This window comes from Curtobacterium sp. GC_Cur_3 (assembly GCF_026544205.1).
Taxonomy (GTDB): Bacteria; Actinomycetota; Actinomycetes; order Actinomycetales; family Microbacteriaceae; genus Curtobacterium.
The window spans coordinates 114,719-170,777 of the sequence record NZ_JALNUI010000003.1 but is presented as its reverse complement, the minus strand read 5'-3'; the positions used below and the strand labels follow the sequence as shown (position 1 = coordinate 170,777).

At 71.8% G+C, this 56,059-nt stretch carries 56 protein-coding genes and 2 tRNA genes (2 of these 58 cut by a window edge); 22 read left to right on the top strand and 36 right to left on the bottom strand.

The features are described from left to right. Positions 1–137, bottom strand: the 5' portion of a protein-coding gene (locus OXR63_RS02690; RefSeq protein ID WP_267419875.1) for a glycosyl hydrolase family 18 protein. The gene continues 871 nt to the left of window position 1, outside the view; the window shows 137 of its 1,008 coding nt (coding positions 1–137); it begins with the start codon at positions 135–137; its stop codon lies beyond the left edge, outside the window. A gap of 239 nt (positions 138–376) precedes the next feature. Between OXR63_RS02690 and OXR63_RS02685 the strand changes: the two genes are divergently transcribed. After that, complete coding sequence (locus OXR63_RS02685; RefSeq protein WP_267419873.1) at positions 377–685, top strand: hypothetical protein; 309 nt, start codon at positions 377–379, stop codon at positions 683–685. 82 nt (positions 686–767) lie between these two features. On the opposite strand, the gene OXR63_RS02680 is transcribed toward OXR63_RS02685, so the two are convergent. The 5 genes from OXR63_RS02680 to OXR63_RS02660 form a co-directional block, all read right to left on the bottom strand. Next, positions 768–856 (bottom strand) — tRNA-Ser (locus tag OXR63_RS02680). Positions 857–1,198: 342 nt separating this feature from the next. Further along, entirely contained in the window at positions 1,199–2,545 is a 1,347-nt protein-coding gene (locus OXR63_RS02675) for an LCP family protein (protein WP_267419872.1), read from the bottom strand. 109 nt (positions 2,546–2,654) lie between these two features. Further along, the gene (locus tag OXR63_RS02670) at positions 2,655–3,938 is read right to left on the bottom strand and encodes an LCP family protein (protein WP_267419871.1); all 1,284 of its coding nucleotides are present in this window, start codon (positions 3,936–3,938) and stop codon (positions 2,655–2,657) included. A gap of 184 nt (positions 3,939–4,122) precedes the next feature. Beyond that, positions 4,123–4,860 carry a GntR family transcriptional regulator gene (locus tag OXR63_RS02665; protein ID WP_267419870.1) on the bottom strand — a complete coding sequence of 246 codons (738 nt, stop codon included), beginning with the start codon at positions 4,858–4,860 and terminating at the stop codon, positions 4,123–4,125. Between the two features lie 202 nt (positions 4,861–5,062). Next, a complete protein-coding gene (locus OXR63_RS02660; RefSeq protein WP_267419869.1) occupies positions 5,063–6,526 on the bottom strand; it encodes an MFS transporter in 1,464 nt (487 codons plus the stop codon). 152 nt (positions 6,527–6,678) lie between these two features. On the opposite strand from OXR63_RS02660, the gene OXR63_RS02655 reads away from it, so the two are divergent. The 3 genes from OXR63_RS02655 (at position 6,679) to OXR63_RS02645 (ending at position 11,375) form a co-directional block, all read left to right on the top strand. After that, positions 6,679–7,878, top strand: a complete 1,200-nt coding sequence (locus tag OXR63_RS02655) for a cobalamin-independent methionine synthase II family protein (RefSeq protein ID WP_267419868.1) — start codon at positions 6,679–6,681, stop codon at positions 7,876–7,878. Between the two features lie 91 nt (positions 7,879–7,969). After that, positions 7,970–9,340 carry an ATP-binding protein gene (locus OXR63_RS02650; RefSeq protein WP_267419883.1) on the top strand — a complete coding sequence of 457 codons (1,371 nt, stop codon included), beginning with the start codon at positions 7,970–7,972 and terminating at the stop codon, positions 9,338–9,340. After that, a complete protein-coding gene (locus OXR63_RS02645; protein ID WP_267419866.1) occupies positions 9,333–11,375 on the top strand; it encodes a vWA domain-containing protein in 2,043 nt (680 codons plus the stop codon). The genes OXR63_RS02650 and OXR63_RS02645 overlap by 8 nt, the downstream gene beginning before the upstream one ends. Positions 11,376–11,543: 168 nt before the next feature. Here the strand turns inward: OXR63_RS02645 and OXR63_RS02640 are convergent, their stop codons facing one another. The 3 genes from OXR63_RS02640 to OXR63_RS02630 all read right to left on the bottom strand — a co-directional run bounded on the left by OXR63_RS02640 (position 11,544) and on the right by OXR63_RS02630 (position 13,632). Next, complete coding sequence (locus OXR63_RS02640; RefSeq protein ID WP_267419864.1) at positions 11,544–12,308, bottom strand: SCO1664 family protein; 765 nt, start codon at positions 12,306–12,308, stop codon at positions 11,544–11,546. Beyond that, positions 12,305–12,832, bottom strand: a complete 528-nt coding sequence (locus OXR63_RS02635) for a DUF3090 domain-containing protein (protein ID WP_267419863.1) — start codon at positions 12,830–12,832, stop codon at positions 12,305–12,307. The genes OXR63_RS02640 and OXR63_RS02635 overlap by 4 nt, the downstream gene beginning before the upstream one ends. Before the next feature lie 83 nt (positions 12,833–12,915). Beyond that, the gene (locus tag OXR63_RS02630; protein WP_267419862.1) at positions 12,916–13,632 is read right to left on the bottom strand and encodes a histidine phosphatase family protein; all 717 of its coding nucleotides are present in this window, start codon (positions 13,630–13,632) and stop codon (positions 12,916–12,918) included. A 72-nt stretch (positions 13,633–13,704) separates the two neighbouring features. Between OXR63_RS02630 and OXR63_RS02625 the strand changes: the two genes are divergently transcribed. Continuing rightward, a complete protein-coding gene (locus OXR63_RS02625; RefSeq protein ID WP_267419861.1) occupies positions 13,705–14,163 on the top strand; it encodes a GtrA family protein in 459 nt (152 codons plus the stop codon). A 64-nt stretch (positions 14,164–14,227) separates the two neighbouring features. After that, a complete protein-coding gene (locus OXR63_RS02620; RefSeq protein WP_267419860.1) occupies positions 14,228–14,656 on the top strand; it encodes a BLUF domain-containing protein in 429 nt (142 codons plus the stop codon). Positions 14,657–14,677: 21 nt separating this feature from the next. Here OXR63_RS02620 and OXR63_RS02615 read toward each other — a convergent pair whose 3' ends face one another. Both OXR63_RS02615 and OXR63_RS02610 read right to left on the bottom strand, forming a co-directional pair. Continuing rightward, entirely contained in the window at positions 14,678–15,298 is a 621-nt protein-coding gene (locus tag OXR63_RS02615) for a TetR/AcrR family transcriptional regulator (RefSeq protein ID WP_267419858.1), read from the bottom strand. Between the two features lie 57 nt (positions 15,299–15,355). Next, positions 15,356–16,006 (bottom strand): SDR family oxidoreductase, encoded by a 651-nt coding sequence (locus OXR63_RS02610; RefSeq protein WP_267419856.1) that lies wholly within the window; start codon positions 16,004–16,006, stop codon positions 15,356–15,358. 373 nt (positions 16,007–16,379) lie between these two features. Between OXR63_RS02610 and OXR63_RS02605 the strand changes: the two genes are divergently transcribed. Further along, positions 16,380–17,381 (top strand): GAF and ANTAR domain-containing protein, encoded by a 1,002-nt coding sequence (locus OXR63_RS02605; protein ID WP_267419854.1) that lies wholly within the window; start codon positions 16,380–16,382, stop codon positions 17,379–17,381. Between the two features lie 33 nt (positions 17,382–17,414). Here OXR63_RS02605 and OXR63_RS02600 read toward each other — a convergent pair. The 3 genes from OXR63_RS02600 to serS form a co-directional block, all read right to left on the bottom strand. Beyond that, positions 17,415–17,502: transfer RNA gene (locus OXR63_RS02600), tRNA-Ser, on the bottom strand. A 207-nt stretch (positions 17,503–17,709) separates the two neighbouring features. Next, a complete protein-coding gene (locus tag OXR63_RS02595) occupies positions 17,710–18,573 on the bottom strand; it encodes an HAD family hydrolase (protein WP_267419852.1) in 864 nt (287 codons plus the stop codon). Further along, the gene (gene serS, locus OXR63_RS02590) at positions 18,570–19,841 is read right to left on the bottom strand and encodes a serine--tRNA ligase (RefSeq protein ID WP_267419850.1); all 1,272 of its coding nucleotides are present in this window, start codon (positions 19,839–19,841) and stop codon (positions 18,570–18,572) included. Before serS ends, OXR63_RS02595 begins: the two co-directional genes overlap by 4 nt. Before the next feature lie 142 nt (positions 19,842–19,983). Here serS and OXR63_RS02585 point away from each other — a divergent pair, with 142 nt between their 5' ends. Next, positions 19,984–21,069, top strand: a complete 1,086-nt coding sequence (locus OXR63_RS02585; protein ID WP_267419848.1) for a diacylglycerol/lipid kinase family protein — start codon at positions 19,984–19,986, stop codon at positions 21,067–21,069. A 166-nt stretch (positions 21,070–21,235) separates the two neighbouring features. Here OXR63_RS02585 and pheA read toward each other — a convergent pair whose 3' ends face one another. Genes pheA through OXR63_RS02565 form a run of 4 tightly spaced genes read right to left on the bottom strand, consistent with a single transcriptional unit; the run spans position 21,236 to position 24,679 of the window. Then, a complete protein-coding gene (pheA, locus tag OXR63_RS02580; RefSeq protein ID WP_267419846.1) occupies positions 21,236–22,201 on the bottom strand; it encodes a prephenate dehydratase in 966 nt (321 codons plus the stop codon). Positions 22,202–22,211: 10 nt separating this feature from the next. Beyond that, complete coding sequence (locus OXR63_RS02575; RefSeq protein WP_267419845.1) at positions 22,212–22,748, bottom strand: MarR family winged helix-turn-helix transcriptional regulator; 537 nt, start codon at positions 22,746–22,748, stop codon at positions 22,212–22,214. Between the two features lie 9 nt (positions 22,749–22,757). Beyond that, positions 22,758–23,213 (bottom strand): hypothetical protein, encoded by a 456-nt coding sequence (locus tag OXR63_RS02570; protein ID WP_267419844.1) that lies wholly within the window; start codon positions 23,211–23,213, stop codon positions 22,758–22,760. Beyond that, positions 23,210–24,679 carry a molybdopterin-dependent oxidoreductase gene (locus tag OXR63_RS02565; protein WP_267419843.1) on the bottom strand — a complete coding sequence of 490 codons (1,470 nt, stop codon included), beginning with the start codon at positions 24,677–24,679 and terminating at the stop codon, positions 23,210–23,212. The genes OXR63_RS02570 and OXR63_RS02565 overlap by 4 nt, the downstream gene beginning before the upstream one ends. An 18-nt stretch (positions 24,680–24,697) precedes the next feature. Between OXR63_RS02565 and OXR63_RS02560 the strand changes: the two genes are divergently transcribed. The 3 genes from OXR63_RS02560 to OXR63_RS02550 are packed head-to-tail and all read left to right on the top strand — an operon-like array spanning position 24,698 to position 27,548. After that, complete coding sequence (locus OXR63_RS02560; RefSeq protein ID WP_267419842.1) at positions 24,698–26,119, top strand: glycosyltransferase 87 family protein; 1,422 nt, start codon at positions 24,698–24,700, stop codon at positions 26,117–26,119. After that, positions 26,116–27,306 (top strand): GTP 3',8-cyclase MoaA, encoded by a 1,191-nt coding sequence (gene moaA / locus OXR63_RS02555; RefSeq protein WP_267419840.1) that lies wholly within the window; start codon positions 26,116–26,118, stop codon positions 27,304–27,306. The genes OXR63_RS02560 and moaA overlap by 4 nt, the downstream gene beginning before the upstream one ends. A gap of 2 nt (positions 27,307–27,308) precedes the next feature. Further along, entirely contained in the window at positions 27,309–27,548 is a 240-nt protein-coding gene (locus tag OXR63_RS02550) for a MoaD/ThiS family protein (RefSeq protein WP_267419838.1), read from the top strand. A gap of 194 nt (positions 27,549–27,742) precedes the next feature. Here OXR63_RS02550 and OXR63_RS02545 read toward each other — a convergent pair whose 3' ends face one another. The 6 genes from OXR63_RS02545 to OXR63_RS02520 all read right to left on the bottom strand — a co-directional run bounded on the left by OXR63_RS02545 (position 27,743) and on the right by OXR63_RS02520 (position 33,098). Beyond that, positions 27,743–28,843, bottom strand: coding sequence for a calcium:proton antiporter (locus OXR63_RS02545; RefSeq protein ID WP_267419837.1), 1,101 nt, complete (start codon positions 28,841–28,843; stop codon positions 27,743–27,745). Positions 28,844–28,923: 80 nt separating this feature from the next. Beyond that, complete coding sequence (locus OXR63_RS02540) at positions 28,924–29,949, bottom strand: ABC transporter ATP-binding protein (protein ID WP_267419835.1); 1,026 nt, start codon at positions 29,947–29,949, stop codon at positions 28,924–28,926. After that, positions 29,946–30,728, bottom strand: a complete 783-nt coding sequence (locus OXR63_RS02535) for an ABC transporter permease (RefSeq protein WP_267419833.1) — start codon at positions 30,726–30,728, stop codon at positions 29,946–29,948. Before OXR63_RS02535 ends, OXR63_RS02540 begins: the two co-directional genes overlap by 4 nt. After that, positions 30,725–31,537 (bottom strand): molybdate ABC transporter substrate-binding protein, encoded by an 813-nt coding sequence (gene modA, locus OXR63_RS02530; protein WP_267419831.1) that lies wholly within the window; start codon positions 31,535–31,537, stop codon positions 30,725–30,727. The genes OXR63_RS02535 and modA overlap by 4 nt, the downstream gene beginning before the upstream one ends. 60 nt (positions 31,538–31,597) lie before the next feature. After that, positions 31,598–32,704: a HesA/MoeB/ThiF family protein gene (locus tag OXR63_RS02525; RefSeq protein WP_267419830.1), complete on the bottom strand. Its 1,107-nt coding sequence runs from the start codon at positions 32,702–32,704 to the stop codon at positions 31,598–31,600. Next, positions 32,691–33,098, bottom strand: coding sequence for a TOBE domain-containing protein (locus OXR63_RS02520; RefSeq protein WP_267419829.1), 408 nt, complete (start codon positions 33,096–33,098; stop codon positions 32,691–32,693). Before OXR63_RS02520 ends, OXR63_RS02525 begins: the two co-directional genes overlap by 14 nt. 149 nt (positions 33,099–33,247) lie before the next feature. Between OXR63_RS02520 and OXR63_RS02515 the strand changes: the two genes are divergently transcribed. Continuing rightward, positions 33,248–34,903 (top strand): glycosyltransferase family 39 protein, encoded by a 1,656-nt coding sequence (locus OXR63_RS02515; protein WP_267419827.1) that lies wholly within the window; start codon positions 33,248–33,250, stop codon positions 34,901–34,903. 40 nt (positions 34,904–34,943) lie between these two features. Next, positions 34,944–35,459, top strand: a complete 516-nt coding sequence (locus tag OXR63_RS02510; RefSeq protein ID WP_267419825.1) for a GNAT family N-acetyltransferase — start codon at positions 34,944–34,946, stop codon at positions 35,457–35,459. Positions 35,460–35,558: 99 nt separating this feature from the next. Here OXR63_RS02510 and OXR63_RS02505 read toward each other — a convergent pair whose 3' ends face one another. Beyond that, positions 35,559–36,491: a 4-(cytidine 5'-diphospho)-2-C-methyl-D-erythritol kinase gene (locus OXR63_RS02505; RefSeq protein WP_267419824.1), complete on the bottom strand. Its 933-nt coding sequence runs from the start codon at positions 36,489–36,491 to the stop codon at positions 35,559–35,561. A gap of 63 nt (positions 36,492–36,554) precedes the next feature. On the opposite strand from OXR63_RS02505, the gene OXR63_RS02500 reads away from it, so the two are divergent. Then, the gene (locus OXR63_RS02500; protein WP_267419823.1) at positions 36,555–36,968 is read left to right on the top strand and encodes a GNAT family N-acetyltransferase; all 414 of its coding nucleotides are present in this window, start codon (positions 36,555–36,557) and stop codon (positions 36,966–36,968) included. Positions 36,969–37,029: 61 nt separating this feature from the next. On the opposite strand, the gene OXR63_RS02495 is transcribed toward OXR63_RS02500, so the two are convergent. From OXR63_RS02495 to OXR63_RS02480, 4 genes are all read right to left on the bottom strand, one after another. After that, positions 37,030–38,328, bottom strand: coding sequence for an O-acetylhomoserine aminocarboxypropyltransferase/cysteine synthase family protein (locus OXR63_RS02495; protein ID WP_267419821.1), 1,299 nt, complete (start codon positions 38,326–38,328; stop codon positions 37,030–37,032). Next, the gene (locus OXR63_RS02490) at positions 38,328–39,398 is read right to left on the bottom strand and encodes an LLM class flavin-dependent oxidoreductase (RefSeq protein ID WP_267419819.1); all 1,071 of its coding nucleotides are present in this window, start codon (positions 39,396–39,398) and stop codon (positions 38,328–38,330) included. The genes OXR63_RS02495 and OXR63_RS02490 overlap by 1 nt, the downstream gene beginning before the upstream one ends. 83 nt (positions 39,399–39,481) lie before the next feature. Beyond that, the gene (locus OXR63_RS02485; RefSeq protein ID WP_267419818.1) at positions 39,482–40,483 is read right to left on the bottom strand and encodes an ATP-grasp domain-containing protein; all 1,002 of its coding nucleotides are present in this window, start codon (positions 40,481–40,483) and stop codon (positions 39,482–39,484) included. A 52-nt stretch (positions 40,484–40,535) separates the two neighbouring features. Then, positions 40,536–41,378, bottom strand: a complete 843-nt coding sequence (locus OXR63_RS02480) for a helix-turn-helix transcriptional regulator (RefSeq protein WP_267419817.1) — start codon at positions 41,376–41,378, stop codon at positions 40,536–40,538. 102 nt (positions 41,379–41,480) lie between these two features. Between OXR63_RS02480 and OXR63_RS02475 the strand changes: the two genes are divergently transcribed. After that, positions 41,481–42,218, top strand: coding sequence for an SDR family oxidoreductase (locus OXR63_RS02475; RefSeq protein WP_267419816.1), 738 nt, complete (start codon positions 41,481–41,483; stop codon positions 42,216–42,218). Positions 42,219–42,360: 142 nt separating this feature from the next. Here the strand turns inward: OXR63_RS02475 and OXR63_RS02470 are convergent, their stop codons facing one another. After that, positions 42,361–42,795, bottom strand: a complete 435-nt coding sequence (locus tag OXR63_RS02470) for a hypothetical protein (protein ID WP_267419815.1) — start codon at positions 42,793–42,795, stop codon at positions 42,361–42,363. A gap of 98 nt (positions 42,796–42,893) precedes the next feature. Then, positions 42,894–43,289 (bottom strand): hypothetical protein, encoded by a 396-nt coding sequence (locus OXR63_RS02465; protein ID WP_267419814.1) that lies wholly within the window; start codon positions 43,287–43,289, stop codon positions 42,894–42,896. 104 nt (positions 43,290–43,393) lie between these two features. On the opposite strand from OXR63_RS02465, the gene OXR63_RS02460 reads away from it, so the two are divergent. Next, complete coding sequence (locus OXR63_RS02460) at positions 43,394–43,891, top strand: hypothetical protein (RefSeq protein WP_267419813.1); 498 nt, start codon at positions 43,394–43,396, stop codon at positions 43,889–43,891. 53 nt (positions 43,892–43,944) lie between these two features. On the opposite strand, the gene rsmA is transcribed toward OXR63_RS02460, so the two are convergent. From rsmA to rsmI, 4 genes are all read right to left on the bottom strand, one after another. Then, positions 43,945–44,793: a 16S rRNA (adenine(1518)-N(6)/adenine(1519)-N(6))-dimethyltransferase RsmA gene (gene rsmA / locus OXR63_RS02455; protein WP_267419812.1), complete on the bottom strand. Its 849-nt coding sequence runs from the start codon at positions 44,791–44,793 to the stop codon at positions 43,945–43,947. Then, positions 44,790–45,698, bottom strand: coding sequence for a TatD family hydrolase (locus OXR63_RS02450; RefSeq protein ID WP_267419811.1), 909 nt, complete (start codon positions 45,696–45,698; stop codon positions 44,790–44,792). The genes rsmA and OXR63_RS02450 overlap by 4 nt, the downstream gene beginning before the upstream one ends. Continuing rightward, the gene (gene metG, locus OXR63_RS02445; protein ID WP_267419810.1) at positions 45,695–47,272 is read right to left on the bottom strand and encodes a methionine--tRNA ligase; all 1,578 of its coding nucleotides are present in this window, start codon (positions 47,270–47,272) and stop codon (positions 45,695–45,697) included. The genes OXR63_RS02450 and metG overlap by 4 nt, the downstream gene beginning before the upstream one ends. Positions 47,273–47,392: 120 nt before the next feature. After that, the gene (rsmI, locus tag OXR63_RS02440) at positions 47,393–48,214 is read right to left on the bottom strand and encodes a 16S rRNA (cytidine(1402)-2'-O)-methyltransferase (protein WP_267419809.1); all 822 of its coding nucleotides are present in this window, start codon (positions 48,212–48,214) and stop codon (positions 47,393–47,395) included. Positions 48,215–48,267: 53 nt separating this feature from the next. Between rsmI and OXR63_RS02435 the strand changes: the two genes are divergently transcribed. Next, positions 48,268–49,899, top strand: coding sequence for a dolichyl-phosphate-mannose--protein mannosyltransferase (locus OXR63_RS02435; RefSeq protein ID WP_267419808.1), 1,632 nt, complete (start codon positions 48,268–48,270; stop codon positions 49,897–49,899). 332 nt (positions 49,900–50,231) lie between these two features. On the opposite strand, the gene OXR63_RS02430 is transcribed toward OXR63_RS02435, so the two are convergent. After that, the gene (locus OXR63_RS02430) at positions 50,232–50,891 is read right to left on the bottom strand and encodes a TetR/AcrR family transcriptional regulator (RefSeq protein WP_267419807.1); all 660 of its coding nucleotides are present in this window, start codon (positions 50,889–50,891) and stop codon (positions 50,232–50,234) included. Between the two features lie 166 nt (positions 50,892–51,057). Here OXR63_RS02430 and OXR63_RS02425 point away from each other — a divergent pair, with 166 nt between their 5' ends. The 5 genes from OXR63_RS02425 to OXR63_RS02405 form a co-directional block, all read left to right on the top strand. Continuing rightward, positions 51,058–52,599, top strand: a complete 1,542-nt coding sequence (locus OXR63_RS02425) for an MFS transporter (RefSeq protein ID WP_267419806.1) — start codon at positions 51,058–51,060, stop codon at positions 52,597–52,599. 587 nt (positions 52,600–53,186) lie between these two features. Next, positions 53,187–54,044 carry a sulfurtransferase gene (locus OXR63_RS02420; RefSeq protein ID WP_267419805.1) on the top strand — a complete coding sequence of 286 codons (858 nt, stop codon included), beginning with the start codon at positions 53,187–53,189 and terminating at the stop codon, positions 54,042–54,044. A gap of 62 nt (positions 54,045–54,106) precedes the next feature. After that, complete coding sequence (locus OXR63_RS02415) at positions 54,107–55,174, top strand: NAD-dependent epimerase/dehydratase family protein (RefSeq protein ID WP_267419804.1); 1,068 nt, start codon at positions 54,107–54,109, stop codon at positions 55,172–55,174. Between the two features lie 5 nt (positions 55,175–55,179). Next, positions 55,180–55,710: an ATPase gene (locus OXR63_RS02410; RefSeq protein ID WP_267419803.1), complete on the top strand. Its 531-nt coding sequence runs from the start codon at positions 55,180–55,182 to the stop codon at positions 55,708–55,710. 79 nt (positions 55,711–55,789) lie between these two features. After that, on the top strand, positions 55,790–56,059 hold the 5' end (the start) of the coding sequence (locus OXR63_RS02405; protein WP_267419802.1) for a thioredoxin domain-containing protein. Its footprint extends 1,572 nt past the window's final position; 270 of the gene's 1,842 nt are visible here — the first part of the coding sequence; the start codon lies at positions 55,790–55,792; its stop codon lies off the right edge, out of view.

Genomic DNA, 56,059 nt, shown 5'->3' with positions numbered 1-56,059 from the left:
GTGGCAGCACCACCGGGTTCGGCGTAGGCCTCGACCGCGAGCGCCTGGCCGGTCCGGGCATGGGCGACCAGGGCGCCGCCGAGCACGACGGCGACCAGGACGACGGCGGAGGACACCAGGACAGCGCGGCGGGACACGTCGTCACGGTAGCGGTGTCGGTCGTCCAGCCGCGGCGGTGTGTCGGTGGCCCGGCGGGATGTCGGTCGCCCGGCGGGATGTCGGTCGCCTGGCGGGAAGTCGGTCGCCCGGCGGGATGTCGGTCGCCTGTGCGTCGTGGATGTACGGCGACTACCGTCAGTTCCAGGTGACCCAGGACCTCGGCCGCCGGAACGATGTCATCGTCCGCAGCCAGACCGGAAGCACCCATGCAGTCACCGTGCACACGCACTCGCAGTCACGTCGTCCCCGTCGGGACCGTGACGGCACCGCTGTGCTGCGGTCGCTCCACGTGGTCCTCGCCGAGGTGCACCCGATGAGCCTCCGCGACGGCATCCTCTGGACCGAGACCGACGACGGCCGCTGGGAGGGCTCCTCCGGGGCCGACCTGGTCGGTGTCGTGTCGTGGTCGGACCGCTACTCCGTGCACTCCACGGGTGGCGAGGTCAACGGCCAGCACAGCACGCTCGACAGCGCGAAGGCGCAGCTCGAGGGCTGGATGCGCTGGATCGACTCGACTGCGGGCTGATCCGCTCCACGAACGTGGAAACGCCCCCGTCGTCGTGACGGGGGCGTTTCGTCGTGCGGGTCGTGCGGGTCTTGCTCAAGTGCGGAGACGGAGGGATTTGAACCCTCGGTCCCCTAAAGGGGACTCCACCTTAGCAGGGTGGTGCACTCGGCCGAACTATGCGACGTCTCCATGCGCCCTCGCAGACGCACACACCACCATACAGGAGGACGCGGGGCCGCTCGACCCCACGTCCTGAGCCGGAATCCGCATCACGACCACCGGTCCCCCGAAGTGGGGACGCATCGGGGTTGTCGGGGCGTACCCCGGTCGTTAGTCTCATCCAGACGCGGCATCACATTCCGGGGTTCGTCCCCGTCGTCGCGACACAGCACCCAGCATCACTCCCCGACCCGGCACGGCTCCCCAGTGTCCGGCACCCGTCGGGGCGTGACCGGAACGGGGACGTGGCCCAGGCCGCGTCCCCGTTCCTGCGTTCCGGGCGGGCACGCACGCGCCTCCGGGCGGGTACCGCTACGAGCCGAAGGCCTTCGAGCAGGTCTGCTGCGCCGCCGACTGCCCCTGCAGGCCGTCGAGGGTGTCGGCCGTGGCGGGAGCGTCGGGCGTGACGGTGGCCGCCGGCGTCCCGGGTGTCGAGGCCGCTGGCGTCTGCGCGGCCGGGGGCTGCGCGGTCGGGGTCGAAGCGGTGGGGTCCGGGGCACCCGGAGTCGGGTCGGCCGGGCTCGGGTTGGCCGGGGCCGACTCGGAGCCGATCCCGGTGCTGCCCGCCCCGAACGAGAACGACTCGTCCGCCTTGATCCTGGCGAAGAGCTCGTCGGCCAGCTCGGTCGTCGGCTGCACCTTGCCCTCGTAGACGCCCGTGCCACCGGTCGTCCCCGGGTACTGCACGAAGTTGACCCGCTCGAGCGGCAGGTCCTGCAGCGCCCGGCCCATCCCGACCAGGGTGCGCGGGTCGTTCAGGCTCTCGGACAGCTGCATGTTCGACGCCGCGGCCCGGGCGAGCTTGTACAGCGTCGTCGGCGAGGTCAGGGTGCTGTTCGCCCGCACGGTGCGGAGCAGCGAGGACAGGAAGACCTGCTGGCTCGAGATGCGCCCCAGGTCCGACCCGTCGCCCACGCCGTGACGGGTGCGCAGGAACTCGAGCGCCTGGGACCCCTGCAGTGTCGTGGTCCCCGCGGGCAGGTCGAGGCCGGTGTAGCGGTCGTGGATCGGCGAGGCGACGCAGACCGGAACGCCGCCGATCGCGTTCGACATCTCGATGACGCCGTTGAACGACACCGCCGCCGAGTACTGCACGTCGAGGCCGGTGAGTCCCTGCACGGTCTGCACCACGCAGTTCAGCCCACCCTCGCCCCACGCATCGTTGATCGGTGCTGCGGCCCTGGCCGGCGTCGACCCGGACCCGTCGGGCTTCGCGCATGCCGGGATCGGCGTGACCAGGTCCCGCGGGATGCTGACGGCGGTGGCGTTCGTGTGGTCCGCGGACACGTGCACCAGGATGTTCACGTCGTTGAGCGTCGCGTCGCGCTCCCCGTACTGGGTGCCCTGCTCGGGGTCGTTGTCGGTCCCCACGACGAGCATCGTGAACCCGCCCTCGAAGGCACTGAGCGTCGGACCGGCCTGCTGCTGCGGGCGCGGTGCCGCCGACTGCCCCTGGATGCGCACGCCCTCGCCGAAGTCGTCCGTGACCTGCTTCGCCGCGATCGCCGCGACGGACGCCGTGCTGACGAGCGCGACGGCCACCGCACCGGCGAGCACCTTCGCGGCGGTGCTGAACGGCCGGTGCCGACGGAGGCGTCCGTGTCGGGCGATCCCGTCCACCCGGTTGAGGCGGTGGGATCGGTCGCGGACGTCGTTCACGGGCACTCCTGTCGTCGGCGGACTCGGCAACCGGGACAGCCTGCCACAGGCCCGACTTGCGGTTCCGTGTGCGCCGGCCGCGTCGGCGACGGTGGTCCGTGGTCCGGGGTCACCCGCCGGCGGCCACCGCGCAGGTCTTCTGGGCTGCCGTCTGCCCGGTCACACCGGACATCTCGCGCGGTGACGCCGAGGGGGTCGATGCCGCACGGGGTGCCGTCGCGGTGCGCTCCGATGGCGCCGGTGCCGCAGCGGGGGCGTCCGTCCCCGCGGCGGGGGTCTCCTCGGTCGCACCGCGTCCGGTGGCACCGGCGTCGAGGCTGAACGGACGATCAGCACGGACCGCGCGGATCAGCCGGTCGGCGGTCGCCCGGTCGGGGACGACCTTGCCCGGGAAGGCCGGGTCGTCCACACTGCCCGGGTACTGCACGAAGGTGATGTCGCCGAGGTCGATGCCCTCGAAGGCGCGGGCGATGTCGACCATCGTCGAGGGCTTCGCGAGCGAGGTCGACAGGGTGATGTTCTGCGACGCGGCCTTGGCCAGGCCGTAGAGCTTCGCGGGGTCGCCGAGCGTGCCCTCGTGCTTGACCTTGCGGAGCAGTGAGGACAGGAACTGCTGCAGGCTCGAGATCCGGGAGAGGTCACTGCCGTCGCCCACGCCGTGCCGGTCGCGGAGGAACGCGAGGGCGGTCTTCCCCGAGACGGTGTGCTCCCCCGCCGCGAGCTGCAACCCGGTGTACGGGTCGTCGACCGCGTCGGTGACGCACACCGGCACCCCGCCGACGGCGTCCGACATCCGGATCACCCCGGCGAAGCTGACCTGGGCTGCGTACGGGACGTCCATGCCCGTGGTGTGCTCGATCGTCGAGACGACGCAGTCCATCCCGCCGCGGCCGTACGCCTGGTTGAGCGGGGTGTCCTGCACTGCGGGCGCACCGCTGCACGCCGGCTGGTCGAGGACCAGGTCGCGCGGGAAGCTGATCGCCACCGCATGGGTGTGGTCGGCGGAGACGTGCAGCAGCACGTTCGAGTCGTTGAGCGTGGCACCGCGGTCGCCGTACGCGGTCCCCTGCGACGGGTCGTTGTCCGCGCCGATCGCCAGCACGTTGAAGGCCCCCTCGGTCGATGCCACGCCGCTGCCGACGTCGACCGCACGCTGCTGGAAGCCGTGGCCCACGTCGTAGGCCGCGTAGGCGGAGAGTGACGTGGCGCTCATGACGGCGACCGCTGCCGCGATGCCGACGCCGCTGACCAGCTGACTGACGCCGAGGTCACGACGGCCCCGACCGTGGCGGGCTCCGCTGACGCGGAACCCGGGTCCGGAGACGACGGACGGACGGCGTCTGGGGTCGAGGACGTCGTCGAAGGCGGACTGTGGACCGTCGGGATCGGTCACGGGTGGGCTCCCTCCGAGCAGCCCCGGGCACGGGCCGCTCGCCGGGGGACGATACCCGAGCAGGTGCCCGCCGCCGGGGACCCGGGTCGGCTCGGCGTGCCTCGTTCGGGGGCCACAGAGGACCCCTGCCCGTCAGCTCCCGCGATGCTCCCACCACGGCATCACCGGGCCCACGCTCACGGCGTCATGCGGACTCCGCTGCTCGGAACCGGTCCGGGAGGGCGATCAGACACTCCCCGAGCGCCCGCACCGCCTTGGCGCAGTCGTCGAGGTCGTCCCGCACGGCCGCCGCACGCGCACGCTCGACCAGGTCGAGGCGGTGGCGTCGGTCGACCACGGCGTCGATGCCGTTCGCTGCGGCGACGTCGTCGGTGTAGAACATGTCGAGCACGGGGCGCTGCACCGCCAGCCAGTCGGCGCTGACCGTGGCGCCGGACCGCCGGAGCAGCCAGGACCCGAGCTCGACGAAGGCCCCGGCCTCGGTCATGCAGTCGCGGATCCAGAACGGGTCGAAGCGCTCGGCCGACCGCGCGCCGGGCATCGGCGGGGCCGCGAGCATCGTGCACCCGAGCCGGATCCGCTCCTGCATCTGGTCGAGCGACCAGTGCGCGATGACCACCCCGACGTACCGCTGCACCGACACGAGCCGGAGCGACTCGAGCGGGACCAGGGCTTCCCGCACGGGCGTCCGGGAGACCCGCATGTCGTCGGCGATGGCGTCGAGGCGGAGACGCTGCCCCCGCCGGTACTCCCCCCGGAGGATCCGGTCGAGCAGCCACGTGAAGACCGCGTCCCGCAGCAGGCTGCGCCGCACCCCGAGCGGGTCGGGGCCACCCAGCCCCGACATCGCCGCGCGGTCCGTCTGCAGTCCCCGCGGAGCCGGCTGCGGGATGGGCGCAGTCGCAGTGTCGTCGTACCCCATGAGCCCACCGTCACGCACGGCGGACCCCGCCGAGTGTGGTCCGTGGTGATCGGTGGACGAGTCCGCCGATCGGTGCCCTGTGGAGGGCACGGTGCCCGTCTCGCATCACTGCACTCCCGCCGTCCGGGACCCCCGTCGGGGGTCGATGTGGAGAGCGTTGCAGGAGCGACCTTCAGTCGCTAAACATTCCGGATATCGCCGGTCAGCGCTTCGACTCCTCCTTCGCCGCGATGACCGAGAGCGGCTGCGTGACGTCCTCGAGGCCCTTGCGGGCGGCGTCCACGCCGAAGATCAGCGCCACGACACCGCCGATGACCATGATCCCGGCGCCGAGCAGGTAGCCCCAGAAGAGCGGCTCGCGCGAGGACCCGTCGCCGATCAGCGCGCCGTAGATGAGCGGTGCGATCGCGCCGAAGATCTGTGCCAGCGCGAAGAAGTACGAGATCGCCTGCGACCGGAGCTCGAGCGGGAAGATCTCGCTGACGGTCAGGTACGCGCTCGACGCCCCCGCCGAGGCGAAGAAGAACGAGATGCACCAGAACACGACCTGCACGGTGGCGGTGATCGCGTCGGCCTGGAACAGGAACGCGGACACGGCGAGCACCAGACCGGAGATCAGGTACGTGGAGAAGATCATCTGTCGACGACCCCACGTGTCGAACAGCCGCCCGAGCAGGATCGGCCCGAGCAGGTTGCCGATCGCGAACGGGAAGAAGTAGACGGCCGTCTCGGACGTCTTCAACCCGAAGAAGTTCGTCAGCACGAGCGCGTAGGTGAAGAAGATCGCGTTGTAGAGGAACGCCTGCGTGATCATCATCGTGGCGCCGACCAGCGTGCGCGTGGGGTACTGCTGGAACAGCACCTTGACGATCGTCAGGAAGCTGACCTTGTCCATCGGCGTGACGGTCATGGCCTTCGAGTCGTCCACCTTCTCGAGCGGCTTCCCGGACTCCCGCTCGACCTCGGCCTCGATCCGGGAGACCGTCGCGTCGGCCTCCTCCTCGCGGCCGTGGGTCATCAGCCACCGCGGACTCTCGGGGATGTGGCGGCGCAGGAAGATGATCGCGATGCCGAGCACCGGGCCGAGGAAGAACCCGATCCGCCACCCGATGTTCTCGGCGAAGTGCGCGGTGTCGAGCAGGTAGATGTTGGCGAACGCGCCGAGCGCGGCGCCGCCCCAGTAGGTGCCGTTGATGGCGATGTCGACGTGCCCGCGGTACTTCGCGGGGATCAGCTCGTCGATCGCCGAGTTGATCGCGGCGTACTCGCCACCGATGCCCAGGCCCGCGACGAAGCGGAACACGGCGAGGAACCAGTAGTCCTGCGCGAAGCCCGCGATGCCGGAGCCGATCAGGTAGATGGCGAGCGTCAGGATGAAGAGCTTGCGACGACCGAGCCGGTCCGACAACCGTCCGAAGACGATCGCGCCGACCACCTGCCCGACCAGGTACACGGTGCCGAGCGACGTCACCTGCTGGGTCGACAGGTCCAGGTCCGCCTGGAACCCGGCGTTCGAGACGATCTGGATCTCGAGCCCGTCCAGGATCCACGAGATGCCGAGCCCCACCACGACGCTCCAGTGGAACCGTGTCCAGGGCAGTCGGTCCATCCGCGCCGGGACCAGGCTCCTGACCTGGCCCTCCTGCAGTCCGCTCGCATTCGTCATCGCGGCTCGCTCCTCACCCGCCCGGCCCTCGCGGCCCGGCACAGATGGAGAACGTACGCCCGGACGGCCGATGTCGTTCGGGGCCGGAACGGCACGGAGCACGGGGCGGACACCAGCGGCCACCCCGGTCCACCCGCAAGTAGCGTTGCAGCGTGCCGCTCCAGAACTCGACCGACCGCATCCTGACCACCCACACCGGATCGCTCCCCCGGACGCCGGAACTCAGCGCCCTGCTGGTGGCGCGCGACCAGGGCAAGCCCCACGACGAGGCCGCCCTCCGCGCGGAGACGGCCGCCGTCCTCGCGCGCACCGTCGACGCACAGCTCGACGCCGGGCTCGACGTGGTGAACGACGGCGAGGTCCCCCGCGTGGGCTTCTCGACCTACATCCGCGAGCGCCTGACCGGGTTCGGCGGGACCGGTCACCGCAAGCCGACGCTCGACTCGGTCAAGTTCCCGGGCTACGCCGCGTTCCAGGCGAAGCAGATCGACGAGGGCGCCGAGTTCGCCCGGGTCTGGGACACCCCGCTCGCCCAGGGCCTGCTGGAGTACGACCAGGAACGCGCCGGCATCCGCGAGGACCTCGACGGCTTCGAGCGCGAGCTCGCCAGGAACGCCGCCGCCGGTCGCACCCCCGCCGGCACCTTCATCTCCGCGGCGACGCCCGGCATCGTCGCGACGACGCTGCTCCTCGACGAGGCCAACCCGCACTACGCCGACCACGGCGAGTACGTCTTCGCCCTGGCCGAGCAGCTCCGTGTGGAGTACGAGGAGATCGTCGCCCGCGGGCACATCCTCCAACTGGACGCTCCTGACCTCGCGATGGAGCGGGTCATCCACTTCGTCGACGCCAGCACCGAGGAGTTCCTCCGAGCGGTGGACCTGCACGTCGACGCGCTCAACCACGCGCTCCGGAACATCCCCAAGGAGCGGACCCGCCTGCACGTCTGCTACGGCAACTGGCAGGGTCCGCACCAGGACGACGTGCCCGTCGACGTGCTGCTCCCACACCTGTACCGCGCCGAGGTCGGGTCCTTCAGCATCCCGTTCGGCAACCCGCGTCACGCGCACGAGTTCCCCGCGTTCCGCGACCTGCCACTGCCCGATGGTGCCGTCCTGGTGCCCGGTGTCATCGACGTGACGACGAACTACCTGGAGCACCCGCAGCTCGTCGCGAACCGCATCGTCGAGGCCGCGGAGGCCGTCGGCGACCCGACCCGCATCGTCGCCGGGACCGACTGCGGCCTCGCCACGTTCGCCAGCTACGAGTTCGTCGCGACGGACGTCGCGTGGGCGAAGCTCCGCGCGCTGACCGAGGGTGCCGAGATCGCGAGCAAGCGGCTCTTCGGCTGACGCCGACGGCGGACGGGAGGATCGCGGCGGCCCCGCCACGATCCTCCCGTCAGTGGGGCGGCGTAACGTCGACGACGTGACCCGACCCACCATGAGAACGGTCGGCGAGCTCCGCACCTCTGGTCACGTCCAGAAGACGGTCCGCGCCGAGATCCGCGACAACCTGCTCACCGCCCTCCGCGAGGGCACCGATCCGTGGCCCGGCCTGCACGGCTTCGCGACCACCGTCGTCCCCCAGCTCGAACGTGCCCTGATCGCCGGGCACGACGTCGTCCTGCTCGGCGAACGCGGCCAGGGCAAGACCCGACTGCTCCGCACGCTGCAGGGCCTGCTCGACGAGTGGACCCCGGTGATCGCCGGGTCCGAGCTCGGCGAGCACCCCTTCGAACCGATCACCACGGCCAGCATCCGCCGCGCCGAGGAGCTCGGCGACGCACTCCCCATCGACTGGTGGCACCGCGACGGCCGCTACGTCGAGAAGCTCGCGACCCCGGACACCTCCGTGGCCGACCTGATCGGCGACGTCGACCCGATGAAGGTGGCGGAGGGCCGCAGCCTCGGCGACCCCGAGACCATCCACTTCGGGCTGATCCCCCGTGCGCACCGCGGCATCGTCGCGATCAACGAGCTGCCCGACCTCGCCGAGCGCATCCAGGTCGCGATGCTCAACGTGATGGAGGAGCGCGACGTGCAGATCCGCGGCTACGTGCTGCGGCTGCCCCTCGACGTCCTCGTCGTGGCGAGCGCGAACCCCGAGGACTACACCAACCGCGGCCGGATCATCACGCCGCTGAAGGACCGCTTCGGCGCTGAGATCCGCACGCACTACCCGATCGAGCTCGAGGACGAGATCGCCGTCATCCGGCAGGAAGCCGAGCTCACGGCCGAGGTGCCGGACGCCCTGATCGAGATCCTCGCGCGCTTCACCCGGGCACTGCGGGCATCGAGCGCCGTCGACCAGCGCAGTGGCGTCAGCGCCCGGTTCTCCATCGCCGGTGCCGAGACCGTCTCCGCCGCAGCCGTGCACCGGGCCGCCCGCCAGGGTGAGTCCGAACCGGTTGCCCGGCCGATCGACCTCGAGACCGCGGTCGACGTCCTCGGCGGCAAGATCGAGTTCGAGTCCGGAGAAGAGGACCGTGCAGACGAGGTCCTCGAGCACCTCCTCCGCACCGCCACCGCCGAGACCGTCCGGTCGCGGCTGCGCGGGCTCGACCTGGCACAGCTCATCGAGGCCCTCGACGGCGGCACCATGGTGACCACCGGCGAGCAGGTCTCGGCTCGCGCGTTCCTCGAGGGGCTGCCGTCCCTCGGGGAGTCCGACCTCTACGACCGGATCTGCGAACGACTCGGCGCCACGAACGACGGCGAGCGGGCCGGCGCGATCGAGCTCGCGCTCGAGGGCCTGTTCCTCGCGCGGAAGATCAGCAAGGAGTCCGGCGGGGGCGAAGCCGTCTATGGCTAGTCGGCAGAACCGCCGGCTGTCGCGGGACACCCGGTACGGACGGTACGAGGGCGGCCCAGACCCCCTGGCGCCCCCCGCCGACCTGTCCGAGGCGCTCGACGCCATCGGCCAGGACGTCATGGCGGGGTACTCCCCCGAGCGCGCGATGCGGGAGTTCCTGCGCCGCGGCGGCCGTGACCAGCGCGGGCTCGACGACCTCGCGCGCCGCGTGGCCGAGAAGCGTCGCGACCTGACGAGCAGGAACAACCTCGACGGCACGCTGCAACAGGTCAAGCAGCTGCTCGACGAGGCACTGCTCGCCGAACGGGGCGAGCTGGCCCGCAACGTCGACCTCGAGGACGGCGACCGGGCACTCGCCGAGATGCAGCTCGACAGCCTGCCGCCCTCGCCCGCCGCGGCGGTGACCGAGCTCGCCGGCTACGACTGGACCAGCCCGACCGCTCGCCAGAAGTACGAGGAGATCAAGGACCTGCTCGGGCGGGAGATGCTCGACCAGCGCTTCGCCGGCATGAAGCAGGCGCTCGAGAACGCCGACGACGACGACCGCGCCGACGTCCAGGCGATGATGCAGGACCTCAACCAGCTGCTCGAGGACCACCGCGCCGGCACCGACTCCCAGGAGCAGTTCGACGAGTTCATGGCGAAGCACGGGGAGTACTTCCCGTCCGACCCGAAGAACGTCGACGAGCTCCTCGACGACCTCGCCGCCCGGGCCGCCGCCGCCCAGCGGATGCGGAACTCGATGACCCAGGAGCAGCGGGACGAGCTCGACGCCCTCGCCCAGCAGGCCTTCGGCAGCCCCGACCTGATGGGGGCGCTGTCGCAGCTCGACGGCAACCTCCGTGCACTCCGGCCCGGCGAGGACTGGGGCGGCTCCGAGCGGATGGACGGCGAGCAGGGCCTCGGGCTCGGTGACGGCACCGGCGCGTTCCAGGACATCGCCGACCTCGACGCCTTGGCCGAACAGCTCGCGCAGTCCGGCCCCGGGTCCGACCTCGACGACCTGGACCTCGAGTCCCTGGCCCGGCAGCTCGGGTCCGACGCCGCGGTCGACGCCCGCACCCTGCAGCAGCTCGAGAAGGCCCTGCGGACCTCTGGCACCATGCGCCGCGGTGCCGACGGCCAGTACAAGCTCACGCCGAAGGCCATGCGGCAGCTCGGCAAGAGCCTGCTCAAGGACGTCGCCCAGAAGATGTCGGGCCGCCAGGGTGCGCGGGACCTCCGCCGGTCCGGGGCCTCGGGCGAGCCGTCCGGCGCGACCCGACAGTGGGCGTTCGGCGACACCGAGCCGTGGGACATCCCCCGCACCATCACGAACGCCGTCACCCGCACGGCGGCGTCCGGCCGGGACGGTGCCGCCGTCCGCCTCATGATCGACGACGTCGAGGTCCAGGAGACCGAGGCCCGCACGCAGGCCTGCGTGGCCCTGCTCGTGGACACCTCGTTCTCGATGGCGATGGAGGACCGCTGGGTCCCGATGAAGCGCACGGCCCTGGCGCTGCACACGCTCATCTCGACCCGGTTCCGCGGCGACGACCTGCAGCTCATCGCCTTCGGTCGCGAGGCCGAGGTGATGGACGTCGAGCAGCTCGTCGGGCTCGACGCCGAGTGGGACAAGGGCACGAACCTGCACCACGCCCTGCTGCTGGCCAACCGGCACTTCCGGAAGCACCCCACCGCGCAGCCGGTGCTGCTCATCGTCACCGACGGCGAGCCGACGTCGCACCTCGAGCCGAACGGGCAGGTGTACTTCAGCTACCCGCCCGACCCGATGACGATCGCGCTGAGCGTCCGCGAGCTCGAGAACGCGCACCGGCTCGGTGCGCAGACGACGTTCTTCCGCCTCGGCGACGACCCGGGGCTCGCCCGGTTCATCGACGGCATGGCCCGGCGCGTGGACGGCACCGTCACGGCTCCGGAGAACGACGACCTCGGCGTGGCCGTGGTCGGGTCGTACCTCGGGTCACGGCAGGGCGGTGCGCTCTTCCGCGACGACGACTGGGGCGGTGGCGGCGCGTTCGGCCGCTTCGGCTGAGTGCGCGGCGGACGGGAGGCTCGGTGCCAGCTGGCACCGAGCCTCCCGTCCGTCATGCGGCCGGTCCGCGCGCCGAGACTCGGCCCTGCGGGCAGATTGCGAGGGCTGCGGCCCGCAGCGTGTCCGCCGGGCCGAGACTCGGTGCGGCTGAGCCAGCGGGCGATCGCCTCAGAACAGGGGCCAGGGCACCGCGGGGCCGTAGCCGGCCGGGGGTGGGAAGCGGCCGACGGCCGCCAGTGCGGCGCACCGGGCCTCGAGGTTGTCGATCTCGTCGACGGTCAGGTGCTCGGTGAGCTGCTCGCCGAGGTCGCCGTGCAGGGCTGTGGTGACCCGTTCCAGCCCGGCGAGCTCCTCTGTGTCGAGGGGCTCGTCCACCCAGCCCCAGAGGACCGTGCGGAGCTTGTGCTCGACGTGGAAGGTGAGCCCGTGGTCGACGCCGTGGCGGTGGCCGTCCGGCATCGCGAGGACGTGTCCGCCCTTGCGGTCCGCGTTGTTGACCACGACGTCGAAGACGGCCATGCGGCGGAGTGCCGCGGTGTCCTCGTGCACCAGGGTGACGGGTCGGTCGTGTTCGTCGATGGCCTCGAGCACGGTCTTCATCCCGGATGCCTCGGCCTGGTCCGTGGGGACCACGTCGACGGCGTCCTGCTCCGGGTCGACGTCCTGCCAGCGCTGGACCATGCCGAGGCCGAGCGGCCCCGTCCCGAGCCACGTCGGCGGGACCACGCGCCAGCCGAACGCCTCCGACACCAGGAACGCCGAGTACTCGCGACCGGCCAACGTGCCGTCCGGGAAGTCCCAGAGCGGCTTCTCGCCGGCGATCGGCTTGTAGACGACCTCGTGGCCGTCGAGCTCCGCGAGGAACGTGGCGTTCGAGGCCTCACGGATGCGGGCCGTGAGCGTCATGCCGGAGGGGTCCGGCGCCTCGCTCATGCCTCGCCGGGCAGCCGTCCCGCGGCCACCACTTCGCGTGTCCGTTCGACGAAGGCCCTGGCGGTGCCGACGGGGATCTTCACCTGCAGCAGTTCGGCGGGTTCCGGCATCTCGACGACGGCCTCGAGCTCGCCGTCCTCACCGGGTTCCTCGCCGACGATCTCGAGCTCGTCCTCGATGGGGTAGGCCTCGATGACGACCTGTGCCGTGGCGGGGTCGAAGCCCAGGCTCAGGGCACCGGCGCGGAACTCGGGCTCGACGGGCTGGTCGAGCGGGTCCACGTCGTGGAGCTCGCGCGGGACGGTGGGCGGGACGCTGAAGCGGTTCTCCTCCACCGTGGCGACCTCGTCGAGGAGCTCGTCGAGCTTCTCGGCCAGGACCGCCGACTGTTCCTTCTCGAGGGCGACGCTCACCACCCGGCGGCCGTCGCGCGCCTGCAGGTAGAAACTCCGCTCACCGGGGCGCCCGATGGTGCCGACGACGAGACGATCCGGCCAGTCGAATCCGTGGACGATGGTGGGCATACCGGCATTGTAGGAGCGCCAGCCTGCGCCCGTTCAGGGTCTGGCAGAACCCGTCTCCGAACGGAGGGCTCGTGGCGGTGCGATCAGGCGCTCGCGGCACCGTCCTCCGGCGCCGGGTTGCCCGCGCCGCCGCCGATCGCGGCGTCCCCCGTCGGGGCCGGTGCCTTCGCGAGCCAGGACAGGTCGCCCGACTCGGTGTTCGTCGCGACGACCTCGGGGCGGTGCTCGCCGTACCGGACGACGGACACCGACGCGGGCCCGACGGTGATCCGCTGGAACAGGTCGAGGTGCATGCCGAGGGCGTCTGCCAGCACGGACTTGATGATGTCGCCGTGGCTCACCGCGACCCAGACCGCGTTCGGGCCGTGCTCGGCCTCGACCTGCGCGTCGAGCCGTCGGATGGCGGCCACCGCGCGGGACTGCATGGTCTGCATGGACTCACCGCCGGGGAACACCACCGCGCTCGGGTTCGCCTGCACCACGCGCCACAGCGGCTCCTTCGCCAGGTCGATGATCTTCCGGTTCTGCCACTCGCCGTAGTCCGCCTCGATGATGCCGCGCTCGACGAACTGCTGCGGTTCGCCCTGCTGGAACGCCGTGATCGCCCGTGCCGTCTGTCGGCACCGCTCGAGCGGGCTGGACACCACCGCCGCGAGGGGCACGGCGCCGATGCGCTCCGCCGTCGTGGCCGCCTGTCGCTTGCCGACCGAGTCGAGCGCGACGCCCGCGGTCCGGCCCGCCAGGAGCCCGGTCGCGTTGGCGGTGGTGCGTCCGTGCCGGACGAGGAGGACGGTGGCCATGCGCACGATCCTATTCACGCGGCGCCGCGGCGGATTCGCTCCACAGGGCCCGGCATGGTCATACTGATCTCGATGGATGCACTGCTCCGGTTGTTCCGCCGGTACCCCTCAGCGGGACGGTTCCTGGTCGTGGGTGGCATCGGCTTCGTGATCACGATGGTGATCAACTACGGCCTGAAGCTCTTCGTCATCCCGCAGCACCCCGTCACCGCGCTCGTCATCGGCACCGTCGTGGCGACCGTCGTGTCGTACTGGCTCAACAAGAAGTGGTCCTTCGGTGACCGCGGGGGTCGGCACACCGGGCTCGAGATGCTCTACTTCGTGATCGTCAGCGCCATCGGCATCGGGCTGAACTCGGCGCCGCTTTACCTGTCGCGGTACGCGTTCGGCCTCGAGGTCCCCACCGTGAGCCGGGCGACGCAGGAGATCGCGGACTTCGTGAGCGGTCCCGTCATCGGCACCGCGATCGCGATGGTCTTCCGGTACTGGGCGATGAGCCGCTGGGTGTTCGTCCGCCGCGCCGACGTCTGAGCGACTTCCTTCGTTTCCCGTCCTCCGTGGAGATCTCCTGTCCAGGACACGGCAAGATGGTGCTGTGCTGGTCTCGATCGTCTACATGAGTCGCGCTGCCGACGACTTCGGTGACGACGACCTCGCGGAACTCCTCCGCGGTTCGCGGCTCCGGAACGAGGCCATGGGCATCTCCGGCCTGCTCGTCGCCAAGGGCGGTCGGTTCATGCAGCTGCTCGAGGGGCCGGCGTGGAGCGTCGACGACCGCTTCGCCGCGATCTCCCGCGATCCCCGGCACCTCGAGATCACGTCGCTCATCCGCGAGGACATCGACCGTCGCCGGTTCGACGGCTGGTCGATGGCCTTCCGCGGACTCGACGACACGGACCTGCAGGAGGTCGAGGGCTTCAGCCCGTTCCTCGCCGGCTCGATGGACTTCCCGCCGTCGTTCGACCGCACGAGCGCCGCGTGGCTGCTCAGGTGGTTCCGGGACCGCGAACTCCACGACGTCTGACCTGGACCGGCCTCGAGCCCCTCATGCGAACACGTCGTCGACGACGCGCAGCAGGCGTTCCCGGTGGGCTCGATCAACGACCGCGTGGATGAGGACCCGCCACATCGTCGCCACCACGGGCAGCAGGTCCGCCCGCCCGGACCGCACGTTCGACACGAGCTGCACCCCGGTGAAGTACGGCACGACGGTCCCGCCGAGCGCCTCGGGCGTCAGGTCCGTGCTGACCTCGCCGCTGGCGATCCCGAGTCGGAACACGTCGACCACGCCCGCGATCCACTGCTCGTAGAAGCTCGCCGTCTGCCGGGCCAGGACTCCGTGCTCCAGGGAGATCCGGATCCCGGCACGGACGACGACGTCGCGCATCAGCAGGTCGGCGATCCCGCGCGACGCCCGGACCAGGGTCCCGATCGGCGAGGGGTCTCCCGCGCTCATCGCGGCGAAGGTCCGCGCGTTCTGCTCGTCGATCACGGCGAGTGCCACCGCGTGCTTGGTCGGGAAGGACCGGTGCAACGCCCCCTGGCTGACACCCGCGGCCCGCGCGATGCCGGCGATGCTCGCCGTCGCGTAGCCGTCGCGGTCGAACTCCCCGGCCGCCGCCTCGACGATCACGTCGCGTCGACCTGCCCCACCCACGTCATGCACGCGACAACGCTACCGGCACGGGACACCGAGAGCACCGGGGTCCCGTGCCGGTCGGGCTCAGGCCTGGTCGGCGCGGAGGAACTCGGCGATCGGGGTGCTGCCGGCGTTGAACCGGTACGTGCTGCCGGCGGTGCCACCGGTCTCGAGCACGTCGGCGACCACGTGCGCGACGTCGCCGCGGGAAACGTTCGTGCCCTCGCCGGCCCAGTCGACCTGCCCGGTGGGCTCGTCGTCGGTCAGGGTGCTCGGTGCGACGATCGTCCACTCGAGCCCGGAGTCGCGCACGACGGCGTCGGCCGTCATCTTGGACTGCGCGTAGGCGAAGAAGTCGTCGTCCTGGGGCACCCCGTGGTCGAGCTTCGATCCGGACCAGGACACCATGACGTACCGCTCGACGCCCGCGCGTGCGGCTGCCTGCACGGACAGCACGGCGGCGTCGCGGTCGATCGCCCAGGTGCGGTCCACGGATCCCCCGCCGGCGCCGGCGGACCACACGACGGCGTCCTGCCCGCGGACCAGGTCCTCGAACCCGGAGATCGTCTGCTCCTGGACGTCGGCGACCTTCGGGTCGCCGCCGTGGGCACGGACCTCGTCGGCCTGCTCGGGCTTGCGGATGACGGACGTGACGTGGTGACCCCGGTCGCTGAGGATGCGCGTCGCGAGGAGTGCGACCTTGCCGTGGCCGCCGAAGATGATGATGTCGCTCATGGCCTCGACGCTACGCGGGGCTCCTCGGCGGCAGATGACCGCTCCGACCCTCGGGAGCGTCGCACGGACCACGAGCGCGTCACCGTGTCGAACCCGAATCGACACGGCGACGCACTCAGTGTGTGTCACCGTGTCGAACCCGAATCGACACGGCAACACATGCGCAGACGCCGGTACCAACGGCTCCTGCTGTCACGGCCGACCAGGGTCGTCGTGGGCTGCGGCAGCCGGTCACCCGGCCACTCGAAGAGCAAACCAGGTCGAGGGTGTCGGGGAGAACCCCCCGAAAGGGAACGCGCGTTCTCTGGCTAGTCCGTTCGTTTCGTGTCCAGGGTGGAGAGGCACTCGGGACGGGGCGTGTTGCATCGACCCCATGAAGTACCTCGTCTACGGCTCCGACCGCGTCATGACCGGCGACTCGATCGCCGATGCGGTGCTCGCCTACTCGGTCGTCCTCGCACAGCACAGCACGACCGACATCGTCGACGTCCCCACGGCCGATGCCCACGGGGCCGCGGCGAGCGTCGGGCTCCTGCTCGGTCCGGCGATCGCGGTGATGAGCGAACCCGCCCCGGACGACGAGCTCGAACCCGAGGACACCGCGTTCGTCGCCGAGATCACCCGACGGATCAACCGCTTCCAGCGACACCTGGACTCGACCAGGCACCCCGACCGGTTCGACGGGCTCGCCGCGGAGCTCGAGGCGGTGCTCGACCCGTCCCTCGACGTGCTCGACGCGATGGACCGCGTGATCGACACCTGCGTCCGCTGCACGTCGGCGACCGAGGCCGGCATCGTGCTCGCCGACCGGTCCGGCACCCTGCACGTCATCGCGTCCACCAGCGAGCGGTCGACCGACGCCGAGGAGGCCCAGCTCGGCACGAACGAGGGCTCCTGCATGGACTGCTACCGCACCGGGGAGACGATCGACGTACCGGACGTCCGGACCCGCGCTGCCGACTGGCCCGCGTTCGTCGAGACCATGCGCGAGCGCGGCATGGTCGGCACCTTCGCCGAACCGATCCGGCTCCGTCGGACCACGATCGGTTCCCTCTGCGTCTTCGCCACGCACGACGAAGGCCACGACGACCGTGACGTCGTGCTCATGCAGCTGCTCGCCGACGCCGCGTCCGCCGCGCTCGTCCGACAGCGCGACCAGGGGCGCATGCAGACCCTCGACGAGCAGGTCCAGGACGCCCTGGACGCCCGGATCACCCTCGAGCAGGCCAAGGGTGCGCTCGCCCACCGTCAGGGCATCGGGATCGACGAGGCGTTCCAGGCCCTCCGGACGAGCGCTCGCGGTGCGGGTCGTGGGCTCCGGGAACTCGCCGAGGACGTCATCCACCGGGGCGAGCGCCTCGACGGCGTCATCTGAGGACGGACACGCTCGGAGCGGCGGCCAGCCACCTGGCGGAGGGTGTGGGATTCGAACCCACGAGACATCTCTGCCCACCTGTTTTCAAGACAGGCTCCATCGGCCGCTCGGACAACCCTCCTGACCCGGCCCCGTGCAGCACGCGACCGTGTCCCTGGAAGTGTATCGGGCCTCCCGGCCGCGCAGCGTGTTCCGTTCTCTGGTGCGAGCTTGCCCACGCCGTGCGCGCTGGCCGGCCCGCACGGAGTGCGCAACCTCGCACCGATCGGAAGGAGACCGACGCGCGCGCCGACCGACAGCGCACGCGCCGCGCGCGCGATCGCCCGCGCTACCGCGGCAGCGTGTCGAGCGCAGCCGCCAGGCCGTCGTCCGTGACGCCCCCGGTGACCTCGCTCGCGGCCTCGACCACGTCGGACGGGGCCTGCCCCATCGCGACGCCGCGGCCGGACGTGGACGCCCACCGCAGCATGTCGATGTCGTTGCGGCCGTCACCGGCGGCGAAGACCCGGGAGCGCGGGATGTCGAACCACTCGCGGACGCGTTCCATCGCGGTGGCCTTCGTCACGCCCTCGGGAGCGATGTCGAGCCACGCGGTCCAGCCGACGTTGTACGAGACCTTGTGCAGGCCCATGCGGTCGACGATCTGCAGGAACTCCTCGAGCCCGTGCTCGGGCGAGATCACCACGACCCGGGTGGCCTGCACGCCGAGCAGCTGCTCGAACGGCACGTGCGACCCGTGCTTGGTCATCGCGTCGTCGGGGAACTCCCCGGAGAGCAGGTAGCGGCCGTCGGGCGACTCGACGCCGTACGCGCCGTTCGCCAGGGCTCCGCGGATGGTCTGCAGGACGTCGGTCGGGTCGAAGGTCTCGACGTGGACGCGGACGTAGCCGTCGATCGCACCCGCGGCGGTGGACCGACGGAGCGTGACGGCGCCGTTGGCACAGACCAGGTACTCCGGCCGGATGCCGATCTTCTCGAGCACGGGCACGGTCATGCCCTCGCTGCGGCCGGTGGAGAGCATGACCTCGTGCCCGGCGGCCGCTGCGGCCTGGATCGCGTCGACGGTGGCCTGGGTGACGACGCCGTCCTCGCGCATCACGGTGCCGTCGATGTCGAGGGCGACGAGCCAGCGCTTGACGCGCGTCGCTGCAGCCGACCCGTGGGACGACGCCGATCCGGGTGTGCTGGTCATCGGGGTTCGATCACCTCGACGCCGCCGAGGTACGGACGGAGGACCTCCGGCACGACGACCGTGCCGTCCGCCTGCTGGTGGGTCTCGAGGATCGCGACGAGCCAGCGCGTGGTGGCGAGCGTGCCGTTCAGGGTGGCGACCGGGGCCGTCTTGCCGCTCTCGGTGCGGTAGCGGATGTCGAGGCGGCGAGCCTGGAACGTGGTGCAGTTCGACGTCGAGGTGAGCTCGCGGAAGGTGCCCTGCGTGGGGACCCAGGCCTCGAGGTCGTACTTGCGCGCCGCACTCGTGCCGAGGTCGCCGGCAGCGGTCTCGATCACGCGGTAGTGCAGCCCGAGGTCCTGCAGCATCGACTCCTGGTACGCCATGAGCTTCGCGTGCTCGGCGTCGGCCTGGTCCGGGTGCACGTAGGAGAACATCTCGAGCTTGTTGAACTGGTGCACGCGGAGGATCCCGCGGTTGTCGCGGCCCGCCGACCCGGCTTCGCGCCGGTAGCAGGTCGACCAACCGGCGTAGCGGAGCGCCTGGTCGTCGCCCTCCGGGAACGCCAGGATCTCGTCGGCGTGGTACCCGGCCAGGGCCACCTCGCTCGTGCCGGTCAGGTAGAGGTCATCGGCTTCGAGCCGGTAGACCTCGGCCGCGTGCTCGCCGAGGAAGCCGGTGCCGGCCATCGTCTCGGGGCGCACGAGCGTCGGCGTGATGAGCGGGACGAACCCGTGCTGGACCGCACGGTCGAGCCCGAGCGACATGAGCGCGATCTCGAGCCGGGCGCCGAGGCCCTTGAGGAAGTAGAAGCGCGAGCCGGAGACCTTGACGCCGCGGGCGATGTCGATGATGTCGAGGGCCTCACCGAGGTCGGCGTGGTCCTTCGGCTCGAAGGCGAACTCCGGCTTGGTGCCGACGGTGCGCAGCGTGACGAAGTCGTCCTCGCCGCCAGCGGGGACACCGGGCAGGACGACGTTGGGGATCGCGCGGACGACCCGGTTGAAGGTCTCCTCGGCCGCGGTCGCGGTGGCCTGCGCCTCTTTCACGCCGGCGGCGAGCGCCTGGGCCTGCTGCACGAGCGCGGCCTTCTCGTCCTTGGGGGCCTTCGCGACGGTCTTGCCGAACGCGTTCTGCTCGGCACGCAGGGCCTCGTACGCGGTGATCGCGCTCCGCCTGGCGGCGTCCGCGGCGACGGCCTCGTCGACGACGTCGACGGAGGCGCCGCGCGCAGCCTGTGAGGCCTTGATGACATCGGGTTCGTCGCGCAGCAGCTGTGGGTCGATCACCGGTCCATCCTAGCCAGGCCCCGGTGACCAGCAGACGGACTGGAGGCTCGTGGCGGGGCCCGCCACGAGCCTCCCGTCCGCCCCGTGTCCAGACCGCGGGACGGCGCGCGCTCCACAGGCCCGGCCCGGTACCGTCTGTTGCATGTCATCGCCCTCGGAGACCGCGTCCACGCGTCCGGACGCCCTCGCCCCAGAGCGGCAGACCGCCGCAGTCATCTACAACCCGGTCAAGGTGGACCTGCCGAAGCTGAAGCAGACGGTGGAGCAGCACCAGCGCGAAGCGGGCTGGAACGAGACCCTGTGGTTCGAGACCTCGGAGGAGGACCCGGGCGGCGGGATGACGCGTGAGGCCCTCGAGGCCGGCGCCGACGTCATCGCTGCCGCCGGCGGTGACGGCACCGTGCGCGCCGTGGCCGAGGTCGTGCACGGCTCCGACGCGGCCCTCGCCCTGCTGCCGAGCGGCACGGGCAACCTGCTCGCGCGCAACATCCCCGCGCCGATCGACGACCTGCAGGCCAGTGCGCACACGATCTTCCACGGCGAGGAGCGCGCCATCGACTTCGGCACCGTGCGGGTCGAGCGTCCGGACGGCGCCCGCGAGGAGTTCGGCTTCCTGGTGATGGCCGGCCTCGGACTCGACGCCCGGATGCTCGTGAACACGAACGACGACCTGAAGAAGAAGGTCGGCTGGCTCGCCTACGTCGACTCGTTGATCCGCTCGCTGCGGGACGCCGACGCGTTCGAGTTCCGGTACCGCCTGGACGGCGAGGGCAACCGCTCGGTGCGCGCGCACTCCCTCATCGTCGGCAACTGCGGCACGCTGCAGGCCGGCGCGACCCTGCTGCCCGACGCCGAGATCGACGACGGCGTGTTCGACATCGTCGTCATGCGCCCGCACGGGTTCTTCGGCTGGGTCCGGATCGCCGCACGGATGCTGTGGGAGAACGCGATCCTGCGGTCGTTCCGCCGGTCCGCCCTCGGCCAGACGGCGATCGGCAAGCGCATCACGACGCGTGCCCGCGAGGAGCGCCCGCTGCGCTACCTGCGTGGCGAGGAGTTCACCGCGCGGCTCGAGCGTCCGGACGAGTTCGAGATCGACGGGGACCCGGTGGGCGAGGTCGTGGCCTTCCGCGCCCAGATCGACGCCGGTGGGCTGCGCGTGAAGGTCGCCGGACCCGAGGACCAGACGCGCTCGACGCGGCAGGCGCGGGGCGCGCACCGCCGCTGAGGGCAGCGCGGGGCCGCTCGTGCGTGCGCGCGTGCGGGGGCGCGCGGCTCGTGCGGCGGCGGCGCGTGCGGGGTGTGGTGCGAGGTTGACCACACCGTGCAGCGCGGCGACGGCGCACGGTGTGGTCAACCTCGCACCAGGCGGAGCTCGCCGGCGGCAGCGCCCCTCAGCCCGCGTCGGGCGCGTCGGGCTCGCCGGACAGGATCGCCTGGAGCCACTCGCGCGCCTCGACGAACGCGGCGTCCGAGTAGCGCAGGGACACCTCGGTCTCCTGCTGGTCGGCCCGCGGGTACGACCCGAGGAACGTCACGCGGGGGCTGAACCGGCGCAGACCGAGCAGGGCGTCGGCGACCCGTTCGTCGCGCACGTGGCCGTCGAGGTCGATGACGAACCGGTAGCGACCGAGCTCGTCGCCGATGGGCCGCGAGGACAGCAGCCCCATGTTGATGCCCCTGGTGGCGAACTGCTCGAGCATGTCGACGAGGGCACCGGGGTGGTCGGCGGGCAGCTCGACGATGACGCTCGTCTTGTCCGAGCCGGTGCGCTCGGGGATCGAGAGGGTCTTCGACACCAGGACGAACCGGGTCACCGCGCTGCTGTTGTCGCCGATCGACTCCGCGAGCACGGCCAGGTCGTGGTGGTCGGTGATGCCGGGCGGGGCGACGGCGGCGTCGGCGGTGGGCACCGCGTCGAGCAGCGCCACGGCGGCGGCGACGTTCGAGGACGCCGGGATGTGGCCGTGCCCGGGCACGTTGGCCTCGAGCCAGCGGTGCGTCTGGGCGTAGGCGACGGGATGGGCGTTCACCGTGCGCACGTCGGCGAGCGCGGTGCCGTGCCGGGCGACGAGCACGAAGTCCACGGGGACCAGGTACTCCCCCACGATGCGCACGCCGGGGATCCGGGCGAGGGCGTCCTGCGTGGCGCTGACGCCGCCGTCGACGCTGTTCTCGATCGCGATGACGGCACCGACCGAGCGGCCCGACATCACGTCGTCGAGGGCCTCCCCGACGTTGTTCACGCTGCGCCAGGGCTTGCCGGCCGCGGCGTCGACGAGCTTCAGGGCCGCCTCGGTGAACGTGCCGGCCGGTCCGAGGTAGCTGTACGTGTCGGACTCGACCTCGGGCTGGCTCATGCCGCCGAGCCTATTGCCCGGTGAGCCGCGCCTCGCACAACGCGGTGTCGTCCTCGTCGCGCGGGTACGTCAGCGCGGCGAACCGCCCCTCGGGGTCGAGCGTGGTCAACAGGGACTTCGCGATGCCGTCGAGCTGCACGACCTGCTCCTCGGACAGCGCGTCGATGACGAACCGACGTGCCGTGCGGACGTGGTCGGGGGCGGCCTCGACGATGGTGGCGTACCCCGCGTCGGTCAGGCGGACGTCGGTGGCCCGGCGGTCGTCCTCGGACGGGCACCGCGACACCAGCCCGCGCTTCTCGAGGCGGGACACCACGTGGGACAGCCGCGGCAGCGAGGCGTTCGTGGCCGAGGCGAGCGCCGACATCCGGAGCGTGCGGGTGTCGGTCTCCGAGAGCATCGCGATGACCATGTAGTCGAAGTGCGTCAGGTCGGCGTCCCGCTGGAGCTGTTGGTCGAGCGCCGCCGGCAGGAGCTCCATGACGGCGACGAGCTTCATCCAGGCACGCAGCTGCTCGCGCGTCAGCCAGGGCGTCTCGTCGGTCATGAGCCCATCCTACGAAATGGTTGTCGTTTCAACCACTGTTCCGGCGGATCTCCGTGATGTCACGTACCCGACCACGAGCGCTGCCACCACGACGACGAGCAGCACGCCCTCGACCAGCAGCAGTCGGCCCGTGTAGTCGAAGGGCACGACGGTGGGGTTCTTCGCCCCGTGGGCCTTCGCCGCGATCTCCGGCACGACCACCAGGGCGAGGACGCTGCCGAGCACGACGGCGGTCTGCACGACGACGAGCACCCAGACGCGCAGCGCCCGACCGGCCCGTCGCAGCCCGAGGCCGACGAGCACCACGAACGGCGACAGGATCGCGTCGTGCAGGATGACGGCGGCGATCAGCCAGACCGCGAGTCCGCCGATCCGGTTCGGCTTGACGGTCGTCACGAGGACGTACGCGCCGAACGCCAGCACCAGCACGCCGAGGACGACGAGCACGATCCGCGCGGCCCTCACGAGCGCACCTCGATCCGCTCGATCCACTTGGTCTGCAGCACGCCGGGCCGTCCGGGAGCGATGATCCGCGCCGGGAACCCGTGGTCGAGGTCGAGCGTCGCACCGTTCAGCTCGAGCGCGACGAGCGTGGTCGGGTCCGCTGCGTACTCCGGCCCCATGTCCATGATCCGGTAGCCGCCGTGGCGTTCCAGGCTCGTCACGCGGACGTCCGAGGACGGCTCCGCCTGCACGGCCGCGAGCAGGTCCCGCATCCTGATGCCCTTCCACCTGGCCATCTGGCTCCAGCCCTCGACGCACGAGATCGGCAGCGCCACCTCGGTCATGCCGAGCGCGACGAGCTCCGCACGCGAGAACGTCCGCGTCAGGCGCGGCCCGACGACGGTGAGGGTCCAGTCAGCGGCGGTCGCGGTCGCCAGCACCCCGGCGGCACGCGCGGTGCGGTTCACCGGCAGACCGGCCGGACCGCGTCCACGCTGCCGTGGTGCGAAGACGTTGAACGGCTCGCCGAGCCGCGAGGACTGGCCCACGGTCAGCACGACGACCCCGGCGGTGGCCGCCGCGACGCCGGCGAAGAACCCACGTCGTGCGACGCGCTCACGCGAGCCTCCGGTCGCGGTCGCGCCGAGACTCGGCTCCGCGGACGGATCCTGCGTGGGTCCGGCCGCATCCGGTCCGCCGGGCCGAGACTCGTCGTCCGGACGGGAGGCTCGGGACGGCTCCGCCCCGCCGGTCGTGCTGGCAGCGGGGGCGCCGTCGACCCAGCGCAGGACGCGACCCACGACGCCCCGGGGGTACGGGGCGGACGCGGGACCCTCGCTCGCAGGCTCGCTCGGCGCACCCCGCGGATCGCTGGCGCGATCCCGCTGAGCGGGGTGCGCCAGGCCGTACGGAGGCAGCTCGCTGCCCACTGTGTCGTCACGGACGAAGCGACCCTCGGCGTCGTAGGAGTCCTTCGCCCGCCAGTACCGCACGATGATCGGCAGCTTCGTGGCGATGTGGATGACGAGCGAGCCGATGAGCACGTAGGACAGTGCGTAGTGCACCTGGCGGAACGGGAACGGCCACGGGTACCACTGGTACGTGTTCACCAGGCCGGTGCCGACCTGCACGATCGCCGCCGACACGAAGACCGCGATGGAGAGCCGCTCCAGCAGGTGCAGCGGGCCGCGTACGGGCGGGTCCTGCAGCAGCGCGGGCATGACGGTGTTGAGCTTGGCGAACAGGAGCGGGATGATCGCGATGCCCGCCGTGATGTGCAGGCCCTGCGTGAACTGGTAGAGCTGCGTCGGCCGGGTCGGGAACCGCATCCACGGCAGGGGGTCCTGCAGGAAGTGGCTGAACAGCCCGGTGCCGAAGCAGATCACGAACGCGATGCCGAGCAGGCGCCCGAAGACCACCGCTGAGCGGGCGTTCCGGTTCGGGGACGCCAGCACCGCGCGGCTGTCGCCCAGCAGACGGCGGAGCATCGGTAGCCTCGACGGATCATGCGACTTCGTCACGGCCATCTGCTCTCGACCGTGCTCGCCGTCGTCGGCGTGCTGGCCCTGGCGGGCGTCATCGCCTTCGGCGTCACGCATCTGGGGTTCCTCCGGTCCGGTCATCGAACGTCATTCGTTGCGTGGACCCTGATCGCTTGGACGGTCTTCGTCATCGCGGTCATCGCACTGCGGTTCGTCCCGGCCCGCCTGGTCACCATCATCGTCCTCGCGGGGGCCCTCGTGGTGGGGATCGCCGCGATGGCCGGGCCACCGAACACGAGCACCGACTCGGCGCGGTACTCGTGGGACGGCATCGTGCAGCATGCCGGTGTCTCCCCCTACGCGCACACCCCCCAGTCCGAGGCGTTGGCCCACCTGCGGCCCGACTGGCTGTTCCCGGACAAGGTCGACGGGACGTGCGAGGACCTGAAACCGCGGCTGCACGGGCTCGGTGACGGCGCCGACGGGCACTGCGTCGCGATCAACCGCGTGGACGTGCCCACGATCTACCCGCCGTTCGCCGAGATGTGGTTCGCGCTCGTCCGGTCGGTCGTGCCCGCCACCGCGCAGTACTGGCCGTTCCAGCTCGCCGGGCTCGTCGTCTCGCTCGGGATCACCGTCGGCCTGCTCCTGGTGCTGCGCCGCACTGGACGCCCGCTGTGGTGGGCCGCGATCTGGGCCTGGTCCCCGCTCGTCGCCGCCGAGGCCGTCACGAACTCCCACGTCGACGTCGTCGGCGCCGCGCTCGCCACCGGTGGCGCCGTGCTCGTCGCGTTCGGACGGCCGATCTGGGGCGGGATCATGCTCGGCGCGGCCACGTGCACGAAGCTCATCCCGGCGATCGTGTACCCGGCACTCCTCGGGCGGTGGCGGGCCTGGTGGTCGATCCCGGTCGGCATCGCGGTGTTCGGGCTGCTCTACGTGCCCTACGTCGCGTCGACGGGGACGAAGGTCCTCGGGTACCTGCCCGGCTACCTGACCGAGGAGGGCTACGAGGACGGCTCCCGGTTCGCCCTCGTGTCGTTGGTCGTCCCGGGCGACGCGGGCACCGTCGTCGTCGGGCTGGCCGTGCTCGTGGCGGCTGTGCTGGCCTGGCGGCTGTCCGACCCGAGCCGGCCGTGGTCCGGCGAGGTGCTGATGATCGGCGTGACGTTCCTCGCCGTCACCCCGCGCTACCCCTGGTACGCCCTGCTGCTCATCCCGTTCGTGGCGCTCTCCGGCCGGTGGGAGTGGTCCGCGCTGGCGCTCGCGATCGCCGTGCGGGGGGAGTGGCCGAACGTCGACGCCTACCGCTGGTGGCTCGGCGGTGCGGTGCTCGTCATCGTCGTCGTCACCCTGATCCGCACCGAGCGGTCGGACTGGGTGCGGTGGCGGGACCGGCTGGTCCCCGGGCGGGACCGGCGGCTGCACGTATCATCGCTGCCATGACCGCCCGCGCGCTCCCGTCGACCGGGCTCCTCCCCGCTGCGGCTCCGGTGGCCGGGGCTGCTGGGGCTGCACTTGCTGCCGGGGCCGCACTGGCGCCCGGGTCTGCGGCCGGGTCCTCGGTGCTGCCCGCGTCCGGGCTGCTCCGCCGCGTGCGTGCCGAGTCCTCGATCCCGCCGCGGCCGCTGGGCGACGACGGGCTCGTCGACCGCTTCGGCCGCCGTGCGGTGGACCTCCGTGTCTCGCTGACCGAGCGCTGCAACCTCCGCTGCACCTACTGCATGCCGGCCGAGGGGCTGCCCGTCATCCCGACCGACGCGCTCATGACCGCGGCCGAGATCGAGCGGCTCGTGCGCCTGGGGGCCGACCACCTCGGCGTCCGGAAGGTCCGCTTCACCGGGGGCGAGCCGCTGCTCCGCGCCGACCTCGTCGACGTCATCGCCCGGTGCGCCGCACTCGGGGTCGAGCTCTCGCTGACGACGAACGCGATCGGGCTGGCCTCGCGCGCCGCCGACCTGCGTGCCGCCGGACTCGAGCGGGTGAACGTCTCGCTCGACACCGTCGACCCGGACGTCTTCGCCACGGTGACCCGGCGCCCGTTCCTCGCCCGGGTCCTCGACGGCATCGCCGCCGCCGCGGACGCCGGCCTCGGGGTCAAGGTCAACGCGGTGCTGCTCCGCGGCGTGAACGACCACCTGGCGCCGGAGCTGCTCGCCTGGTGCCTGGAGCGCGGCCACGAACTCCGCTTCATCGAGCAGATGCCGCTCGACCCCGGGCACGCGTGGGACGGCACCTCGATGGTCACCGCCGCCGAGACCCGCGAGCTCCTCAGCGCCGAGTACGTCCTGACGCCGGACACCGCCCCGCGCGACGGTGCACCGGCCGAGCGCTTCCGGGTGGTCTCGCGGGCCACCGGGCAGGACCTCGGCATCGTCGGGATCATCGCCAGCGTCACCGAGTCGTTCTGCGCCGACTGCACCCGCACGCGCCTGACCGCCGAGGGCCACGTCCGCAGCTGCCTGTTCTCCGACGAGGAGTCCGACCTGCTCGGGCCGATGCGCGCCGGGGCCTCGGACGCCGAGGTGCTCGACGCCTGGCGGCTCGCGATGTGGGCGAAGCCGCGCGACCACGGCGACGACCAGGACGGCATGGTGCACCCGGCGCGGGGCATGTCCGCGATCGGAGGATGACGATGACCACGATCCGGTTCTTCGCCGCCGCACGGGCTGCGGTCGGCACGGACGAGACCACGTCCGACGCCCCGACGCTCGCCGAGGCCCTGGGCAGCGTGTCCGCGGTCGACGCCGAGCGGTGGGCGGCCCTGCAGGAGCGGTGCTCGTACCTGGTCGACGGCGTGACCACCCGCGACCGGGCGACCTCGCTCGCCGGGGTCGGGCTTGTCGACGTGATGCCGCCCTTCGCCGGCGGCTGAGGCGCTGCCCCGACTCGCACCGTGCGCGCTCCCCCGCCCCGTGCGAGGTTCCCGCGGGCCGGGCGGCCTCGCACCGTGCGCGCTCCCTCAGCCCGTGCGAGGTTGACCACCCCGTGCGCGTGTACGAACTCGCACCACGTGGTCAAGCTCGCACCGGGCGCCCGCCGAGCGCCCGCGCCGCCCCGCGCCCGCGCCTACGGGCTGACCGACAGGACGATGAACGCGGCGAAGATCACCAGGTGCACGCCACCCTGCAGCCGCGTCGCCCGACCGGGCAGCACGGTGAGGACCGCCGCGACGATCGTCAGCGCGAGCAGCACGATCTGCGCCGACCCCAGCCCGAGCAGCAGTACCCCGTCCGTGAAGAACGACGCGACGGCGATCGCCGGGATCGTGAGCCCGATCGACGCCATCGCCGATCCCATCGCCAGGTTCAGGCTCGTCTGGATGCGGTTGCGCGAGGCTGCCTTCGACGCGGCGATCCCCTCGGGCAGCAGGATCAGCAGCGCGATGACGACACCGACGAACGACGGCGGGAAGCCGACCGCGGCGACGCCGGCCTCGATCGCGGGCGACTCAACCTTCGCGAGCCCGACCACGGCGACGAGCGCCAGCAGCAGCAGCCCGAGCGAGGTCAGCGTCGCGCGGCTGGTGGGTCGGTCGGCGTGGGCGTCCTCGGACTCGGTCAGCACGCCGCCCGCCCGGTTGACGGGCAGGAAGAAGTCCCGGTGCGCCACCGTCTGGGTGACGACGAACAGGCCGTAGAGCGCCAGGGACGCCAACGCCACGAACACGAGCTGCGCCGTCGTGAACGACGAGTCGTCGGTGCCGGTGGTGAACGTCGGCAGCACGAGCGTCAGCACCGCCAGCGCCGCGACGGTCATCGTGGCCGCCGAGGCGCCCTCCTGGTTGAACCGCACGGTGTTGTGCCGCAGCGTCCCGATCAGGATCGCGAGCCCGACGAGCCCGTTCATCGTGATCATCACCGCCGAGAACACGGTGTCCCGCGCGAGCGTCTCGGCCTTCGGCCCGCCGGAGCTCGACAGCGTGATGATGAGCGCGACCTCGATCACCGTGACCGCGACGGCGAGCACGAGCGACCCGAACGGCTCCCCCACCCGGTGCGCGACGACCTCGGCGTGGTGCACCGCGGCGAGGATCGTCCCGGCGAGCACCACGGCGACGACGATGACCCCCACCGTGCCGAGGTCGTGCATGATGAACGCCGGCACGAGCACGAGGGCGGCGATGATCGGCGTTCCGATCGGCCAGGCCCGGAGGATCCTCGAAGTCATCGGGCAATCCTGTCACCGACCCGTCCGGCTCACCGACCCGTCCGGCTCACCGACCCGTCCGGCTCACCGACCCGTCCGGCTCACCGACGTGGTGCGTAGACGTCCACCTCGTCCGGCGGCACCGCGATGCGCACGGTTTCGCCGCTCGCCAGCCCGAGTCTCGCCGCCTGGGCCACGGTCACGTCGGCGACGAGCTCACCCGCCCGGACGCGGACCAGTCCGTCCCGCGGCTCGACCGCGCGCACCTGCCGCGCGACCCCGGCCCCGTCCCGCGTGACGACGGCGGCCGTCGGGTGGTACGCGGCCAGGACCGGTCGGCCGGGAGGCTCGGTGCCGGTCCCCGACGCCACCTCGCCCCCGCCGTCGAGCGCGATCCCGGTGGCCGTGGCCGTCCCGGGGACGAGCGCGAGTCCGGAGAACGCCGCGCCGAAGGCACTGGTCGGCCGACCGAGGACCTCGGCGGTGGTGCCGGTCTCGACCACCCGGCCGTGCTCGAGCACCACCACCCGGGACGCGAGGGCGACGACCTCGATCGGGTCGTGCGTGACGAGGACGGTCGGGCGGCCGGTGATCGCGGTGGCGAGGGCCGCGCGGACGTGCTCGCGGGCCTCGACGTCGAGTGCCGAGGTCGGTTCGTCGAGCAGCAGCACCGCCGGGTCCGCGGCGAGGGCCCGTGCGATCGCGACCCGCTGCGCCTGCCCGCCCGACAGGGAGCCGGGGTCGCGCGGTGCCAGGGCGAGCGCGTCGACGACCGTCAGGGCCGCGTCGGAGCGGAGCCGGGCCTCCCGTCCGTGCACACCGGAGGCCCGCGGACCGTAGGCGACGTTGGCGGCGACCGACAGGTGCGGGAAGAGGTCCGGGCGTTGTCCGACCAGGCCGACCCGGCGGCGGTGCGACGGCACCCGGTGTCGGCCGTCGTCGACGCTGCGCCCGTCGATCGACACGGCGCCGGCGTCGAGGGTGACCAGGCCGGCGACGGCCTCGACGACGGAGGACTTGCCGACACCGTTCGGCCCGATCAGGGCGACGCATTCGTCGAGCCCGACCTCGAGGGCGACGTCGACGTCGCGGTCCCGCAGGACGACGTGGGCGCGCAGCCCGCTCATGCCGTCACCGGCCGGAGACCGGAGCGGACGGAGGTCGCGCCGATCACGACGACCGCGACCACCACGAGGACGAGCGCGAGGGCGATGGCGGTGTCCGGGTCGACCTCGCGCTGCAGGTAGATCTCCAGCGGCAGCGTCCGAGTGACGCCCTGCAGGCTGCCCGCGAAGGTCAGGGTCGCTCCGAACTCCCCGAGTGCCCGGGCGAAGCAGAGCACCAGCCCCGAGGCGATGCCCGGGAGGGCCCGCGGGAGCGTCACGGTGAGCAGGACGCGGGTCGGACTCGCACCGAGGGTCGCGGCGACCCGCTCGTACCGGTCGCCGCTGGTGCGGAGGGCACCCTCGACGGACGTCACGAGGAACGGCATCGCGACGAACGTCTGGGCCATCACGACGGCCACGGTCGTGAAGGCGATGCGGACGCCGTGCGCGTCGAGGAAGCCGCCGACCGGGCCGAGCCGACCGAAGGCCGCGAGGAGGGCGAGGCCGCCGACCACGGGCGGGAGCACCAGCGGCAGCAGGACGACCGCGCGGGCCACGCCGACCCAGCGGGAGCGGACGCGGGAGAACACGACCGCGAGCGGCAGCCCGAGGACGAACGCGATGCCGGTCGTGGCGGCAGCGGTGCCGAGGCTCAGGCCGAGGGCGGTCAGCGACGCCGGGGACGTGACGAGCGCGGCGAAGGAACCCCACTGGACTCGACCGACCATCGCGAGCACGGGCACCACGACGAACAGGCCGCCGAGGACCGCGGGGACGGGGAGCCACCAGGGGGTCTTCACGGAGCGCCGAAGCCTGCGGCGGCCAGGACCTTCTGTCCATCGTCCGATCGGACGTACGTGCTGAACGACCGGGCGAGGCTGGTGTTCCGGGACCCCTGCACCACACCGATCGGGTAGGTGTTGACGACCTTCCGTGCCGCGTCGAACTCGACCCCGTCGACCTTGCCGCCCGCGCCGCGGACGTCCGTGACGTAGACCAGACCAGCGTCGGCCTGCCCGGACTCGACCTTGCCGAGCACGTCGGTGACCGACTGTTCCTCGCTGACCGGGTGGAGCGTCACCCCTGCCGCCTGTTCGACCTTCTGCGTCGCCGCGCCGCAGGGCACCGGGACGGCACACGTGACGACCTGCAGGCCGGGGGCGGTCAGGTCGCCGAGGTCGTGGACCTGCTTCGGGTTGCCGGGAGCGACGGCGATCTGCAGGGTGTTCGTCGCGACGGGCTCGGCGCTGCCGTCAATCAGGTGGGCTGCGGTGAGCTTCTCCATGTTCGGCTCGTCGGCGCTCGCGAAGACGTCCGCCGGGGCACCGTTCTGGATCTGCGTGACGAGGTCGCTCGAGCCGGCGAAGGAGAACGTCACCGTCGTGCCGGGGTGGGCGCGCTCGTAGTCCGCGCCGAGCGTGGTGAACGTCTTCTGGAGGCTCGCGGCCGCGAAGACCGTGATGCTGCCGGTCGGGCCGGCGGTCGCCCGGCTCGTGCTGTCGGGCGTGCTCGTGCCGCTCGCCGCGGTCGTGCCACCGGTGCTGCAGCCGCTGAGGAGCACCAGCGCGGCGGCGGCAACGGCGAGCGTGGTCGTGGTCCTGCTGAGCACGGGGCCCTCCCTGCGGACGCAGGCGCGTCTCGTCTACTCCAGACTAGCCGCAGATGCGCCTCACACCGTGGGAAGCCCCTCGCGTTTCCACGCCTGCATGCCGCCGTCGAGCACCACCGCGGTCCTGCCGGAGGCGGTCGCCGCGGTGGCCCAGGCGACGGCGCGGGGTCCGCGGGCGCACACCACGACGACGTCGCGTCCGTCGTCCGCCGGCAGGTCCTCCGGCGGCACGGCGCCGGACACGACACCCTGCGCGCGCTCCTCCGGCGTCCGGACGTCGACGACGAGCACGTCGTCCGACGGGTCGGCGATCCTGGCAGCGAGGGCGGACGGCGCGATCCTCGCGAGCACGGTGTCGTCGGCCGGGGCGAGCTGTGCGGGACGGTGCGATCCGGGGCCGCGGCGCAGGGGGCTCTCGGTCCAGCGCCACCGACGGGCATCGACGCTGAGCACCCTGCCGAGCAGGGGCTCACCGAGTCCGGCGACCAGGGCCGTGACCTGGGCGGCCATCACGGAGCCGACCGCACCGCAGAGCGCGGGCAGGACACCGTCGAGCGCACACGAGCCCTCGTCCGGCTGCACGTCGGGGTGCAGGTCGTGGAAGTCGACGACCCGGTCGTCGAACACGGTGACCTGGCCGTCGTAGCCGAGAGCGCTCCCCCAGACGAAGGGGACGTGCTCCGCCGCGCAGGCGTCCGACACGGCACGCGTGACCAGGAGCGAGTCAGCGGCGTCGACGACCACGTCGTGCCCGGCGACGAGTCCGGCGTGGAAGCGCTCGACGACGGCGTCGACCCGGCACTCGGGGTCGACGGCCGCGGCGCGCTCGGCGGCGACCTGCGCCTTGTGACGCCCGACGTCCACCGCGGTGAAGAGCGTCTGGCGTGCGAGGTTCGACGGGTCGACGACGTCGGGGTCGACGATCGTCAGGCGGGCGATGCCGCTGCCCGCGAGGTACGCGACGACCGGGGCGCCGAGGCCGCCGGCACCGACGACGAGGACCCGGGCCGCCGCGAGCCGTCCGAGCGTGCGGTCGCCACCGGCGTCGAGCGCAGCGGTGCGCGAACCGAGGCGGCGGCGGGCCGGGGTGAGCGGGAACGGCGTCGTGTCGTCAGGTGTCGGGGCGGCGCCGTCTGCCGCCGGTGCGGTCTCGTCAGTCGTCGTCATCGGGGGTCTCCACGGTCACCATCGTGGCCTTGACCGAGGCGACGGCCACGGACCCGACCTCGAGCCCGAGGTCCCGGACGGCCTCGGCACTCATGAGCGAGACGACCCGGTGCGGCCCGCACTGCAGTTCGACCTGCGCCATCACGGTGTCCGCGACGACCTCGGTCACGATCCCCACGAAACGGTTGCGCGCCGAGCTCCTGACGGACGACGCCGGGTCGGGCAGCGCTCCGCCGTGGGCCTTCGCGTGCACGGCGAGCTCGTGGCCGTCGACCACCGCGCGACCCGCGTCGTCCAGAAGACGCGAGAAGGTGCCGGCGTCCACGAGCCGTCGAACCGTGTCGTCGCTCACCCCGAGGTACCTCGCCGCGTCCTTGACCCGCAACCGACTCATCCCCGGATGCTAGCGGTTCTGCCGGCCTCGACGCCCTCGGACCCGACCCGTCGGATGCTGTGAGGGCTCCGAACCACAATGTGACATTCTCAGGAGCACGAGGCAGATCGCCGGGTCGCCGCCCAGGGGCCGTCGATACCGTCGGCCCCGTGAGTTCCCCCCGTACCGGCACGATCGGCGTGCCCCGTCAGGTGTCCGCCCCCGAGGTGCGGACGCGGCTGCGCGGCGTGTCCGGTGCGATCGGCCTCGCCGTCGTGCGGACCCCGGAACTCACCATCGGCGCCCTGGCCGTCCTGGTCACCGCCGCCTTCTCGTGGGTGCCGTCGCTCTGGTACGACGAAGCCGCCACGGTCACGAGCGCCCAGCGGTCCTGGGCCCAGCTCTGGGCCGAACTGCACTCCGTCGACGCCGTCCACGGCCTCTACTACGCCCTCATGCACGCGTGGTTCTGGCTGGTCGGCTACACGCCGTTCACCCTGCGCTTCCCGAGCGCCCTCGCGATCGGCGTCGCCGCGGCCCTCGTCGTGGCACTCGGACGTCGCCTCGGCGGTCGGCGGCTCGGCATCGTCGCCGGCCTCGTCTTCCTCGCGCTGCCCCGTGTGCAGTGGGCCGGGTCGGAGGGCCGTCCCTACGCCACGATCACCACGCTGTCGGTCTGCCTGACCCTGGTCGGGCTCACCGCCATGCGCCGCACGCGGTCCCGACACCACGCCACGCGCTGGTGGATCGCCTACGGGCTGCTCGCCCTGGTCGCGGTCACGTTCAACGTCTACCTGTCGCTCGCCGTGGTCGCCCATGCGGTCGTCCTGCTCTGGATGCTGCTGGCCCGCAGGTCGGAGCTGCGCCGGGCCTCCATGTCCGTCCGCGCTCAGCTGGCTCCGCCGCTCGTCCCGCGCCGCGCGCTCGTGCGCTGGGCGATCGCGTCCGGCGCCGCCGCGTTCGTCGTCTCCCCCTTCGTGCTCGAGGTCGTGTCGCAGTCCAAGCAGGTCGGGTGGATCGCGCCCGTCGGCGACCGCACCATCGCGCAGGTCTTCGCCACGGCGTGGTTCGGTGCCGACGACGTCACGGCTGCCGTCGCCTGGACCCTGATGGTCGTCGGCGTCGTGGCCGCCGTGGTCCAGGTCCGTCGCCCCTCTCCCACGGTCCGGGCGCTCTTCCGGATGCAGGCCGTCCGGGTCGCACTCCCGCTCATGGTCGTCCCCACCGCGGTGCTCGTCGGCGCGACAGCCCTGGGTGAGCACCTGTACTCCCCGAAGTACGCCAGCCTGAGCCTGCCGTTCGTCGCGATCCTCATCGCCCTCGCCGTCACGCTCCTGCGCCCGAAGGCCTGGCTGGCGGGTGCCGTGGCGTTCCTCCTCGTCCTCTCGATCCCCGCCGCCCTCGCGGTCAAGCAGCCGATGGCGAAACAGGACTCGACCTGGGCCAAGGCAGCGTCGATCATCGCCGCCGCGCGGGACGCCCACCCCGACGCGGACGAAGGCGTCGTGTTCGGCAGTGTCTACGGGCACCCCGGCACCACCGCCGACATCATCCGGGTCTCCTACCCGTGGGCGTTCACCGGCATGACCGACCTCGGCGTCCGGAAGAACGGCGCCGAGACCGGTGTGCTGTGGAACCAGACCGGCGACGTCGCGACGACGGTGCCGGCACGCCTCGGTGACATCGACACCGTCTGGTTCGTCGGCGGCACCTCGCGCAACAAGGAACCGAAGACCACCGAGGTGCTCGAGCACCACGGCTTCGTGGCCGAGCAGCGCTGGAAGACCGGGACGGTCATCATGACGGAGTACGTGCGCGTCCGCTGACCTCCGAGGTCGTGGACGGGCCGTGTGCCATGCTGCCGTCATGCAGCACGACGTCCGCCCGATCGAGCCCGCCGACGCCGAACGGCTCGGTGACCTCCTCGCTCGGAACCGCGCCTGGCTCGCCCCGTGGGACCCGGTCCGCCCGGAGACCTTCTTCACGGTGGACGGTCAGCGCGCCGAGATCCAGTCGGCGATCCGACGGCGACAGCACGGCGTGATGATGCCGCTCGTGATCACCACCGACGGCGTGGTCGTCGGGCGGATCAACCTCAACTCGATCGTGATGGGGGCGTTCTGCTCCGCGACCCTCGGCTACTGGGTGTCCGAGGACGCAGCGGGCAACGGTGCCGCGACGGCGGCCGTCGGACTCGCGACCCGGATGGCCTTCGACCGGCTCGGGCTGCACCGTGTCGAGGCGGGCACGCTCCCCCACAACGAGCGGTCGCAGCGCGTCCTCGGGAAGAACGGCTTCGAGCGCTACGGGTACGCGCCACGGTACCTGCGGATCGCGGGTGAGTGGCAGGACCACGTCCTGTTCCAGCGCCTGGCCGACTGAGCCGAGACTCGGCTCCCCGGACAGTTTGCGCCCGCCGGACCGCGCATCATGTCCGCGGCGCCGAGACTCGGGGCGCGACAACGCGCCGCGAGCGACGCGTCAGTGGACGACGCGCGCGCCGTGCACCGGACCGGAGGCACGGACGGCGACGAGCCCGGCAGCGCTCAGCGCGACCTGGACCTCGAGCGCAGCGTCGATGTCGGCGACCAGGAACGCGACCGTCGGCCCGCTGCCGGACACCAGCCCCGCGAGGGCACCGGAGCGCTCCCCGACCTCGAGTGTGGCGGCGAGACCGGGCTGCAGGTGCATCGCCGGAGCCTGCAGGTCGTTGTGCAGGCAGTCGGCGAGCAGGTCCGGGTCACCGGCGCGCAGGGCCTGCAGCACGTTCGACTCGACGACGGGCATCGAGGGCGCCGGCGCGATGTCGGCACGGTAGCGCTCGCGGTGTTCGTCGAGCGCGCGGTAGACCGCAGGCGTGGAGAGCCCGTCGTCACTGAGCGCGAGCACCCACTGGAACTCGCCCTTCGCCAGCGCGGGACTCAGCTCGTCGCCGCGCCCGGTGCCCACCGCGGTCCCGCCGGCGAAGGCGAACGGCACGTCCGCGCCGAGTTCCGCCGCGAGCCGCAGGAGTTCGTCGCGACCCAGAGCCGTACCCCACAGCGTGTCGACCGCCAGGAGCGTCGCCGCCGCGTCCGCCGAGCCCCCACCCATGCCGCCGGCGACGGGCACCCGCTTGTCGATCGTCAGCCGGACACCGCCCGAGTACCCGGCGGTCTCGGCGACGAGCCGCGCGGCCCGGATCGCCAGGTTGGTGTCGTCGACCGGCACGCCCGAGGTGTCGACCGAGCCGGTGAAGGTCACGGTGAAGTCGTCGGCCGGTTCCGCGACGACGTCCTCGAACAGGGACACCGCCTGGTACGCCGTGGCGACGTCGTGGTAGCCGTCGTCCTGCAGGGCGCCGACGGAGAGGAAGACGTTGATCTTGCCGGGAGCGCGCGTCCGAACGCGCGTGGGTGCTGCCAGCGAGGTCATGCGACCAACCTATCCCGCCCGGCTCCCGCTGCCCTCCGCATGACTTCTGTCAGGATCGACAGCGTGGAGACGATCATCGCGGCCGACGTCCCGACCAGGCAGGAACTGTCCGAGCTGTACGGGTCCGTCGGGTGGACGACCTACACCGACGACCTGGACCGGCTGGTCCGAGCGATCGCGGGCTCGACGTGGGTCGTCACGGCGCGGGAGGACGGGCGACTCGTCGGGTTCGCCCGGGCGCTGTCCGACGGCGCGACCGTCGCGTACGTCCAGGACGTCCTGGTCGCCCCGGACCGCCACCGGTCCGGCGTCGGCGGGCGCCTCCTCGACGCGATGCTCACCCGGGCATCGGACGTCCGTCAGGTCGTGCTCCTGACGGATGCGGAGGACGGGCAGCGCGCGTTCTACGAGGCACACGGACTCACTGAGGTCCACGACGTCGAGCCCCCGCTCCGCGCGTTCGTGCGCCTCGCCTGACCGCTGACGGCCGACTCGACCGCCCGCTGTTGGTCGGCGGGCCCGACGGCTCGCACAGACCTCAGGCCGCGGCCGCGAACCCCCGCACCAGGTCCGCCAGGATGTCGTCCGGGTGCTCCAGGCCGATCGACAGCCGGATGAGCCCCTCGCCGACACCGGCGGAGGCCCGCTCCGACGGGGTCATCTGCACGTGGGTGGTCGACGCCGGGTGCACGACGAGCGACCGGACGTCGCCGATGTTCGACACGTGGTCGAACAGCTGCAGGGCCGCGACGAACCGCCGCCCGGCCTCGACACCGCCGGCCAGGTCGAACGCCAGCACCGCGGAGGGACCGGCAGGGACGTACCGCTGCTGCAGGTGGTGCCACGGGGAGCTCGGCAGCCCGGCGTAGTGCACGTGCTCGACCTGCGCGTGGGCGTCGAGCCACGCGGCCACGACGGCGGCGTTCTGCACGTGCCGGTCCATGCGGAGCGACAGGGTCTGGATGCCCTGCAGCACCAGGAAGGCGTTGAACGGGGCGATCGCGGGCCCCAGGTCCGCCGACAGCTTCGACCGGGTGCGCTGGATGAACGCGCGCCGTCCGAACTTCTCGGCGAAGTTCGTGCCCGAGAACCCCGAGTGCTCGGTCGTCGCGAGCTGCGGGTACTTCTCCGGGTACGCCGCCCAGTCGAACGTGCCGCCGTCGACGATGAGCCCCGCGATGGCACTGCCGTGGCCGGCGAGGTACTTCGTCGCCGAGTGCACGACGATGTCCGCACCGTGCTCGATCGGCCGGACCAGGTACGGCGTCGCGATGGTGTTGTCGACGATGAGCGGGACGCCGGCGTCGTGCGCCACGCCCGCCACCCCGGCGAAGTCGAGGACGTCCCCACGCGGGTTCGGGATCGACTCCCCGAAGAACGCACGGGTCTCGGGACGCACCGCCGCTGCCCACTCGGACAGGTCGGTGGGGTCCTGCACGAAGGTGAACGCGATGCCGAGGTCCTTCAGCGTCGACGCGAACAGCGTGTAGGTCGCCCCGTACAGCGAGGCACTCGACACGATGTGGTCACCGGCCCGGGCGAGCCCGAGCACCGCGAGCGACGTCGCCGCCTGGCCGGACGCGAGCGCGAGTGCTGCGACCCCGCCCTCGAGGTCGGCGATCCGCCGCTCCAGCGCGGCGGCCGACGGGTTGTTCACCCGCGAGTACGTGTGCCCCGGCGCGTTGAGCAGGAACCTGTCGGCGGCGTCCTCACCCGACGGGTACACGAACGCAGCGGTCTGCGCGATGGGCGGCACGTTCCCGCCGAAGCCCGGGTCGGACTTGAAGCCGGCGCGGATCTGCCGGGTCTCGAAGGCCCAGTCGTCCTCGACCGCCATCAGGCGGCCGGCCCGGCACCGACGGACGAGACGGCGTCGTCGGGCACCGACGCCCGCACGAGCGGGATGACCTGCTCGCCGAACCGCTCCATCTCCTCCAGCTGCGGCGAGAACTGCAGCAGCAGCGTGTCGACGCCCGCCTCCTCGTACTCGCGGATCCGCGCGGCGACCTGCTCCGGGGTGCCGACGAACTGCGGCCGCAGCCCGCGGTTCGACACGGAGTAGTCCTCGAGCGACGGCACGTGCTCGAGCTGCGACTTCGAGATGAAGTCCTGGTAGGACTCGTAGGCCTTGCCGTGCTGCACGTCGGTGATCCGCGCCAGCTCGGCCTGGGCCTCCTCCTCGGTCTCGCGGACGATCGCGTACGCGGCCATGCCGAACGCCTCGAACGGCGGCAGACCGGCGTCCTCGCGGCGACGACGCATCTCCGCGATCTTCGTCCGGAGCTCCTCGACCGTGCCGCCGTGGGTGACGTAGGCGTCGGCGTAGTGCGTGATGCTCGCCTTGCCGGCTTCGCTCTCGCCGCCGGCGTAGATGCGCGGGGTGATGCGCGGCTTCGGTTCGAGGTGCGCGTTCTCGACGTCGTAGTACTCGCCGTGGAACGAGTACGGCGTCTCCCGCCACATCCCCTTCATGACCTCGACGAACTCAGCGGTGCGCTTGTAGCGGTCGTCGTGCTCGGAGAAGATGCCGCCGTACTGCCGGGCTTCTTCCGCCCACCAGGCGCTCACCACGTTGAAGGTGAAGCGACCGCCGGAGATGTCGTCGATCGTCGCCGCCTGCTTCGCCGTCACGGCCGGCAGGTGGTAGCCGGGCCGCATCGCCGCCATGATCTCGAGCCGGTCGGTCGTCGCCGCGATGGCCGCCGCGAGTGCCCAGGCCTCCAGGCTCGGCGCCGCGACGCCCTTGATGTCGTTGAGGTTCAGCTCCGGCACGAGCGTCAGGTCGAAGCCGATCCGCTCCGCGCGCTGCGCCAGGCGCTTGACGTAGTCGAAGGTGACCGGCATCTGCTCGTCGTCGACGTTGCGCAGCCAGCCGCCGAAGAGCGGGGTCCAGTATCCGAATCGCACGGGGGTTCCTTGATGGTGGAGACGACGGACTGGAGGCTCGGTGCCGGTGGCGAGCCGGGCCTCCCGTCCGGTGGATGGTCAGGTCAGACGCGCGCCGCTGCGGTCGCGTGCTCAGCGTCCAGCAGGCCGCCGAGGTACCGGGCGATGGAGCGCGGGCCGGAGGCCGGTGCCGACTCCTCGACGGCGGGGTTGTAGTTCGTGTTCGTGTTGATGTCGTAGACGACGGTGCGGCCGTCGGTCGTCTCCATGAACTCGACGCCCGCGATCGTGATGCGCTGGTCGGCCAGGAACGTGCGGAGCTGCTGCACGAGCGGGTGGGTCGCGGTGACCTCGGTGCGGACGCTGAAGGCCGGTGGGGCACCCGCGGTCTCGGTGCCCGGGACGTCGCAGACCGCCCCGGCGATGACCTGCGGGACCTCGCACGCGTCGGCGGGGCAGAGCTCGAAGCTGCCCGCGCTGGTGTCGACGCGGACGGCGTAGACGAACTCGCCGCCGACGAACTCGACGCGGGTGATGAAGGGCTCGCGCGCCGTCAGGTACTCCTGCAGCAGGGTGATGCCGTCCACCGGGGCCTCGAACTCGGGGCTGTCGACGTAGGCGTCGAACTCCGCGAGCGAGTCGAAGCGACGCACGCCGAGGCCCTTGCCGCCCTGGTTGTGCTTCGTGATGAAGGGGACGTCCTGGCCGTCGGTGAAGGTCCGGGCGGCCTGCTTCAGGGTCGTCGTGCCGAACACGGCCGTGGTGCGCGGGACGTCGAGACCGGCCTGCCGGAGGAGTCCGTGCTGGGCGACCTTCGAGACCTCGAGCTCGAGCACGTGGCTGCCGCCGACCACCTGGCGTCCGGCACGTTCGAGCCAGCCGAGCACCGCGCGGGTGTACTCCTTGCTGTGCTCGTGCCCGCGGGTGTGCGAGCTCGCCGACATCCGCGACCAGTACACGCCGGGGTCGGGCTCAGCACCGAGGTCGATCTGCCCCTCGGTCAGGAGGATCTCCTCGACCGGGACGCCCTCGGCCTCGAAGGCGGCGGCGAGCGGCGGGAACCACTCGGGGTTCTCGTGGATGACGTACACGCGCGGAGTGCTCACGCGTCCACCCTAGGCACGGTCGGTCGGCGGGTGCCAGGTGTGTGACGCGGTACTACTCGGTGAAGACCTGTTCGCCGACGACGCCCAGCAGTTCGAGCTTCTGCGCGTCCTCGCTGCCGGCGGGTGCGGTGAAGAGCAGGAGCGCCTGCGCCTGGTTCGACGTGTGCAGCACCTGGCAGTCGACGGTGATCCGCCCGAGTTCCGGGTGCACGAAGGTCTTGTGGTCCTCCCACCGGCTGGCGACCTCGTGCAGCGCCCACAGGTCGCGGAACGCCTCGCTCTGCGCGTCGAGGTCGGCGATGATCGCCGCTGCCCGACGGTCGCCGGGGCCCGCTGCACCGACGGCGGCACGGAGCGCCGCGACCTGGGCGCGGGCGAGTCGCTCGTGCTGCTCCGGCGCGTACCGGGCGGGTTCGGTGTCGGTCATGAACCAGCGCCAGGGTTGGTACCGGTCGTTGCCGGTGAGACCCACGGTGCTGCCGAGGAGCGCTGCACCGAGCCGGTTCTCCACGAGGGTCTCGCCGAGGTCGCTGACGACGATGGCGGGGGTGTCCTCGAGTCGGTCGAGCACGCGGAGGATCGCCGGGTCGACGTGGTCCGACCGGTGGACACGGACCGGGGCGTTGTGGCCGGCGAGCCGGAGGAGGTGGTCGCGCTCGTCGAGACTGCACCGGAGCGCCCGGGCGATCGCGACCACCATCTGCTCGGACGGCTGCGGGCCGCGCTGCTGTTCCAGGCGCGTGTAGTAGTCGGCCGACATCCCGGCGAGGGCGGCCACTTCCTCCCGCCGGAGGCCGGGCGTGCGCCGACGGGCCCCGGTGCCGAGCCCGACGTCCTCCGGGCGGAGGAGTTCCCGGCGACGGCGGAGGAAGTCGGCGAGTTCGGGACGGTCCATGCGGACCAGTCTCCTGCGCGGTGCCCGTCGGTGCCAGGGACCGGCGGTCCCCCGATGTCCGGCCTCTGGCTGGCAGCCGACCGGCGGAGCATCGTGGTGGTCATGGACATCTCGAACTCCACCGTCTTCATCTCCGGCGCGACCTCGGGCATCGGCCTCGGGCTCGCCCTCCGCCTGCAGCAGGCCGGCAGCACCGTCGTCATCGGAGGGCGCCGCCAGTCACTGCTCGACTCCCTCGCCGCCGAACACGGGTTCGGCACCGTGCAGATCGACGTCGACGACGCGGCCTCGATCACCGCGGCAGCCGCCTCCGTCACCGAGGCACACCCGGCGCTCGACACCATCGTCACGATGTCGGGGATCATGCGCCAGGAGGACCTGCGGTCGTCGGCGCACCTCGCTGACGCCGAGGCCACCGTCACGACGAACTTCCTCGGCACCGTGCGGCTCGTCGACGCGTTCCTGCCGCACCTGCTCGCGCAGCCGGCGTCCACCGTCATGACGGTCTCGTCCGGGCTGGCCTTCACCCCGCTCGCCGCGACCCCGACCTACAACGCCATGAAGGCCGCCGTGCACTCGTACACGCTGTCGCTCCGCCAGCAGCTCGTCGGCTCCCCGGTGTCCGTGCTCGAACTCGTGCCGCCGGCCGTCGCGACCGACCTGCAGGGCGAGGGCGTGGACTTCGGCGGGATGCCGCTGTCCGCGTACCTCGACGAGGTCATCGCGCTGCTGTCGTCCGGTGCGTCGCCGGAGATCCTCGTGCAGAACGTCCTGCCGCTCCGGTGGGCCGAGCGCGACGGGACGCAGCAGCAGCTCATCGAGCGGCTCGCCGGGCACTGAGGCGGGTGGGTCGGCTGGTCGGTCGGTCGGTGCCGGTCGGTCGGGTGCTCAGTCCGAGGTTGACCACCCCGTGCGCGGCTGTCGGCCCGCACGGGGTGGTCAACCTCGCACGGGCTGAGGAACCGCGCACCGTGCGACCCGGTCAGCGCCGGCGCTTCGGCTTCTTCGTGGTCCGGGAGGCGTTCCAGTCGGTCAGGTTGTAGACCGCGACCAGTGCCGCACCGGCTGCCAGCCAGTAGCGCCGGGCCCGACGCTCAGCGAGCACCCCGAACACCGCGGAGAGCGCGATGTAGAGCAGTCCGCTGCTCTTCTCGATCCGACCGTGGTTCGCGAACGAGACCGCGGGGGTCAGGGCGTTGGGCTGCGCCGTGACCGCGTTGAGTCCGCCCTGCGCCAGGCCGAACACCGCGAACAGCCGACGAGCGCCGGGCCGCAGGCCGAACACGCGCGGCAGCAGGAGGTTCGACGCGGCGAAGCCGTAGTCGATCAGGCCGTGCAGCTCCGGGGAGATGGGCTTCAGCGAGCCGTTCGCGATCGCCGCGGCCTGCTTCTTCGTGGTCTTCGTCGTCTTCGCCATGCCGACCAGGGAACCCGGGGGCGATGCTCCGCACGGTCAGGGTCGCGCTCCGTGGCCACGCTCGGACGCGGACGTCAGTTCGTCGTCGGTCATGCCCGTCAGTCCGTCGTCGGTCGCGCCCTCCGGCGACGGAGGATGCGCTCCGCCATGCCGAGGCCCACGACGACCACGACCGCCAGCAGGCACAGCAGCGGTGGGACGTCCGAACTCGTCCGGAGCAGGACGTACCCGAGCGCGGCGACGATGGCGGAGGTCAGGAGCTCGGTACGTGTCGAGACGGTGGCGGGAGCGTCGTCCTCGGGGTCGTCGTGCGCACCGAGCGTGGCGAAGTTCGCTCCCCACAGGACGATCCCGACAGCGAGGGCCACCGACACCCAGGCGACGTCGCTCCCCGGCGATGCCAGGAGCCGCGACACTGCGATCCCACCGACGACCAGACCCGCGAGCACGAACAGCAGCGTGATGGTGATCGTCAGGCGGTTCGGGCGGTGCACGTCGAGAGCCTAGCGGCGGCCGCGCGTGCACTCGTCACGCCGCACTCGCCCAACATGCAGAATGTGACTCGACAGGTTCGATGATGCTCGCCAGGATGGAAGCCATGGGGAACGCGCGCCACGAGGAACACACCGGGACGTCGAGGCTCTTCCGACTGCTCGGCATCGGGATGGTGCTGGGCAGCGTCGCCATCACGGTGGCGCTCCTGACGGTGCCGGCGTCCCCCGGTGCCGAGCCGAGCACCGTCGACCTCGTCATCACCATCGGCACGATCGTCGTCATCGCCGTCCTCGGTGTCGCGATGGCCGTCGCGCGGATGTCCGTCATGGTCGACGACGCCCTCGTCATCCGCATGACACCGTTCTGGTACCGCCGCACCATCGACCCGGCGACCATCACGGAAGCGGTCCCCGTCGAGCTGCGCGGCTCACAGTGGGGCGGCTGGGGCATCCGGTTCGGCCTGGGGACCGGCACCGGTGTCCTCATGGACAACGGCCCAGGAGTCCGCCTCCGGATCCGGGGCAAGCGCGACCTGTCGTTCCGGTGCGAGGACCCCGGAGCGGTCATCGCGGGACTCCGCGCGAATGGAGCCGGTGCCTGAGACTGGGCGGGCGCCGGTGCGGGCGCCAGGTCCAACGGCGGTGACGCGAGGCGCTAGGCCGCGGCGAGGACCGTCCGACCGAGGCGCACGAACTCGTCGACGCCGAGCTCCTCGCCGCGAGCCGTCGGCGCGATCCCGGCGGCCTCGAGCATCTCGGACGCGCCGGCACTGCTGCCGAACAGCCCGGAGAGTGCCTGCCGGAGCATCTTGCGACGCTGCTGGAAGGCGGCGTCGACCAGGGCGAACACCTGCGCACGCAGTGCCTCGTCACCCGGCGGGTCGTGCCGCACGAACCCGACGAGGACACTGTCGACGTTCGGCACCGGCCAGAACACCTGGCGACTGACCTGCCCGGCGATCCGCCACGAGCCGTACCAGGCGGCCTTGACGCTCGGGGACCCGTAGACCTTGCTGCCCGGGTCCGCGGCGAGGCGGTACCCGACCTCGGCCTGCACCATGACGAGCGAGCGTTCGATCGACGGGAAGGTCGCGAGCAGGTGCAGCAGCACGGGCACGGAGATGTTGTACGGCAGGTTCGCGACCAGGTGCGTCGGGGCGTCCGTGAGGTCGGCGGCGGAGAGCCGGAGGGCGTCCTGGTGCACGACGGTCAGACGGGCGTCGGGCTGCATGGCCGCGACGGTCGCCGGCAGTCGGGCTGCGAGTCGGCCGTCGATCTCCACCGCTGTGACGGGAGCGCCGGTCTCGGTGAGCCCGAGTGTCAGCGATCCGAGGCCCGGACCGACTTCGAGCACCTGGGACGTGGCCGTCACGCCGCCCGCGACGACGATGCGCCGCACAGTGTTGGCGTCGTGCACGAAGTTCTGCCCGAGCTTCTTGGTCGGGGTGACGTCGAGCTGGGTGGCGAGGTCGCGGATCTCGGCGGGACCGAGCAGGGCGCTCATTCGTCCACCGTCACCGGCTCGGCATCCCAGGCGCCGTAGACGAGCTCGGTGTTCGACGCGATCTGCGCCGCGAGCATCGAGGCGTCGGTGCCGAGGGTCTCCGCCATCGAGCGGAGGGTGAGCGGGATCAGGTAGGGGGCGTTCGGCCGACCGCGGAACGGCGTGGGCGTCAGGTAGGGCGCATCGGTCTCGACCATGACGAGGTGCCGGGGTGCGACGTGCAGGGCGTCGCGGAGGAGCTGCGCGTTCTTGAACGTGACCGTGCCCGCGAAGGACATGTACCAACCGCGCTCGGCGCAGAGCCTGGCCAGGTCAGGGCCGCCGGAGAAGCAGTGGAAGACGGTCTTCTCCGGGGCGCCGACACGGTCGAGGACCTCGACCACGGCGTCGTGCGCGTCACGGTCGTGGATCGTCAGCGCGAGGTCGTGCTCCTTGGCGATCCGGATGTGTTCCTCGAACGAGCGGACCTGGGCGTCACGGCCGTCGTCGCCGGTGCGGAAGAAGTCGAGGCCCGTCTCGCCGATGGCGCGGACGCGGGGCATCGCGGCGAGTTCGGCGATGCCGGCCAGGTGCTCGTCAAGGAGTCCCTGGGCGTCGAGCGCGGGTGCTTCGTTCGGGTGCAGTGCCACGGCCGCGAGGACGCGTGGTTCGCGGGCGGCGATCGAGGCGGACCACTGCGACGTCGCGAGGTCGGTGCCGACCTGCACGACGCCCCGGACACCGACGCTCGACGCGCGGTCGAGGTGCTCCCGGTAGTCGAGCGCGTTGTCCCCGCCGTCGGCGATCTCCATGTGCGTGTGGTTGTCGTACACCGGCACGACGAGCGCCTGCGGCATCGGCGGGTAGGACAGGTCCCGCTTCGGGTCCGCCGCGTCGCCGCGCGTGCGGAGGTGCGCGTCGCTCACGCTGCGCCCTGTTCCGCCTGCTCGATGCGCGGGAAGAGTCCGGACTCCAGCGGCGTCACCTGGTCGGCGCCCTGCCAGTCGAACGCGCGGTCGACCCGCTGCTCGTCGATCGTCCCGCCGGCGCCGATGGAGGCCCAGAGCTTCGCGGTGGCCTTCGGCATCACCGGGGAGACCAGCACCGCGACCGTCCCGAGACCGCGCAGGGCGGTGGTCAGCACGGTGCCGAGGCGCTCCCGCTGGGCATCGTCCTTCGCCAGCGCCCATGGCTGCTGCTCGGTGATGTACCCGTTCAGCGCGTCGACGAGCTCCCATGTGGTCGCGATGGCGTCGTGCGGCGCGAAGGACTCGATCGCCGCGTCGGCGCGCTCGGTGACCGACCGCGCCAGGTCGTCGATCGCGACGTCGGACGGAGCGAGTGCACCGCGCGACGGCACGGCGCCGTCGAAGTACTTCTGCAGCATCGCGAGGATGCGCGACGCCAGGTTGCCGAATCCGTTCGCGAGCTCGGCCTGGTAGCGGGCGGAGATGTCCTCCCACGAGAAGTTGCCGTCCTGCCCGAAGGTGATGGCGCGGAGGAAGTAGTAGCGGAAGGCGTCGGACCCGAACGTGTCGGTGATCTCCGACGGCGCGATGCCGGTGAGCTTCGACTTCGACATCTTCTCGCCGCCGACGAGCAGCCAGCCGTGGCCGAAGACGCGCTTGGGCACCGGGAGCCCGGCGGCCATGAGCATCGCGGGCCAGATCACCGCGTGGAACCGGGCGATGTCCTTGCCGACGACGTGCACGCTCGGCCACAGGCGCCGGAAGGCCTCGTCGTCGTCGCTGCCGTAGCCGAGCGCCGTGACGTAGTTGAGCAGGGCGTCGAACCACACGTAGAGCACGTGGTCGTGGTCCCACGGGATCTTGATGCCCCAGTCGAAGCTGGACCGCGAGATGGAGAGGTCGCGCAGGCCCTGCTTGACGAAGGAGACGATCTCGTTGCGGACGCTCTCGGGCTGGATGAACTCGGGGTTCGACTCGTAGAGGTCGAGCAGCCGCTGCTCGAAGTCGGACATCCGGAAGAAGTAGTTGCGCTCCGCCAGGACCTCCACCGGGATGGAGTGGATCGCGCAGACCTGCTGGCCCTCGTACGCGCCGGTGCCGGGCACCAGGTCGCTCGGCTGCTTGTACTCCTCACACCCCACGCAGTAGAAGCCCTCGAACTCGCCGGCGTAGATGAAGCCGTCGTCGTGGAGCTTCTGCAGGAACGCGGTCACGCCGCGCTCGTGCCGTGCGTCGGTGGTGCGGATGAAGTCGTCGTTGGCGATGTCGACGGTGTCGAGCAGCGGCTTCCAGGCGTCCGTGACCAGGCGGTCGGCCCACTCCTGCGGGGAGACGTCGTTCGCCGAGGCGGTGCGCAGGATCTTCTGCCCGTGCTCGTCGGTGCCCGTGAGCAGCCAGGTGTCGTCGCCGCGCTGGCGGTGCCACCGCGCGAGGACGTCGGCGGCGACCTCGGTGTAGGCGTGCCCGATGTGGGGCACGTCGTTCACGTAGAAGATCGGCGTGGTGATGCTGAACGAGGACCCGTCGGACATGCGGACCATCCTACGGGCGCGGGCTCCCCGCATGACGCGACCGGCACCGGCCTGTGGAGAAGTCGGACGGGAGGCTCGTGGCGGGCCCGCACCGAGCCTCCCGTCCGGTCGTGCTCGCGACTACCGCGCGGCGAGCGCGCCTTCGTACAGGTCGCGCTTGGAGAGCCCGGTCGCGTCCGCGACGGCCGCGGATGCCTCCTTCATGCGGGTGCCGGCGGCGACGCGTTCGAGGACCAGGCGGACGCCGTCCTCGATCGAGACGACGTCATCCGAGGCGGACGCACCGGCGACGACGACGCAGATCTCCCCGCGGACGCCCTCGGCAGCCCAGGCGGCGAGCCCGGCGAGCGAGTCCCGCTTGACCTCCTCGTAGAGCTTCGTGAGCTCACGGCAGACGACACCGCGGCGGTCGTCCCCGAACGCGGCGGCCATGTCCGCGAGCGTGTCGGCGAGCCGGTGCGGCGACTCGAAGAAGACCATGGTCCGCTGCTCCCCCGCCAGGGCCTCGAAGACCCGGCGGCGCTCCCCCTGCTTCCGCGTGGGGAAGCCCTCGAAGGTGAAGCGGTCGGTCGGCAGGCCCGAGACGGCGAGCGCCATGAGCACCGCCGAGGGACCCGGGAGCGCGGTCACGGTCACGCCGGCCGCGGCTGCTGCCTCGACGAGGGGGAATCCCGGGTCGCTGATGGCGGGCATGCCGGCGTCGGTCAGCACGACCACGTCGGCGTCCCGGGCGAGCTCGACGACCTCGGCGGCGCGGGCCCGTTCGTTGTGCTCGTGCAGCGGGATGAGCCGCGGGCGGTTCTCGATCCCGAGGGCCCGCATCAGGTGGATCGCGGTGCGGGTGTCCTCCGCGGCCACGACCGTGGCGTTCGAGAGGGTCTCGACGAGTCGGCGCGACGCGTCGCCGAGGTTGCCGATGGGAGTTGCTGCGAGCACGATCACAGCCCCATTGTCGTCGCAGCGAGCGCATGCGCCGCATCCGTAGGATCGTGCGGGTGACCACGGACCTGGCCGACGCGCCCTCCTCTGCGCCCGACGTCGCCCGCGGGTCGCGTCTCGACGACTGGTGGGGCCGGCTGCTGTCGGTCGGCTGGCGGCTCGCCGCGTGGCGCTGGGGCGGACCGATCGCGGTCACCGTGCTCGCTGCGCTGTTGCGCCTGATCGACCTCGGGCGCCCGCACGCGTTGGTCTTCGACGAGACCTACTACGTCAAGGACGGCTGGTCAATCGTCCACCTGGGCTACGAGGGCACCTGGCCGGCGAATCCGACCGATCAGACGAGCCCGACGACCGACCAGCGGTTCACCGACGGGCAGACCGACATCTTCTCGAGTGCCGCGGAGTTCATCGCGCACCCCCCGCTCGGCAAGTACCTCATCGGGCTCGGCATGCTGCTGTTCGGCCCGGACAACTCCTTCGGCTGGCGCTTCGCCGTCGCGGTGCTCGGCATCGCCACCGTGTTCCTCGTCGCCGTGATCGCCCGGTCGTTGTTCCGGTCGACGCTCGTCGGCACGCTCGCTGGCGGGTTCATGGCGGTCGACGGCCAGGCGATCGTGATGTCCCGCGTGACGCTGCTCGACGGCATCGTGACGTTCTTCGTGCTGCTCGGCTTCGGCGCGCTGCTGCTCGACCGGCGGTGGACGGAACGGCGGCTGGACCGATGGGTGGCCGCGCGCGTCGCCGCCGGCCGCGACACCCTGTGGGGTCCGGTGCTCTGGTGGCGTCCGTGGCTGCTCGCGATGGGGCTGGCGCTCGGGCTCGCGACCAGCACGAAGTGGACGGGCATGTACTTCCTGGCGTTCTTCGCCGTGTACTCCGTGCTCGTCGACATGATGCTGCGGAAGCGGGCAGGCATCGAGTTCTGGACCTCGAGTGCGTTCCTGCAGCAGGCCCCCGTGTCGTTCCTGCTCACCGTGCCGATCGCCGCGGTCACCTACGTCGTGTCGTGGACCGGCTGGTTCGTGTCGAAGGACGGCTGGGACCGCCAGTGGATCGCGTCCGGCGGGCAGCGATGGCGGGGCGTGCTGTCGTGGGTGCCGGACAGCGTGCAGAACTGGTGGCACTACCAGTCGGAGATCTACGGCTTCAACATCGGCCTGCACACGCCGCACTCGTACCAGGCGAACCCGCTGCTCTGGATGCTCATGCAGCGGCCCACGTCGATGTACTACGTCGGCACGAACGCCGGGGAGTCCGGCTGTGCGACCACCCGCTGCGGGGCGGCGATCACGGGCATCGCGGACCCGTTCATCTGGTACCCGTCGGTGGCCGCCGTGATCGCGCTGCTGGTGCTGTTCGTGCTGCGCCGCCGGTGGGAGTACGGCTTCGTCGCGATGGGCGTCGGCGCCGGGTACCTGCCCTGGCTGCTCTACGTCGACCGGACGGTCTTCCAGTTCTACACGATCGCGTTCGAGCCCTACATGGTGATGGCCCTGGCCGCCGTCATCGGGGTGCTGCTCGGGTCCCGGGAGGACCCACGACCCCGACGGACCAGGGCGATCGTGTGGATCGGCGTGTACCTCGGGGTGGTGCTGCTCGCCACGGCGTACTGGTACCCGATGTGGACGGCGCTGCAGGTGCCGTGGGACTTCGTCCGGTCGCACTACTGGCTGCCGAGCTGGTTGTAGGCGGGCTGGTCTCGCTGGTCGTGCTGGTCGCGCTGGTCCGGACCACCACCGGACGGGAGGCTCGGTGCCAGGCCGCCACGGGCCTCTCCCCACCGACACGGCCGGCCCGCCGCTGGCGCGTCGGTCCGGAACCGGCGGCGTGGGCCCAGTCCGGCGGGTGCCGAGCGGTCACGACACCCGGCCCGCTGTGCGCGAGTGGTCACGAACCGTCGGTTCGGCGCGCCTGAGCCGACGGTTCTCGACCGGTCGGCGGACGTGAGCGGTGCGTCCTGACCAGTCGGGAGCCCGATGGCGGCGGGCGCCGGCGGTCATGAGCGGTGTGTCGTGACCAGTCAGGACTGGGCGTGCAGCGCGCGCTCGATGGTCTCGCGGTCGAGCGGATCGCCGAGCATGCCGTCCGGGTGCGTCGGGGGCAGGACGCCGTCGATGACGACCTTGGCGTAGCGGCGCCAGGCGTCGGGGTCGTGCGCACGGGTTGCGTCGGCCACCGCGCCGATCATTGTGGTGAGCATCGGCAGGTCGCGGTAGTCGAAGCCGGCCCGGACGACGCCGGCATCCCGTGCCCGACCGATGATCGCGCTGACCTGGCGTTCCAGGCGGTCGCGCTCCTGCACGATCGACGGTCGTGCCTTGCCGGCGCGGATGATCGCATCGGCGAGGGCTCGGTCCCTGGCGCGGAACTCGAACACGCCCATCAGGTACAGGCGGAGCGCCTCACGCGGGTCGATCTCCTCTGCGGCGCGCTCGGCGGCGGTGTTCATGGCGTCGAACTTCGTCGCGAGGAGGGCCTCGATCAGGGAGTCCTTGTCCGCGAAGCGGCGGTACACGGTGCCGACGCCGACGCCGGCTTCGTGCGCGATGTCGTTCAGCGTCACCGACAGCCCACGCTCCGCGAAGCACTTGCGAGCTGTCTGCAGGATCAGCTCGCGGTTGCGTGCCGCGTCGGCTCGGAGGGGCCGCTCGAGGTCGGCGTGCTGATCGGTGATGCTCACGTCCTCGACCGTAGTTGAACTTTCTGGGAACAAGCGGATGCACTCGCTCCGTTTTGGTCTACAGTAGGCGGAACCGGATGCCTGGCATCCGGTTCCACCACATCATTACAGTGCCCGACGGTGCGCGCTGCGAACACCCTCCACCCCTTCTCGAAGGAGGCCTGCCGTGACGGCAGAACAGACAGCGCCCGCACCCACCGGTTCGGCGCCCGCGACGCCCGGTGCTGCCGCACCCCGCAAGGACCACCGCTGGATCACCCTGGCGGTCATCGCCCTCGCGCAGCTCATGGTCGTGCTCGACGCGACGATCGTGAACATCGCGCTCCCCTCGGCACAGCAGGACCTCGGCTTCGGCACGGACCAGCGACAGTGGGTCGTCACGGCGTACTCGCTCGCGTTCGGCTCCCTGCTGCTGCTCGGCGGTCGCCTCGGTGACCTCTTCGGTCGCAAGAACACCTTCATCATCGGGCTGGTCGGCTTCGCCGTCGCCTCGGTGCTCGGCGGGCTCGCCGACTCCTTCGGCCTGCTCGTCGCCGCCCGCGCCCTGCAGGGTGCCTTCGGTGCACTGCTGGCCCCGTCCGCGCTCGGCATGCTCACCACGACCTTCCGTGACCCGAAGGAGCGCGGTCGTGCGTTCGGCATCTTCGGCTCGATCGCCGGCTCCGGTGCGGCCATCGGCCTGCTGCTCGGCGGCGTCCTGACCGAGTACACCTCGTGGCGCTGGTGCCTCTACGTCAACGTCGTCTTCGCCGTCCTCGGTGTCATCGGCGCGCTGGTCTTCATGGTGAAGCCCCCGAAGGCCGACCGTCCCCGCATCGACGTCCTCGGCGTCGTCACGATCACCCTCGGGCTGGTCGGTGTCGTCTACGGCTTCTCGAACGCCGAGACCAACGGCTGGGACGACCCCGTCACGATCGCGATGCTCGCCGTCGGTGTCGTGCTGATCGCGGCCTTCGTCTTCATCGAGACCCGCGTCGCGCACCCGCTGCTGCCCCTGCGCGTCGTGCTCGACCGTGACCGCGGCGGTTCGTTCGTCGCGATCGGCCTCGTGGCCATCGGCATGTTCGGGATCTTCCTGTTCCTGACCTACTACCTCGAGCAGACCCTCGGCTTCTCGGCGCTGCAGACCGGCCTGGCGTTCCTGCCGATGCCGCTGTCGATCATGATCTCCGCCACGCAGATCGGTGGCCGTCTGCTGCCCCGCGTCGGCCCGAAGGTCCTGATCTTCGCCGGCGGCCTCGTCGCCGCGACCGGGCTCCTGCTGCTGCTCCGCACCGACCTGGACAGCTCCTACGCGGGCACCGTCCTGCCGGCGCTCATCGTCATCGGGCTCGGCATGGGCACGATCTTCTCGTCCGCGATGAACACCGCGACGACCGGTGTGGCCCGCGCCGACGCCGGCGTGGCCTCGGCGACGGTGAACACCATGCAGCAGATCGGTGGCTCGATCGGCACCGCGCTGCTGTCGACGATCTTCGCCGACGTCGTGAAGAACAGCCTCACCGGACTGTCCGCCGCCCCGACCAAGCTGCAGCAGGCCCAGGCCACGCTCGACGGCTACCACGCGGCGTTCGGCATCTCGGCCGGTGTGCTCGTGCTCGTCGCGATCGCCAGTGGACTGCTCATCAACCGGCAGAGCGTCCGCCTCGAGAAGCTCGCGCACCTCGCCGCGAACGCCACGGGCAGCGTCCCGGTCGCGGCGCACTAGCGGTCGCACCACTCGCACGGCGGACAGCCCGCTCGACTCCGGTCGGGCGGGCTGTCCGTGTGTGGGGGCGTCCGACTCAGCGCCCCGCCCGACTCGGAACGACACGAGCGCTGTCGTACGACATCGAGGTTGTCGCTCGAGTCCCGTGCCACGCCGCCGTCCGCCCACGGGCCGCCCATCGCCGACTCGGCACGACACGACCGCTGTCGTACGACATCGACGTTGTCGCTCGAGTCCCACGCCACGCCTCCGTCTGCCCACGGGCCGCCCATCGCGGACTCGGAACGACACGACCGCTGTCGTACGACATCGACGTTGTCGCTCAAGTCCCGCGGTGGGCCGCCGTCCAATCGTCGAGGGCCCGCTCGGCAGCCGTCCGCCCACCGGCCGCCCGCCACTCGCCGCCCGCCGCCCATCGCCGACTCGGCACGACACGACCGCTGTCGTACGACAGCGATGTTGTCGTTCCGAGTCGACAGGTGGCGCGCCCCACGGCCCACTCCCCCACAGGCGCCACACAGCCCATGCATTGCGCATTGTTGCTGATCCTCGGGGTCGCGTCAGGGGTCCGCATTATCGTCGGACCCATGCCCTCCGTCCTGACCTCCCCGCTCGTGTCGACGCAGTGGCTCGCAGACCACCTCGGGGCGGACGAGCTCGTCGTGCTCGACGCCTCCGTGCACACCGCGGGGGTCGGACGCGCCATGACCTGGAGCACCGCGCAGGACTCCTACGAGCAGCACGGACACGTCCCCGGCGCCCGGTACGCCGACCTCGTCACGGACTTCTCCACGCCCGACGCCGACCTGCCCTTCACGCGGCCGTCGGCGGAGCTCTTCGAGCGCGCGGCACGGGCCCTCGGCATCACGAACACCGCGACGGTCGTGATCTACGACGACAGCGTGGGCGAGTGGTCCGCCCGCCTCTGGTGGATCTTCCGCTCGTTCGGCTTCGACGACGTCGCCGTGCTCGACGGCGGCTTCGTGAAGTGGCGGGACGAAGGCCGTCCGGTGCGCATCGGCAGCCTCAAGAACCGCCCGGTGGACGCCGCCGACGCGTTCTTCGCGGGAGAGGAACGGCCGCTCTGGGCCGACCGCGGCCGGGTCGAGCGTGCGGTCGACGGCTCTCAGCCCGCAGCCCTGGTGCTGGCGGCCGACGACACCGTCCTCGGGCAGGACCACCCGCCGCTGGTCCCGGGGACGACCCCGATCACGCTCGGGCACGTCATCGACCAGGACTCCAACGCGCTCCGCCGCCGCGCGGCACTCGCGGACGTCTTCGCTCCGGTGCTCGCCGCCGACGAGATCGTCACCTACTGCGGCGTCGGCAGTGCCGCGTGCGTGGACGCCCTGGCCCTGACGGTCCTCGGGCACGACCACGTGCAGGTGTACGACGGGTCGCTGGCGGACTGGTGGCGCCGCGAGCCGGAGCCCATCGCCTCCTGACCGGAACGCCCACCGCCCGGCCGGGCACGACCAGGTCCCCGCACGCCACTAGGTTGGGCGGCATGAGCACCAGACGCGCAGTGGTCCTCGGCGGCACGGGCGGCATCGGCTCGGCCGTCGTCCGTGAACTCCGTGCCAGCTCCGGCCGAGGCGGCGACGACTGGCAGGTCGACGTCGTCGCACGCCACGGGGGTCCAGCAGCCGACGCCCTGACGGCCACGGGAGCCACGTTCGTCCCCGGGGACCGCCGTGACACGACCGTGCTCCGTGAGCTCCTCCGCCCCGGTGCCGACCTGCTCGTCGACACCGTCGGGCTCACCCGTGACGATGCCGCCCAGCTCCTCCCCTACCTGCCCGACGTCGGCTCGACGGTGTTCGTCTCGTCGAAGGCCGTCTACGTCGACGAGCAGGGCCGCCACGCCAACTCGTCCGAGCGGCCGGTGTTCGGCGGAGCGGTGACCGAGATCCAGCCGACGGTGGCCGCCGCAGACGCCGACCCCACCAGCCGTGAGGGCTACGGCGCCTCGAAGGTCGCCGCCGAACAGCTGCTGCTCGACCACGGCTCGCCCGTCACCGTGCTCCGCCCGTCGAAGGTGTACGGCCCCGGCATCGGCCGGCCGCGCGAGTGGTTCGTCGTCCGACGGGTGCTCGACGGCCGCGAGCGCGTGCTCCTGGCCGACCACGGACGTGGCGTCGACCACACCACGGCCGCGAGCGGCATCGCGTCGCTCGTCCGCCTGGTCGCGGACGCCCCAGACCGTCGCATCCTCAACGTCGCCGACGAGACGGCTCCGAGCGCGTTGGAGATCGTCCGGACGGTCGCCGCGCACCTCGACCACCGTTTCGACGAGGTGCTGCTCGACGCCGACGCCCCGGCCTTCGTCGGTGTCACCCCGTGGTCGTCGCCGTCGCCGTTCGTCCTCGACACGACGGCAGCCCGGTCGCTCGGCTGGCAGCCGCCGCGGTTCGAGCAGGCCGTCGGACCCGAGCTCGACTGGCTCGTCGAGACCGCCCACCGAACCCCCGCCGACGGTGACGTGCCGTGGGCGTCCGACCCGTTCTGGGACCGGATGTTCGACTACGGCCCCGAGGACGCCGCCCTCGTCCTGCTCTCGATGGGCGCGGACTGACCAGCGTGGCCCGGTCCGAGGTCCTGTTCATCGGCGGACGTTCCGGCGTCGGCAAGTCGACCGCCGCCGAGGCGCTCCACGACCTCCTTCGTGCTGCGGACGTCCGGCACGCGGTGATCGAGGGCGACGTCCTCGACCTGGCGCACCCGGCTCCGCACGTCGAGCACCCGGAGGCGCGGCTCGCCGAGCGGAACCTCGCCGCGATCTGGGCGAACTACCGGCAGCTCGGGCACCACCGGCTCGTCTACACGAACACCGTGTCGGTGCTCGAGGCGGACCGGCTCGCCGCCGCGATGGGCGACGACCCGCGCATGGTCGCCGTGCTCCTCCGCGCCGGGGACGAGACGACGGCGTCCCGCCTCCGGCTCCGTGCCGGCGGTCGGCTCCCGGAGGACCAGCTCGCGCACAGCACCAGGACGGCCGGGAGGCTCGACACGGCTTCCCCGGACCGCGTCACCCGGATCGACACGGACGCCATGGCCCCCGCCGACGTCGCCCGACGGCTCGCGTCCCTGACGGGGTGGCTCCCCGCCTGATGCCTGTGGACGACGACGTCCTCTCCCCACATCGCCACGCCGCCCAACCCGCCCAGCGGCGAGCGGGCACGCTGGACGCATGAACGACAACCGGCTCGGCTCCGCCGTCAGCCCCTACCTCCGCCTCCACGCCGACAACCCGGTGGACTGGCGCGAGTGGGGGCCCGACGCCTTCGCCGAGGCACGCGCACGCGACGTGCCGGTCCTGGTGTCCATCGGGTACGCCACCTGCCACTGGTGCCACGTGATGGCGCGGGAGAGCTTCGCCGACCCCGAGATCGCCGAGCTGCTCCGCCAGGACTTCGTCGCGGTGAAGGTCGACCGTGAAGAACGTCCCGACGTCGACGCC

Excerpts from the sequence above, each read along its gene's own strand:
- OXR63_RS02625 (WP_267419861.1), top strand. The coding sequence starts at position 13,705 with ATGGATGCACTGCTCCGGTTGTTCCGCCGGTACCCCTCAGCGGGACGG.
- OXR63_RS02460 (WP_267419813.1), top strand. The coding sequence starts at position 43,394 with ATGGGGAACGCGCGCCACGAGGAACACACCGGGACGTCGAGGCTCTTC.
- OXR63_RS02660 (WP_267419869.1), bottom strand. The coding sequence starts at position 6,526 with ATGACGAATGCGAGCGGACTGCAGGAGGGCCAGGTCAGGAGCCTGGTC.
- OXR63_RS02550 (WP_267419838.1), top strand. The coding sequence starts at position 27,309 with ATGACCACGATCCGGTTCTTCGCCGCCGCACGGGCTGCGGTCGGCACG.
- OXR63_RS02650 (WP_267419883.1), top strand. The coding sequence starts at position 7,970 with ATGAGAACGGTCGGCGAGCTCCGCACCTCTGGTCACGTCCAGAAGACG.
- OXR63_RS02420 (WP_267419805.1), top strand. The coding sequence starts at position 53,187 with ATGCCCTCCGTCCTGACCTCCCCGCTCGTGTCGACGCAGTGGCTCGCA.
- moaA (WP_267419840.1), top strand. The coding sequence starts at position 26,116 with ATGACCGCCCGCGCGCTCCCGTCGACCGGGCTCCTCCCCGCTGCGGCT.
- OXR63_RS02645 (WP_267419866.1), top strand. The coding sequence starts at position 9,333 with ATGGCTAGTCGGCAGAACCGCCGGCTGTCGCGGGACACCCGGTACGGA.
- OXR63_RS02545 (WP_267419837.1), bottom strand. The coding sequence starts at position 28,843 with ATGACTTCGAGGATCCTCCGGGCCTGGCCGATCGGAACGCCGATCATC.
- OXR63_RS02525 (WP_267419830.1), bottom strand. The coding sequence starts at position 32,704 with ATGACGACGACTGACGAGACCGCACCGGCGGCAGACGGCGCCGCCCCG.
- OXR63_RS02495 (WP_267419821.1), bottom strand. The coding sequence starts at position 38,328 with ATGGCGGTCGAGGACGACTGGGCCTTCGAGACCCGGCAGATCCGCGCC.
- OXR63_RS02560 (WP_267419842.1), top strand. The coding sequence starts at position 24,698 with ATGCGACTTCGTCACGGCCATCTGCTCTCGACCGTGCTCGCCGTCGTC.
- OXR63_RS02575 (WP_267419845.1), bottom strand. The coding sequence starts at position 22,748 with ATGACCGACGAGACGCCCTGGCTGACGCGCGAGCAGCTGCGTGCCTGG.
- OXR63_RS02640 (WP_267419864.1), bottom strand. The coding sequence starts at position 12,308 with ATGAGCGAGGCGCCGGACCCCTCCGGCATGACGCTCACGGCCCGCATC.
- OXR63_RS02630 (WP_267419862.1), bottom strand. The coding sequence starts at position 13,632 with ATGGCCACCGTCCTCCTCGTCCGGCACGGACGCACCACCGCCAACGCG.
- OXR63_RS02605 (WP_267419854.1), top strand. The coding sequence starts at position 16,380 with ATGAAGTACCTCGTCTACGGCTCCGACCGCGTCATGACCGGCGACTCG.
- metG (WP_267419810.1), bottom strand. The coding sequence starts at position 47,272 with ATGTCCGACGGGTCCTCGTTCAGCATCACCACGCCGATCTTCTACGTG.
- OXR63_RS02475 (WP_267419816.1), top strand. The coding sequence starts at position 41,481 with ATGGACATCTCGAACTCCACCGTCTTCATCTCCGGCGCGACCTCGGGC.
- rsmA (WP_267419812.1), bottom strand. The coding sequence starts at position 44,793 with ATGAGCGCCCTGCTCGGTCCCGCCGAGATCCGCGACCTCGCCACCCAG.
- OXR63_RS02470 (WP_267419815.1), bottom strand. The coding sequence starts at position 42,795 with ATGGCGAAGACGACGAAGACCACGAAGAAGCAGGCCGCGGCGATCGCG.
- OXR63_RS02565 (WP_267419843.1), bottom strand. The coding sequence starts at position 24,679 with ATGCTCCGCCGTCTGCTGGGCGACAGCCGCGCGGTGCTGGCGTCCCCG.
- OXR63_RS02480 (WP_267419817.1), bottom strand. The coding sequence starts at position 41,378 with ATGGACCGTCCCGAACTCGCCGACTTCCTCCGCCGTCGCCGGGAACTC.
- OXR63_RS02505 (WP_267419824.1), bottom strand. The coding sequence starts at position 36,491 with ATGACCTCGCTGGCAGCACCCACGCGCGTTCGGACGCGCGCTCCCGGC.
- OXR63_RS02610 (WP_267419856.1), bottom strand. The coding sequence starts at position 16,006 with ATGAGCGACATCATCATCTTCGGCGGCCACGGCAAGGTCGCACTCCTC.
- OXR63_RS02665 (WP_267419870.1), bottom strand. The coding sequence starts at position 4,860 with ATGGGGTACGACGACACTGCGACTGCGCCCATCCCGCAGCCGGCTCCG.
- OXR63_RS02520 (WP_267419829.1), bottom strand. The coding sequence starts at position 33,098 with ATGAGTCGGTTGCGGGTCAAGGACGCGGCGAGGTACCTCGGGGTGAGC.
- OXR63_RS02635 (WP_267419863.1), bottom strand. The coding sequence starts at position 12,832 with ATGCCCACCATCGTCCACGGATTCGACTGGCCGGATCGTCTCGTCGTC.
- OXR63_RS02595 (WP_267419852.1), bottom strand. The coding sequence starts at position 18,573 with ATGACCAGCACACCCGGATCGGCGTCGTCCCACGGGTCGGCTGCAGCG.
- OXR63_RS02585 (WP_267419848.1), top strand. The coding sequence starts at position 19,984 with ATGTCATCGCCCTCGGAGACCGCGTCCACGCGTCCGGACGCCCTCGCC.
- OXR63_RS02510 (WP_267419825.1), top strand. The coding sequence starts at position 34,944 with ATGCAGCACGACGTCCGCCCGATCGAGCCCGCCGACGCCGAACGGCTC.
- OXR63_RS02540 (WP_267419835.1), bottom strand. The coding sequence starts at position 29,949 with ATGAGCGGGCTGCGCGCCCACGTCGTCCTGCGGGACCGCGACGTCGAC.
- pheA (WP_267419846.1), bottom strand. The coding sequence starts at position 22,201 with ATGAGCCAGCCCGAGGTCGAGTCCGACACGTACAGCTACCTCGGACCG.
- OXR63_RS02415 (WP_267419804.1), top strand. The coding sequence starts at position 54,107 with ATGAGCACCAGACGCGCAGTGGTCCTCGGCGGCACGGGCGGCATCGGC.